Source organism: Paenibacillus macquariensis, assembly GCF_900156375.1.
Lineage (GTDB): Bacteria > Bacillota > Bacilli > Paenibacillales > Paenibacillaceae > Paenibacillus_AQ > Paenibacillus_AQ macquariensis.
Window position 1 is genome coordinate 1 of record NZ_FTNK01000020.1, and the last position, 57,671, is coordinate 57,671.

The window sequence follows — 57,671 nt, forward strand, 5'->3', positions numbered from 1 at the left end:
GTATTACGCCAACGATTTAGACAATGCTTTGGCTTGTCACGACCAATGAAATCCAAGTCAAATCCAGCTTCAAGAAAGATCTCCATTGGAGTCTGTCCCTTCTCGTAGGCTTTCACTGCGGCCAGCTTAAATGTGGGTGAATACGTAATGGTCTTCTCCCTGACATTCTGAACATGGGGATTTACCTCCAATTGCTTGATCTCATGTTCATTAAATATCTTTGAAGTTCCTCTCGCTTTGTTCATAAATTGACCTCCGCTTTTTTAGATAATTCGATTAAAACACAAATGACCCGCAAGAGGGTCACTTTTTTCAAAGTTTCCATCTTACGGGTCACAGTTCATTTTGCGAATGTACGTCGTCTTTTTGGATATATTCATTTCCAACTACTGTTAGGACTGTATGACATTCAGGTTTGCACGACCCTCGTTTCCAATAGCTTTGTTTTTTTCAAAAAAACGAGCGTTATGAGAAGAAACGCCAGCCATATCTGAAGCAGACGGATCTAGATAAAGTTTTACACTATTAACAGCTAACACAGCATCATTAAAGGCACCAGCAATTAAACGAACCTTACTGCCATAAGTAATAAAATCACCAGCTCCGAAAATCCCAGGGATACTTGTTCGCATCCGCGGATCAACAGACACACCATAGTCCTCTTTGTCTAAACCCCATTTCAGTAAATCCCCAAAATCACGATCAAATCCATGACTCACGATCACTTCATCGACTTCAATTTGTTCTATTTCACCAGTCTCAGAGTGTTCAAGAGCTACAGTTTTAATACGATCACCTTCGCCATATAAGCGAGAGATACTATACGGTGTCATCACCGTAGCGGAAGTTTTCATTTGGGCTACAGGAAGCTCATGTGCAGTAAACTCATTTCGTCTATGTACCACAATGACTTGTTTCGCCAATTTCACAATTTCATTTGCCCAATCAACCGCGGAATCTCCTCCACCGGAAATAAGAACTCGTTGATCTTTAAATCTCGATAAATCTGTAACTGTGTAGTGGAGATTATTCAATTCATAACGGTTCGCACCTTCAATATCTAACTTTTGAACTTGCGTCATTCCGCGACCAGCACATAATAATATGGTGCGTGTAGAATGGAGTTCGCCTGTTTTGGATGTCAGAACAAAAATATCATCCTGACGCTCCATCTGAGCAATTTCCTGTCCTAGTACAAGGGTTGGATCAAATGTTCTAGCCTGTTTCTCTAAAGAATCTATTAATCGTTCACAGTGTATCGGATCAACGCCGCCAACATCCCACACTAACTTTTCAGGATAGGTACGCATGAATCCCCCTAATTCCTCTTTCGCATCAATTAGTTTTGTACGCATTGCTCTCATACCGCTATAAAAAGCCGCATACATGCCTGCAGGGCCACCGCCAATGATTGTAATATCATAAATATCGAGTTCTTTTGTGTTCACTTAAGGCACCAACTTTGCTACGATATAGTCAATAAGCTTGCTTGTTCCAATTGGACCTTTGGCTTGAATATAATCATTGGTACGTATTGGGAATACATCATTATTTTTGACGGCTTTCAGGCTTTTCCACAGAGGATTCTTTTCTAATTCCGCTAATGATTCTGAGCTATCAAAGTCCACCATACTTCTAGTTTCTAGGAAAATATAATCCGGTTTGATTTCCGGTAAAATTTCTAATGAAAACTGTGTGAACCATACGTCCGAATCCTTAGTAACTTCCGGACTATTCAGCCCGAGAGTTTTATAAAAGAATTCACTAACATCGTCATCCGCTTTTGGACCTAAATAACGGTACCTGCTGGGTTCTACTCGAAGCACGAGTACGGTTTTATCACCAATCGCCTGATGAATTTTATCTTTAGCCTCATTCGCCTTCCGATCAAGAGCAGTTAACAGTTTGTCCGCTTCGGCTTCTTTATTAAAAAGTACTGCCAGCTCTTTCACCGCTTCATGTACCCCGACACCTGCCTTTAGAGCGACTGTCGGCGCAATTTTTGACAATTCATTATACACCTTGGTATCCAAACCTTCACCTGGCGTAATAATCATATCCGGCGATAAGCTGAGTAGTTGCTCTAGGTTGTATTCATATTGCGTTTGCGAGATCAAGACAACCCCGTTTTTTTCCAAATAGGGCGTTCGATAATCAGGTTCAATCTCAGGAACGACTACACTCGACTGCGGGATAATTCCCATCTCGATTAAATCCTCTGCATAGCTCGAACTCGTGACAAGTATGTTTTTTGGAATAGCCGGGATGGTTACATCCCCAAACATATCGCTTACCACTCTTGTTTCTTTACCATCACTTACGGTTGTTTGATTACTATTACTTACTTTTTCCTCAGTGGAAGCTTCTTCTGGCTTATTTGCTGACTTAGAACATGCCGCTAAGACAAACACTAATAGCGTTATTCCTATCAACATAAATAATCGTTTTGACATCATCTATTCTCTCCCCTTTTATTGATAATAATTATCATTATCAAAGATTATCAAATAAGAAGATATCATTCCATAGTACATGGTGCGTATTTAATTGGATTATTGTGCTCTATCATTTTAGTGGCTTATTAAGTTACTAACAATTTGATCAATTATAATTTTTTGTCCATTGACTCCACAACCATCTACCCAAAGACTTGTATCAATATAGGAAACGTGATTGTTTTTGACTGCTTTTAAATTTCTCCACTGATCACTTTCCATAAGTCTCCCCATATTTTCGTCTGCACTAAAATTCTCCATCACACGTTTCTCCACGAATAGATACTCTGGATTAGCCATATACAATTGCTCAATGGAACAAGGATTAAACCATGCCTCACCTGACTTTAAAGGCTCTGGAAGTGATAGATCCAACTTAGTATAGAGTAATTGAGATACTCCGCTTGAGTTCCCTCCTAAATATCGATACCCGAAAGGTTCCACTCGTAACACCATTACTGTAGCATTGGATTGAATAATGGGTTGTAATTGTTGCCGTGCTGCGTTTATTTCATTTTTCATTTGAATTTGGATTTTTTTCGCTTCTTCGTTCTTTTGAAATAAAGCGGCCAATTGACTAAGGAGGATATCTATCTCCATGGTTAGACCCGTTATTATTGGAGCGATTGTGCGCATTTTCTTCTTAATATCTTCCTTTAAAAAATGTCCAATAATTAATTCTGGCTGCTCTTGTTGAATTAACTCTATATTCGTATCATATTGCGGTACTTCCAGCAGTTTAACGTGATGCTTTTTAAATAGTTGTCGTTGATGTTGAGGTAATAGTAGAGGCGTTACCATTACAGCATGCGGTATTATACCTAATGCAATTAGAACTTCAGCACATAGTGGTGAAATCGATAAAATATATCGTTGATGTAATTGTTGAGCATAGTTTCTTGGTGACACACCTGTAAAATGTTTGAAGCGACGACTAAAATAGTGAACATCTTCAAAACCTACCTTTTTAGCAATCTCTTGTGATTTCGCTGAAGTTAATAATATTTCTTCTTTCGCACGAAAGATCCTATAATTTGCTAGATATTCTAATGGAGGTTTGCCACATCGTTCGCTAAATTTTCGAGAATAATGCCACTGACTTATTCCTGCAATTTGCGCTAATTGCTCGCGTGTTATCATCTCACCATAATGTTCCTGCATATAGCCAATGGAACGCAGAATTCCTTTTTCTGTCGTCTGCTCATCACTCGATTGTTTTTGATATAAGTTTTTCAATAATCCATATAATAGATGCTGATTTCCGACCATAGATTCGATGACACTGCTAGGCAAATTTTCATTCAAACCATCACTAATACTCGTCAAAAACCCGCCCGTTAGCTGCATAATTTGATAGGTGTTTCCTGCTGGAACATGCCAACTGAATTTAGAAGTTTTGCCTTCTGCATGGAGAGAAGAATATGTATTAAATTGAATTTGCCAACCTGCTAAATCCAAATTCCCTCCCTCTAAAACTTCAATGAATGAGTTCCTTTCAATAGCAATTAAATTGCCAAAAGCGACTTGAACATGATGCCCATTAATATTCCAAATCGCTTGACCATCTGTAATAATGATTAATGTATTTGAAGTGAAATAATGAATTTCCCCCGCAGTTATCCATTTATCTGTTATCGGTTCTGTGGACTCCCATTGAGCGATCCATCCAAGCTCATTTTGTCGTGATTTCAACATCTCTAAAACTCCTATTCACCTGTTTATCTGGATTCTCACAGTATATGCGATAATAATTTACCTCTCGTCATCCCTGTTGATTCAACATGATTACTATCTCATCTATCACAATCTCCGGTTCAGCATGATGTATATAATGTCCGCTACGTTCGGCAATTCGTTGCTTACTTGAATTTGATAGTCGTTGGAAATCTCCTTGGAGCTTTTGATCTATTTCTAGTATTTTCTCATTAGGCATTCCCCTTCACCCCTATCGGGTAAACCTCTTGTGATAATAGTAAGAGGAAGGTTCTTGGGAAAAGAAAACGTAGCGATTTGTTAATAGCTCTGTGGTTTATCAATTTTTTCACTATTCAACATCGGATTTTTAAAATATTCCTGATTCTCCGAGCAAGCTTTTCAGGCAAAACTTCTACGTATGCCAGTTCCTTATATTCAGGTGCAGCATCAACGAGGTCTATGGTTAATTGACTCACGCGAAAATCCATCAATGGCAGGTACGTGTGTATCAATAATTAGCTGACCAAATAGATAGAAAGATAGGTTTGTTATCGCATGTGGCGATAACAAACCTATGTTCCGACCAAGGGAACCAATTCACCGGATTATGCGCTTGTTGCAGCAAATCAAATACGGATTCACAGCATATCCGCCAGTTCATTCACGCGCTCTGCTATAGCTGATTTAGTCCATTTTTTCATCGTCAATGGAAAAGCAATGTTCTCAAATACAGACATATGCGGATAAAGCGAATAGTTCTGAAACACCACCCCTATAAACGCATGGCCATAGGACTCTAACCGCGTAACATGATTACCTAATACGAAACATATCTGCTTCTATCCAATGAACAAGCGTCTGAGGGCAACGATGTTCATTTAGCAGTCACAGCCAGTTTCGTGATTTTGTCGGCAATATCTTCCGCCTGTAATAGGGATGAGAATGAATCCGCCGCAAAATATTTCTTCATTTCAATCTCAATCACATGATGATTTTTGACAGCATTCAAGGATGTCCAGGTCACTGGCAGCTTGGGTGGCTCTTTACCATCAACTTTTAGCACAATGACGTAATCGCCTACATAATCGTTTACTGTCTCCCAAGACACTTCAACACGGTCCTCTTTTTTGTCAATGATTTCACTTTTTACTTTTTGGGTAGGGTTCAGACCCAAAATATCGTAAGCAGCTCTGCCTCCTCGTTCGCCTGAATTGCCAATCACCATCAAAAATTTGTCTACAGTAACATAATCCACAATAGAGATAGTTGCATCTTTTGGAATTACATTTTTGATTTTACTGCGGGCAGCTTCCTTACGTTTTTCAAAATCTTCAATCCATTTTTGAGCTTCGTCCTGTCGACCTAAGATGTCGCCCATGGCCGTAATTTCTTCCGGGATTGTTGAGTATTGGCTTGTGTCAAACACGACAGTCGGCGCGATTTTGGAGTAATTTACATAGGCATCCTTATTCCAGGTTATAATCACATCGGGTGACAAATCCAATACCTTCTCGTATGAGATACTCCCATCCAAACCAATATCTTGAACCGTATCAGGTAAATAAGGCTTTAGGAAATCAGCAAAGTTCATTTGTGTACTCGACGCCCCAACTGGCGTTACCCCTACAGCTAATACCGGCCCTAGGTCCCAGTCAACAACAACACGTTTTGGATGTTCAGGAACATTAACTTCCCCCATGACCGTTGAAATTTTCCGCATGCCCGTATTTTCTTTGGCCTCATTGGAAGACGTATTTTGAACAGACTCCGCACTGTGATTTGAGTTTCCACCTGCTGAGCCTTGATTACTATTTCGACTGGAGTTCCCATTCGTACAAGCTGCAAGTATCAGCGTAAAACATAACATCAGTGTTAACGCTATTTTCGATCTTGTTCCTTTCAACATATGCCTGTCTCCTTCTGTTTTTAATTGATAATGATTATCATCAATAATATAACAAGAAGAAGCATTTTTGCCCATGGAGGATACGAACCCCTGCCATGGACTATCTGAACCGCCTAAGCTCTCCTTCACTTTCTTTTTGTATTGGCCTGGCGTCATCCCCACTTGCTTCTTGAAAAGACGTGCAAAATAAAATCCATCACTATAACCTACGCTTAAAGCAATCTCCTGTGTAGTAGCATCCGTCCGAATAATTAATTCCTTCGCTTTAGCCATCCGCGCTTGGATCACATATTCGATAGGGCTTCGCCCCGTACGGTGTTTGAACTGCCTCGATAAATATTGAATGCTGTAATTCCATCTCTCCGCCAATGACTCAAGTGAAATAGACACATTGAAATGTTCGTGAATGTACTGAATGATCTCTTCTACCATATCCGTTTCCTTTGAAGCAACTCCCTGAAGCTTAAGCTGCTGGACAAGTGTATATACGAACTGATAAAACAAAATTTTCACATGAAAACGCTCCAAAATCTGTCTTCGATTCCATTCCTCATACATTGAATCCACGTGACGATATAAAAGGACCGGAGCAAGAGGCCGGCAGGCATAATGTAGCTGAAAGGGGTTGTTCAAGTGATATACCTTCAGGATTTCCTTACTAGCTTTGGCGGACATACTACCTCTATATAAAATGTAATAGTACGTGACCTCATCTTGTCCAACCTCGAAACTTATACTGCTTCCTTTTCCTGCATGCAAGAGATAAAACCGTTCAAATATATGTATACTACCATCCAGCCAAATGGTGCCTTGTCCTTGCACTACATATATAAAACCATTCGCTGGAAGAAGATATTGCTGCGTCCCCCGGCTACTTATCACAAGCTGGCGAATGTCCACCAGCTGTATCGATGCATTGTCCCACATTTGGATATACTCTTCCCAGTTCACAATTTCTTCTCCCCCGTTTGACAACATGCTGAGCCTATTATTCAGCAATAAATCCCTCTGCAATTCATTATGATGATATTCGATAACGATAATCATTGTCAATTAGAATGGAGTATATTCATACCTTCAGCTCTTTCTTTTCTCATTTGATGGTATACAAAAAAAGAGTATATCATCCCCTATCCAGACCCACCCACAATCTATTAATCACTCTAGTTGATTTCCAACGATTCTAGTAATAAAATGAATGAATCTCAAAGTAAAGGATGCGCGAAAAGCAAATGACGGTTACTGCACCACGCAAGCTCAGTATAAGATCTCTACTATTCTTCACTCTAATCATGCTAGCAAAGATTTATTTTGCTTGGTATTTTCTATTTGAGGACGGTCCCACGTGGACAACATCTCTTAAGGAAATCCCTTTTATACTCATCGTTTTTTGCTTGATTGAAAGATTTGCAACGAAACGGAAGATTGCGATCTATACATCTGTCAATCTTCTATTTACCATTATGTTCTTTGCATTAATTGTATATCATAGTCATTTTGGTATGATTGCTACCTCACAAGTGTTTGGACAGGTCAAACAAGTAGGAGCAGTCAAGAAGAGTATATTTGCGGTCTATCAACCACAATATATCCTTATTTTTTTGGACATCATTATAATTAGCTTTGTCATGCTTAGACGTCAGAAGGCGCTCAAATGGAAGCAAGCCATGTCACGTCCAGCTAACCATAAAGTGCTTGGTACCCTGTTCTGCATTTCTATTGTGTTATGTACGTTGAATATTTTCCCTAACCGCGCAAGTATGAATGAGACAGTTAAAGCCGAACAAATGGGTATTCTCAATTATGAAGCCTATTCTATGATTGCCAATCATGAAGATGAACCTATTGTTGCTTCAGAAATTACTCAGACTGCTATTAATGAAACCAAGGGAATCAAAGCTTCGGTCAATCCGATTCTTTATGGAGCCGCCAAAGGAAAGAACCTTATTATCATTCAAATGGAATCATTTCAGAACTTCTTAGTTAATCTATCCATTGATGGAAAAGAAATAACGCCTAATATGAACAAGCTCGCGGGAGACAGTTACTATTTCCCACGTTTCTATCAGCAGGTTGGACAAGGTAATACCTCCGACGCTGAATTTATTGTGAACTCTTCGTTCTATGTTCCACCTAATGGTGCAGCAACCCAGAAGTACGTAGACAAAGAGCTTCCAAGCTTACCGAAACTGCTTCAAGAGCAAGGATATGACACTGCTACGTTCCATACAAATGAAGTTGACTTTTGGAATCGTGGTGAACTCTACACCGCATTAGGTTTTAATCGCTACTATGACAAAGCCTACTTCGGTATAGAAGATACCGTATTCTATGGCGCATCTGATGAAGTGTTATATGAGAAGACTGCTGCTGAGTTAGCGAGAATGGATCAGAGTGATCAACCATTCTATTCACACGTGATCTCCATGTCATCTCATAATCCCTTCACCATTCCAGTGGACAAGTACAAGATGACACTCCCTGAGCGATTCGAAGGTACGTTCGTTGGCAATTATATTCGTGCACAGAATTATGCTGATTATTCACTTGGCCTGTTTATCGATGAACTCAAGAAAAACGGTGTATGGGATAACAGTTTAATCGTACTGTACGGTGATCATCGAGGACTTCCTATCTTCTCTCTCGATGATGATGATCGCGTGTTAATGCAAGAGATTCTAGGTCATGAGTATGCGGAACGTGATTTGATTAATATTCCGTTGATTATCTCATCCACTGGGGTTACGACTTCGACTGTGATGAATCAGTTAGCTGGGCAAGTTGATATCTTACCAACCGTATCCAATCTACTGGGTATATCACTTGATACACAAATTCATTTTGGACAGGATATATTGAATCAGACCACCTATAACCTGCTCCCTCAACGCTATTATCTACCCACAGGATCATTCGTGAACAACGAAGAACTCTTCTTATCAGGTAGCGGATTTGAGGACGGGCAGCATAGCACATTAGCTGGCGATGGTGTACAAGCACTCCCTGCTACAGAAGATGAATTTGATCGTGCTCTTGAACTTCTTCATTTGTCTGACAGCTATGTTACTCAATTACCCGAAAGAGAAGTTGAGAAATAAGGACAATTATCCTCTTATCAAAAAGAATCCCGTATATTGTTTCTCTTTACTACTTGAGAAAACAATATACGGGATCTTTGAATTTAATGATCCTTGGCATAAAGCTATATATTTATTTGTTAATCCTTTTTCAATCATTAATGAACTTCAATTATAAATCTTTCCTGTGTTACAAAACCTAATCAAGTATGGATGTGGGATACGTTCGTTCGATGTTTCTAGTGATATTCCTAATTAATTAGACAAACTAGGCTCGGAACCCGCATAAATACATTATTTTTGTTCCATAAATAAATAAAATTTGTTAATCTTTGAAGAAAAAATGATTCATTATTTCATAATTCGTTAGAAAAAATTTGTGTGGTTTTTTTCAATATTTTGCATAATTATACAAACAATCTTCGGAGACATAATTCAGTGCCATGAAATTACCTGTTCTTATACATCATTTAATTAGAGTGGAAATAGTGTCTTGAAGTATGTTACCAATCATTCCATTAAACATTTTAAATCGAAGAATTAGATTGCTATTGCGGTATCGTTCCCCGTTAGCTTAATGATGATAGCGGTCTCCGAGCTAGCTGTAACGGCAAGTTTTAGGTCCATCCTTTGCGGGATATCCCTTTCTTTGAAAGACGGAACTGACGTTTTTCGAGGTAGCTCAATTAATCAACCTTTTTTACAGCTATCATTATGTTTGACTTTAGAAAAATGTGAACTATATATTTTGAATTCAATTCTACATCGACATAACCTGGCGCTAAAGAAAACTCAAGTTTATTCTCTTTTATCTGTATATGATCATAGGATTTATAAAAGGCATTACGATCAATAATGGTTACTTCCTGTGTCTGATACCCAGATAAAATATCTTGTCCTACTTTAATAAAGTTTAGAGCAACAATTATTAAGAACAGCACACCTATTAATTCAATACAGTAGATAAATAATCTTCCAAAAACATTGTATTTATTAATTGAATCTTTATCTCGCATATGAGCTAAAAATAACTCTACAGATAAAAGTTCTAAACCGATTATATTTTTCGAGCATTCATATATTAGAACACTTCGTTCATACCCTTGGTACATCAATAAAACAGACAAAATTGCCAGTATTAAAGTAATCAAAAACGCTATTCTAATTCTATATCTTGGACGCTGATACCATTTCATTGATTGGAATCTTAACATTGTTGATTAACTCCATTCAGTCTCATTTCACTTAAAATGATGAACTACGCAGATTTTTCGAATTTGGAATTATTCGTGAAATCGTTGAATTATCCTGCCCGTTAGTTTAACAAAGGCAGCCGATCTTAAGGTTGCATTTACTTTTGTATAAATATTACATTATCTCGCATATTTTTTTTGGTAGCTCAATCTAGAGTAACAATAATTCTTGATAGTGGTTTAGTTAAAAGTGGAATATTATCTATTTTGAGTTTATTTTCATACTCTAAAGACCATTTCTGTGTATCACCTACGAGGACGAGGTCAGGAAAGGGTTTAACAATATTATAAGTTTTGTTATCTTTTTTAAAGTAAGACTTAAAGAGTAACGTATCATCCCAATAAGCGTAGCAAACAATTGTTTCAGGAACCAATGTAATCTTTCCTATGTTATTCGGTAGGTCTATAAAGTGAAGATACAACCTATTCATAAACATATCCGCAAGTTCCTTAGGTGACATATCTCCTGAAGAATCCTGTAAATTATCAATGAATTCTGAGGATGCAACTTTTATGTAGAGGTCAAGTTTTTTTGAAGATTCATGATAAGTAATCAGAGGTTTAGACATGTCAAGGTCATAGGAACCACTAAAATTTTCACTTATTATATAATCAGATACCATTTGTGTCGTTGGCAAAGTTATCCTTACAGAAATCTCCGTTTTTATATGCGGTACTACGAAAGTAAATATAAAGGGAAGGACAAAAATAAAAGCTGCAATCTTCATTTCCGAAAGCCATTTTCTTTCAAGAAAAAACATAATGATAGAAGTAATTAGCAAAAAGTGGGGGTATATTAACCAAAATATAAACAATGGAGGAAAAGCTACTAAAATGTGAGTTTTAAAGCTTACTATCGTAATGAGTAGCCATACTAAAGAAGTAATATAAAGAGTGTTCAAAACGCTTCTGCGATGCTGTCGAACCATTTTACATCACCTCACATTAATGATTTTATATAAATTATCAATAATATCAATATAATGCAGTTATTGTTAATTAACATAAAATAAAACAGTCTAAATGCGCTATATATTGACCTTTCATTAAGGTAAAGAAACTCACTAATATTGTTCCAGAACGTGATATTAATGATGTTTCAAATAGACCACTTTTTATTTCATACTCTGAATTAACATTATACTCCCTTTATTATCGGAAGAGATTAAAGAAATCATGAGATTAGTAAGAAAGTACTTTCCAACAGCCACTCCTTACTCTTTGAATGGATAATGATATTCTGCTACATGATGTGATAACTTTGTAAAGGGTCGATAAATAGTTATATACAAGAAATTATCGTTGACTATTGTATTGGTGAGATCCTTTCCCGATTTGAAGTGCATCAATGATGAGAAATTATTTACTATAACCAACTTTATAAGAAAGTCTTCCTAAAAACTCTAATCTTCATTTCACGTATTTACATAAAGGATCATTTTATGCTCAATTGCTGAATTTCTTGCATGATTAATTCCTCTAACTTTTCTTTTAGCCCCAATAGATTAATACCACATTCAGTTTCATAACTTTATTTCCAGCGAACGTCCGCAAGAAACAGTGTCCAGGAAAATAAAGTATTAAACTGACTCCAATAATTGAAACAGAGGCAGCCCAATTGCTTCTGTTTTATTCAACTATCGTTCCCGTTAGCTTAATGAGCGATCCCGATTTCTAGCATATATCATTGGCTTACCCTCAATAAATCACAAAAAAGAACCGTTCAACATCTCTATAGGCCTATGCCTATATCCTGAACAAGACGGTCTTGAATATGTCATTCTCAACTTTTACGCAAGGTATATGGCTTGATGGTGATGGCATAAGATTTGAAGGCCCTGCCGCGTGCCTTGGCTTAGGCTGCTAAGGGGAATTAATAATTAAATACATAAGGCTTCATTGTAAATCTATACAAGAAAAACTCGGAGTTAAGCATTTACTTAACTCCGAGTTTTCAAATTAGGACGGTCACTAAAACTGTAAGCCTTGCTGTAATGTGACCGTTACATTCTCTAGCGGCATCGACTGTACCAGTAAGCTCTTGTTGATTCCTTCCCCAATGAATCTATTATCGGCAATAGTCACTTCACTACATGCTGTTAATTGAATAATTGGAGCTGTAAATTTACTGTGATCGCCCACCGCAGTGATATCATTATTGTTAAAAGTTAAATTTTGTGTACTTTTAGCAGAGAGTATCGTAGCATCCTTCATTATAATCACATTATTTTCTATATGGATATTGCTATGGACTGGAAGTCTTACACTTACATCGCTATTCTCAGGGGAGATATAGATGACTGGATTTTTACTGTCACCGCATTCGATAAATCGGTTGCCGCGAATCATTACATCCTTCACCATGCCCGACTCATACCAACTTTCCGCATCGTTAGCAATTAGAATTGCACTCATCGGCATACGTTCAAATACATTGTCCTAGGTCCTAACTTCTCGCCTTGTCGATACCAGTATTCCGCATGTCGGCACGCGGGCAAAATAATTATTCCTTATTTCAACCTCCGGTGTCCAAGTCTCGTTCTCGATCACATCGCCAGTTTCAATATAATCTTCTACAGTCTGCTCTAAAGTAAGTAATATTTCCCGAGGATTTATGAAATCTACCGTCTTCACAGTATACCTAGCATAAACAGTTAACGAGCTTGAACGAACGAAATCAATCACATCTCCCGGGAAAAAGGCATCAAACCCATAGCTTTGTCCATGCATAAACCTTACCAACACTTGATTAGGAGCCGGTTGATCGATAATACGTAGATGAGTGCCATGCACATTGATCGCATCATCATGGGCACCTTCAAAATGACTATTCAATATGGCAACTTTTCCGCGACAACCTGAGATATGAAGGAAATCAGCAAAAGCCGCAACAGTACGTCCCGTTTCCGGACGAGGTGCCATAATCATTCCGTCGAAAGATACGTTATCACTGAATTGGCATACGATTCCTAATCCGCCGCGAATTCAAAAAACATAAAGGCTCAGCTCCCATTGAGTATTTAACACAGCTTAGAATCGAAAAGGCCAAGCTTCTGATCAAAGATACCTCCGACCTCAAATTCAAAGATTTATCGGCTATGGTTGGATATAATAATCAATACTATTTCAGCAAGGTATTTAAACTTATTACTGGGCTAACTCCCACAGAATTCAAGGTTTCATCTTCAATTAATCATTGATTAATCCAACGATGCAGAACCACAAAAAGCGATTCCAGAAAAAACTAGGCGACCACTCCCCGGTAGAATACCGTGAAGCGGTCGCCTCTTATTACTCTTTTTTATTGACTACTTGACGGGACTATGACCAATTAGAAATTCATTTTTCCATGCAAATAATGCATATGAAAACCCTGGTATAGTGAATATGGTAGATCCAGAATATAAAGTTATGTCTACCTATGCTTTTCGAAACACAACAACCGCATTATGCCCACCGAATCCAAATCCATTGGACAACACCGTCTGAATATTACTCTCTCTTGCCTCATTCGGTACGTAATCCAAATCACATTCTGGGTCCGGCGTTTCATAATTGATTGTAGGTGGAAGGATTCCCTCCATTAAGGCTTTGACAGAGATCACTCCTTCCAACCCACCTGCTGCGCCAAATAAATGTCCCGTGGCTGACTTGGTTGCACTCACCTTCAGTTTGTACGCATGACTACCAAATACATTCTTAATGGCCTGCGTTTCCGACTTATCACCAAGCGGTGTGCCTGTGGCATGTGCATTAATATAGTCCACTTCTTCTGGTGATATTCTAGCATCCAGTAGCGCAGCATTCATGGCCCGAACGGCTCCCATCCCATTAGGATCTGGTGCTGTCATATGGTAAGCATCTGCGGATTGACCGTATCCAATAACCTCAGCCAATATTGTAGCTCCTCTACTTCGCGCATGCTCCCACTCCTCCAACACCAGCACACCAGCACCCTCCGACATGACAAACCCATCACGATTCATATCAAAAGGGCGACTCGCTTGATGAGGTTGATCATTACGTGTAGACATCGCCTTCATATTACAGAATCCACCGAAAGATAGTTCATTAAGCGGTGATTCCGCACCACCAGCAATCATCACGTCAGCAACGCCATTTCTAATCATATGAAAAGAGTCCCCAATCGCATTATTACCCGAAGCGCATGCGTTAACAGGCGTCGTGTTGGGTCCCTTTGCTCCAAGATGAATAGACAGTTGGGCGGAGCCCATATTGGCGATCATCATCGGAATAAGGAATGGACTAATCCGTTTGGGACCTCTTTCTAACATTACACTGTGATTATCAAGTGTTGTCTGAATCCCACCTATTCCTGTCCCAATGCTAACCCCGACGCGATGCGCATTAGACTCCGTTATGGTCAATTGTGCATTCTCCACTGCCGTTTTACCTGCGGCAACAGAAAATTGAACAAACCGGTCCATATGCCTTAACTCTTTGCTATCAAAAAAAGATTCAGGATTGAAATCAGATGCCATTCCACCAATCTTAGTTGTAAAACCCGATGGATCGAAGCTATTAATTCGTGATATCCCTGATTGACCATTGATAAGATTATTCCAAAAGGTCTCAATCTGCGTACCAAGTGGTGAAATAACACTAATCCCAGTAACAGCAACACGCTTATGCATTTAAAAAACCTCCTCTTTGACAACGAATTTGTAATTCATATATATTCTCAATTCTTATCTCAATAAGTTATTATCTTCGATTCATACGCTGCTAATTGAAACCTGAGGATCCAAATTCCAGTTAAGTAACAGTCCTGCATGTGTGAGCCCCGCTCCAAATCCATAGATCAAGATCCGCTCCCCATCCTTAAGCTTCCCTTCACGAATACCTAGATCCAGAGCAAGTGGAATCGTCGCTGCGGAAGTGTTCCCGTAATTCACTAGACTATACAATGTTCGTTCAAGAGGAATCCCCGTACGTTCACAAATAGGCTCAATGATTCGTAGATTAGCACTGTGTGGAATAAACCAATCCACATCATTTGTTGTGAAAGGACTTTTCGCAAGAATCGCTTTAACCCCTTCAGGAACATTTCGCACCGCCCAGCGGAATACCTCTCTTCCATTCTGGACAATTGTTCCCTTGTTACTCAGATCTGCTCCCTTCATCTTCTCAGCAATGCCCCTCAAATAGACGTGAGCACCTCCCATACCCTCTGTTCCTTGATGATATGCTAGGAAGCTGGTTTCCTCTTGGTCTGTTTCTACCAATACAACCCCTGCTCCATCACCGAACAGTATACAGGTTGAGCGATCCGTATAATCTGTAATTTTAGACATCGTATCTGCACCAAATACAAGAACTTTGCGATGTAAACCAGAAGCAACCATGCCTTGCGCCACGTGGAGTGCATACACAAATCCAGAACAAGCAGCGCTCAGATCAATCACTCCTACTGAACTGGAAATGCCAAGTTTGTCTTGAAGAATGGCTGCGACACTTGGAAAAATAAAATCTGGCGTCGTTGTCGCCACAAGGATTAAATCTACGTCATGTAATGATTTATCATATCTCCGCATGAGGTCCTGAGCAGCAGATACGCACAAGTCACTCGTGTATTGATCAGGTTCACTAATACGGCGTTCTCGAATTCCTGTTCGTTGCACAATCCATTCATCATTGGTCTCCACCAATTTTTCCAAATCGTAATTTGTCATTTTTTTATCTGGTACATAGGAACCGATGGCTGTGATCCGTGCTATTGATTGCTCCATTTACTTCACGCTCCTGATTATTATCTGGTATTAGCACCTGATACTATTTTTTTTATAATAACATACAAACATCCATTATAACAGCGTATCCATATTCAACCTATTTTCACAATTTCAAATAAATTATATTTCTGATCAAGATTACTTTGACAGATAGAGCAATGTGTGATAATTTTACTCTATCAGCTAGAATACTTTTTCTTGAACAAGGAGGATGCAAATGGTTCGTAGTGACATTATTCGTGGGCATTTAGATGCTATTATTCTGCGGCTCATCTATGAGAAGGATCAATACGGTTATGAAATATCCAAAGAGATCAGTTTACGGACAAATGACCGCTTTCAGATTAAAGAGGCAACATTATATGCCGTATTCCAAAGGTTAGAAAGAAGAGAATTAATTGAATCCTATTTCGGAGACATTTCACATGGAGGCAAACGTAGATATTACAAGATAACAAAGCTTGGAAAGGCCTATTTCAAAGAAACGGTAGAAGAATGGCAAGAAATCAAGGAAATAATAAATATTTTTATGGAGGGTATGTGAATGCGTACAATTAAAGCTCATGTCAAGGAATTATTTAATGACATCCCGGCAAGTGAACAAAAGGAACTCATGATGCAAGACATCATTCAGAACCTGGAAGAGAAAGTTAGTGACTTGATGTTTGATGGTAAAGATGAGGAAGACGCTATTAATAAGACCATCGTTGAGTTCGGTGATATTGAGGATATCAAGAAAGAGTTTGGTACGAACCCTAAGCCATTCCCACTTAAGAACCCCAAACGATTCTCTTTACATTTAGGCTTCTCACTTTGGGGAAGTGGACTTATTACAGCACTGTTTGTATTCATTAATCTTTATTATTCCCCTGATGTGATCTGGTTCGTGTATCCCGTATTCGCTGTTGCATGGTGGCCACTCGCGATGTTTTATCGATGGTTAGGCAAGAAATAAGGAGGGTTACCCATAATGAATAAGCATCAAGCAAGTTTTGCTACTGTTGCCAGTGTGATATGCATTCTGTTTTTTGCCTTTATTAATTACAATACCACGCCTCATGAGATATGGTTCATTTATCCTTCCTTTGCAATTCTACAGTGGCCCATCTCGATCTATTTTTTGACAAAAGGTAAGCTTCATCACTACTCAGCCATAACCTCCTTGATCCTCATTTCATTTCTAATTATTGAGAATATGTTAAATAGTCCGGATCATATATGGTTTGTATTCGCTATCTATCCGCTGCTGTGGTGGCCCATTCTCATGTATTTGGGAAAATATCGTTCGTCATTTACCATCGCGATCATCGGAACTCTATGTACGATTTTTTATTACGAAATGCTCAATTCATTCTATGCTCCTCAATATCCTTGGGTCATTTACCCTTCATTTCTCGTATTATGGTGGCCTTTAGCGATATACTTCTGGAAAAAGAAGAACTATTTCAATTTCTCCATTGCAGCATGTCTTCTCACAGCCATATTTTTTATCACAACAAATGTCATTTCAACTCCGAACAACATCTGGGCAGTCTATCCCATCTTCGCCATGCTTTGGTGGCCTCTAAGTATGTACTATTACGGAAGAAGGGCGTATTAAATACTCTAATCCTTACATACAACGACAGCCAAACCTAATCACATCACAACACTCCTTCCTCAGAACTTTCGGCAAAGATATCCTCCAATAGCTGAGCACATTTCATAACTAGCCTCCTCAGATCGGGAAGGCTAGTATACCTTTTAAGTATAATTTTATTGTAGATATAATCTCTTTACGTTTCCAACACCTTATACACAAGAAACATAGAAGCTACGAAGATAATATCAACGAACACAATCGAAAGTGTAGGATAATCCATCGTGACCATCACACCAAACATGGCTCCCATCATCCCCCCCATGATACCTGAGAGCATCCCGTCCATAGATGCAAGAAGACTTAAGGGTAATCCCGCTATACAACCAACGACGATACCGAACACAACGCCAATGACGGCCGATAAGAATAATTTCTCTAACCATAGACCTGCGATTGTTCCAACCACCAGACTTGAAGTCATACTTAAGGTCATCGTTACCATCATACCTGACATTTGCGAAGTCGTTGATCCCTGCTTATGTACACGAACCATAAGAAGTATGATTAAGATAACGACGATACATAGAGATATGACACTCGTATTGATCGTTAATAAGGATGGCCCTTTCATGTTCGCGGCAACATCACCTCCATGTTCATGAGCTAATACAGGTATTGCAGGAGTAATACAGCACAACAACGTTATTAACCCAATGATTCTGACCCACATAAGCATGTAACGATCTTTCATCCAAGTACCTCCTTTATCTTCATTAGGGGACATACTACTTTTTAAAAATTCATACGCAATCCCAATGATGTATTAATAATCACTAATGGGGTGCATCATAAAATATATGGTCAATCAAATAGGTTATGCCAGCACTCTTAATAATGCAAAAACAGCCGACCCAATAAATGGGTCGGCTGTTCCAATTCAGTTATTTATTTTACATCATAAATGGTGTAAAGCTCATCCAAGAGTAAGTTAGCAGCTTTGATACCGCCTGCCGTATTCCAAATTGCATCATCTACACGATATACGCGTCCTTCTTTAACCGCACTTAAACCTTTCCACAATGGATCATTGATCCACTCTTTTTCCGTATCATTCCCTTTACCGTCACCGGTGTCGTAAGTGAAGTAGAATAAGCGGTGAGCATCGACTTCTGGTAAACGTTCTTTCGTAATTTCATCTACAAATGTTTCTTTACTTTTTAACGTCATATCATTACGAGTAATGCCAATTTGGTCGAAAATAATACCTGAGAAGGTGTCACCATGATATACACGCGTCTTACCACCCATGAATCGAACAACAGATACAGTATCTTTCAGTTTATCGCCAGCTTTGGTTTTGAAATCTTCAATTCGAGTATCGAATGCAGCAAGCTGCTTGTCTGCTTCTTCTGATTTGCCCAATGCTTCAGCATATAGCTTGAAGTTAAGTTTCCAATCACCACGTAACGTTTCCGATTCAATAGTTGGCGCGATCGCCTTCAATTGTTCATAAATTTCCTCATGACGCATTTTGTTAGCAATAATTAGATCTGGCTCAAGTCCTGCAATTAGCTCTAGGTTAGGTTGTCCTTCTTCGCCTAGCTCTTGAACACCTTCCATATCGGCTTTAATATGCTCATACCATGGACTTCCTGTCCACGACTTAACGGCCCCGACCGGTTTAATTCCAAGTGCCAGCACTGCTTCAGTTCCTTCATTCGTAAGAACGACCACGCGTTGCGGTGTACCTTTTATATCTGTTTCACCCATCGCATGCTTCACAGTACGAACCTCATTTGAAGATTGATCCGTTGCTGCAGCACCTTCACTCGTTTTATTCGAAGTATTTGCTGCATTATTGTTTGAGCCACAGCCCGTTACGATCATAACAAGTATTAGCGCACTTAATGCCCACCATGTTTTTGCCTTACTCTTGTTTGCCTTTTTTAACACGTTGTCTTCCCCCTATGTATTGAAAATTATTCTCAATGAACAATATAAATTAATATTTAGTCTGTTGTCAATGAAAATGATTATCATTTGCATTGACACATGTTAATCAATCTACTAAAATTCTAAAGTAGACACTCGCAAAATGAAGCAGAAAGTAGGCATATATGAGATTACTTGGGCTCGCTTGTTCATTGTTCATACTTGGGGTTGCTGTAATATGTAGCGTTATTTACGGCGTTACAGATATTCCGTTATCCTCCATATGGGAATCCTTCGTTCATTATGATTATTCATCACAAGAACATCTAATCATTCAAACGGTGCGAGTACCACGCGCACTGATAGCAGTAGCTGCTGGAGCAAGTCTGGCTGTCGCTGGCGCATTAATGCAAGTTATTACACGTAATCCAATCGCTTCGCCAAGTTTATTCGGGATCAATTCCGGTGCTGCATTCATGGTCGTTATCGCTTCTGGATGGCTTGGCATTAGCGGTATGCAATCACTCACCTTATTCGCTCTCTTAGGCGCTGCAATCAGTGGATCTATCGTATTTTATCTTGGAAGTATTGGAAGAGACGGTATGACACCTATCAAAATCACGTTGGCTGGTGCCTCAATCGCTGCCTTTTTCCACTCCATGACGCAAGGATATATGCTCACAAATGGTAAAATGTTCGATCAAGTCCTCGTGTGGTTAGTTGGTTCAGTAGCCGGAAGAGACATGAATATGCTCATTAATGTGTTACCATATTTGTTCATCGGATTCATAATAGCCATTTCACTCTCACGTCATCTCAACGTATTGTTGATGGGAGATGATGTAGCTCAAACTCTGGGTCAACGGACCGCTCTAATAAAAAGTCTGGCTTCCGTTGCCGTTATTCTACTCGCTGGAGGATCTGTTGCTGTGGCTGGACCCATCGCATTTGTAGGCATTATTATCCCGCATATTGTCCGATATCTCGTCGGTAACGATTATCGCTGGGTCATTCCATACTCTGCTGTACTTGGCGGTATTTTACTTGTGACCGCAGATATTGGTGCCCGATACATAGCCATGCCCAAAGAAATACCTGTAGGCGTCATGACTGCGATTCTTGGCGTGCCATTTTTCGTCTATATCGCTAGGAAAGGAAAACGAGTGCAATGAGCAAATACACACCATTACGATGGAACAAGACCAAGTTATCTTTTCTAATTGAGAAAAGAACCTTGTGGATTATAGCTGCTTTGCTTGTTCTTTGCGCTACTTTAGTTGTCATTAGTACGGGAGTTGGTAGTAAGTACGTATCGCCATTTGAAGTGATTCAATCGATTGCTGGTAAGGGAAGTAGCATGAACGAAGTCATCATCATGAAGCTCCGACTTCCTCGCATCCTTATCGCAGTGCTTGTTGGTGCCTCATTAGCCGTTGCAGGTGCTGTGCTCCAAGGTATCATTCGCAACCCGCTTGCATCACCCGATGTAACGGGTATTACAGAAGGAGCATCGCTTGGAACTGTCCTTTTCATTTTCTTTTTATCTGAGAAAGTCTCGATCCAATGGGCTCCCCTAGCAGCTATCGGTGGGGCATTTATTGTAACAGCTCTTCTATATCTACTTTCATGGAAGAACGGAGCCTCCCCCTTACGGATGATATTAATTGGGACAGGTCTGTCAGCTGCCTTCAAGTCCATTTCGTATATGTTTATCATTTCAGGATCCTTCATATTAGCAAACAAATCGATGATATTTATGACGGGTAGCATCTATGGATCGTCTTGGGAAAAGGATGTTTCCACCCTACTACCTTGGGTTCTCATATTACTCCCTCTTACATGGATTCAATCTCGACATGTCAACGTTCAGGCGCTTGGAGATGATGTAGCCGCAAGTGCAGGCGCAAACGTACAACTTCATCGACTTATATTGCTACTTCTTAGCGTTGCATTAGCAGGGGCAGCTGTGGCTATAGGAGGAGCGATTACATTCATTGGTTTGATGGCGCCTCATATCGCTCGTAAGCTTGTTGGCTCATCATTTGGTGGACTGCTACCTGTGAGTGCATTATTGGGAGCACTTATATTACTCATCTCTGACCTCATTGCCCGAACGCTCTTCGCACCGCTCGATATACCTGCAGGTGTATTCACGGCAGCCATCGGTGTACCGTTCTTCTTATATTTGCTGTACCGTAACCGAAATGCATAATTCTAGGAGGAATGACTTTAATGAGCATACTTGAAGCCAAAGATTTGGCTGTGTCCTACGGTGGAGTCTTCATCTTTGATCATTTGAATTTAGAAATACCTGAAGGAAAAATCACAGTGTTTATCGGCAGCAACGGGTGTGGTAAATCGACGTTGTTACGATCATTAGCTCGTCTACTAAAACCCGTGCAAGGCGAAATACATTTGGATGGATCGAATATCTCCAGTATGCCATCCAAAACGTTAGCGAAGCAGCTTTCCCTCCTGCCACAAGGTCCCGTCACTCCGGAAGGATTGACCGTCCTGCAACTAGTGAAGCAAGGTCGATATCCTTATCAATCTTGGCTTCAGCAATGGTCTAAGGAAGATGAACAAGCTGTACACGCTGCAATTCATGCGACAGGTATGGAGGCTTTAACGGAGCGTTCTGTCGATTCATTATCTGGAGGTCAACGGCAGCGAGCATGGATTGCGATGACACTGGCCCAACAGACCGACATTATATTGTTAGATGAACCAACCACCTATCTCGATTTAACTCATCAGATTGATGTGTTAGATTTATTACATGAGCTAAATGAACGAGACGGTCGTACGATCGTCATGGTACTTCATGATATTAATCTAGCCTGTCGATATGCGGACCACATCGTGGCCATTCAAGACGGGGCTGTATATACACAAGGACGTCCTTCAGATGTTATTCATCCAGAAACCATTGAGTCCGTATTTCGATTGAAATGCCAAGTGATTTCAGATCCGATCTATGGTACTCCGATGATTGTGCCACAAGGTAAGTTAAGAAAGAAATAGTGACACTAACATTAATAGTATCAGAGCTAGGATCAAAGTATAGATGATACTACAACACAATTATCTAGTTCTGAACAGACCAAAGAGCGCCTCAACGGGCGCTCTTTGGTCTGTTCCCATACAACTTTACCACTCGAAGAATATACACTCACCTAAAATTATGATTTCCCTTTTCCGATCACGAGTTCCATAATCATAATCATCAGCACGAGCAGTTGAATGAGTTGTTCTACGGTCATCTTCGTCCGCCTCCATCTTAAACAGGATGGCTCTTTCGGACGATTTCCCTCTCAATACACCCGGACGTTCCCCATAACATAATTATGCGAAGCTAAGATAGATTATGTCATTAATTAAGGTTGAACCGACTGTATAGTCGACTGTTGATTAAAGGAATCTACATCGATAAACGGTGTTGCCCCACCTGTTACATTAGGCAACTGTCCATTCCATTTCTCTACGGCTTTTTCTTGGACTTCAATTTGTTTAAGTTGTACGAGCTCCGGTGTGACTTCAAGTTTCTTAAGCTTCAATGATTCTGCTTCTGCCTGTGCTTGAACGATCTTTTGCTTACCTTCAATCTGGATACGTTTAAGGTCATTTTCGGCTTTAAGTGCTTGTTGTTGTGCAACTTGTTTCGCTTCAATGGATTGATTAAATGCATCTGAGAATTTGAAATTCACAATATTGATGTCATTTACGATTAGGTCGTATTTAGCTAATCTTTTCGTCAAATTCTCACTAATCTCTCCTGCTACAACATCCCGCTTCGCAATTAAATCTTCAGCTGGATACTTCGCTGTTACTTCTTTTACAATCTCCTGAATCGCCGGGTTGATGATAATTACGTCGAATGAGCTTCCAATATTGTTCATTAAATGGTATACAGCTTCCTTATTGACCGAGTAATTGACTGCAACATGTGTCGATACGGGCTGAAGATCCTTCGATGAAGCAGTTGTGTCTGTCTCAGCTTTGGTCACTTGCGTATTCACTTGAATAATAGACTGGACGAAAGGAAGCCTCAAGTGGATTCCAGGATCGAGCGTATTATTATTTAATTTACCAAACGTCTTGTAGAGTCCTATATGGCCATATTGAACCGTGGAAAAGCCATTTAACACCAATAATAATACAATTAAGACAATAACAACTAGACCCGACATCCATTTCACATTCTTTTTCACATTCGGATTAATCTCAGTATTCAATCGTATACCTCCCATAATGATGTAGTCTTATTCAGCTTACCACTGAAATCAATGTGGCGGAACATAAATATTGGTAATTTATACGAACCACAATAGGAAAAAGTTTCAAGTGAACTGAGAGCATAATCCTACGACAAATGTATCTTTTTACAGAAAAATACGTTAATAGTTGTAACATATTTACAACCTTTCCCTACTAGGAGCTGTCAAAATGATTAGAAAATTGAGATTCGTTTTATTGATGTTATGTACTACGCTTTCCCTTTCGGGTACAAGTTTTGCCTCCTCAGACACGACACAAATCGAAGTCTCCACAACACTTTTGAACTATAGTCATGTTCGACCTCAAAGTGATGGGGCATTCCATGTTGGTTTATTATACGCTGAACAATCGAATGGTGCCCTTGTTTACTAGAATACCAAAGGTAAATGGGGATTTATTGATAAGCAGGGCAAGATCGCTATTCCCTTTAAGTATGATAACGCTGATGGTTTCTCTGAAGGTTTAGCCACTATGTATAACGCTAGTGGACACGTTGGGTTTATCAATATAAAAAGGAACATTAGTCATAGGTTATCAGAAATATAATAGAGCCTTCCCATTCAAAGAAGGTTTTGCTTTAGTAGGGGTAGAGACGACGTCTGATCCTTCAGGCAAATTTGGGTATATCGATCGCCAAGGCAAACTACTGACGAGCTAACTCACCAAGCTGCATCCTCATCGTTTAATAATGGTTATGCTGTAGCGTTGAGAGATCTAGGCACCGGGTTTATCCTGACCAAATGTCCCTTGTCACCATACCGTGATTACTGCCCCACAACATACAATGGCAAGCCAAAGGGATAATTCATCCCTTGGCTTGCCATTGATGTCATTTCAAGAAATCATTCACTCGATTCATGTATTTATCTTTATGAGAATAACCATGGAATAATCGCCTATTTACTGTATTGGAATCTCCGAAGAAGAATCGCTCATACAGTGACTGCCGACCTCCGAACCCACTTGAGCTAAGTTCCCATGCAAGTCGAAATAATTGAACCTTATTCTTGGCATCTGTGTTATTCCCTGTTAAATAAGTACTTAAATACGGTTCGATTTCTGTGTTGAAATCAGATTCTGATGGAATCATGATCAATCCACTTGATCCGATCAGTTGAATGATCTCCAGTATCCGCGGATATATTTTGGGAAATAAGACATTCGCTGTCCATAATGAATTACGATCTGGGAGCATACTTCCCCAACGATCAAGCGATGCATTGACCTCTGAAGCAATTAATAGCGATTTCAACGTCTCTACATTAACAATAATTTCAGATACTTTTTCTATAATATGTGGATGATTACCGATATCGAGGGTCTCCACCATATTAAGAACAACACCAAGCAGAAACTCTGATTTCGTAACATATCTACATATGACCTGGTGAGCTGAATGCGTATGAAATGCACTCTCACTGAATAACTGCTGTGATAGACGGTCATTCCCTGCTACAAACACACGATTCCACGGAACAAGAACATGATCGAATACAATCAGTGTATCCATTTCTTCGAACCGTGAACTTAGCGGATAATCAAAGCTTGAATCTCCCCCTACCATACTTTCTCGAGCGATCCACTTCATACCTGGCAAATTATTAGGCACAGCAAATACAAATGTATTCGGGTTATTCGTTTCCTGAAGATAAGTTGTAACCGGTGGATGAACCCATACCTCGTCGGAAGTTACCCCTTGTGTAGCCAATAAAAATGCACCATTAATCACAATTCCATCTTGATTCTTATCCACAATCTTCGCTGCTTGTGTGTCAAATGACCCATCATCCATCATCTTGACCACCCGACTGGACTGCGGCTGAACAAAGACATGAGATAAAGTCACGTCATTCTCGCGGCAATACTCATAATAATTCCGTAAATTATTTGCGAACTCTGGAGAAGCCTCTGTTAATAATTCTGCTGCTGTTTGAAATGCCATTAGCGCTGTGTTCATATAATCTGGCGAACGTCCCATCATACCATGATGCCGCTCGCCCCATAATGACATCATCACTCGACGTCTAACCAAGTCATCCTTTGTTGTAGGCTGTAGATATGACAACCCCACTGGATTACCTGTTGTAGGCGAGATATAGGTCATTCTGTCCTTATATTCCAACTCACTCTGCATATCATACAAAGCAGCTTGTGTGAGCATTAACCCACGAAATGCCTTGTGATTCGATATCCTACCCAAGACTCTCTGACCGCTTAACCAGACTTCAGGCTTAGAATGATCGATTTGTTGTATATACTGTGACCCGTTCTTGATCCCCATGTGTCAGACCACCTTCTAAGCATAATAATACCTCAGCATATTCTCCTAACCCTTGGTGAGAACGCGACATCTGCCCAATCTTTGATGAATCTTTTTAAGTTCAGAGTATCAAGTGGCTGTTCATAAACCCAAGGCTCAGAAACTTTATAAATCTTGTGGTTTCGTGACGCAAGAGAAGCAAGATTATTATCAATTTACAGGTTAGGAGACAATTTCATAGTTAATATGACGCTATAAGATGCATTGTGAGGGACAAATGTTGTACAATATAAGCTAAATGACTTTTAGACTGAAATGAAGGATGGATTAATGATGTATGTAGCACATGATTGGAAAGATTACAAATTATTGGATACCGGTGATGGAGACAAGCTTGAACAATGGGGCGATGTCCTCTTACGTAGACCCGATCCACAGATTATTTGGCCTTTAAAGAACGAAACAGAGCAATGGAAGAAGGTTCATGGCCATTACACACGTAGTTCTGCGGGTGGTGGTCAATGGGATATGAAGAAACCCATCCCTGAGCGCTGGACCGTTTCTTACGATAAGTTGAAGTTCCATATAAAACCTACCAATTTCAAACATACTGGACTATTTCCTGAGCAAGCTGTCAATTGGCGCTGGATGATGGATAAAATTTCAGGTGCTGGCCGTCCTATCAAAGTATTGAACCTATTTGCTTACACTGGCGGTGCTACCGTTGCTTCGGCTTATGCTGGAGCAGATGTTGTACATGTTGATGCGGCTAAAGGAATGGTACAGTGGGCCAAAGAAAATCTTCAACTTTCCGGTCTTCAAGACCGTCCAGTACGATTCATCACAGATGATGTATTTAAATTTGTTCAACGTGAACAACGTCGTGGTAATAAATACGACGCTATCATTATGGATCCTCCCTCTTATGGTCGTGGACCCGGTGGCGAGATGTGGAAGCTAGAAACAAGTTTGTATCCGTTTCTTGAGAGCTGCATGGAGATTATGTCGGACAACCCGCTCTTCATGCTCATTAATTCATATACGACAGGTATTTCACCAACAGTACTGAGTAATATGCTGACTATGACTGTATCTCAGAAATATGGTGGAAAGATATCTTCTGGTGAAATCGGCTTACCGATTGCCGCTTCTGGATTGACACTTCCTTGTGGTATTCTAGGTCGCTGGGAGGCTTAAGTCTATGAATCAAGGGGATACATCTAGTTCTAATATTCCTATCCTCTACGAGGATAATCATCTTCTTGGGATCGTCAAACCAGTGAACGTTCCCACACAAGAAGATTCATCGGGAGATCCCGACCTCGTAAATATTCTCAAGCAGGATATTAAAGATCGTTATAATAAACCCGGCAACGTATATGTTGGGCTTGTTCATAGATTAGATCGACCTGTTGGAGGCGCTATGATCTTCGCTAAGACCTCTAAAGCGGCTTCTCGGTTATCGGACTCGGTTCGAAGCCGAAGCTTCCGCAAAGTCTATTTAGCGGTAGTTCATGGGACTCTTGCCTCACCTCAAGGAAGATTAACCGATATGCTATTGAAAGATCCTAAGACGAATATCGTATCCGTTGTTCCAAAAGGAAGAGAAGGTTCGAAAGAAGCCATTCTCGATTATAAGGTTATCGGAACTTCGAACAATTTAAGTTTAGTTCAAATCGAACTACTTACGGGTCGATCGCATCAAATTCGCGTGCAGTTCAGTCATGCTGGTTACCCCTTATATGGTGACCAGAAGTACGGTCGTGAAGTGAACAAGGTGGGACAGCAAATTTCCCTTTGGTCTGTATTTGTAGGTTTCCCTCATCCTGTCACGAAAGAAGAAGTTACGTTGGTATCCACACCACCTTCCCAATATCCTTGGGATTTGTGGCCGCAGGATACCGTTCAATTGTAATATTCCATAATGCACCCCTTAGTAAATTCGTTGGACAACCCTCTTGGTTCATCCAATGCCATATCTAGGGGGTGCATTTTTTATGGGTAATACTCTCTTTTTTTCAACGAAAGCGTTATAATAATAGAGGGACTACTCCTAATTATTTAAGTTCCATCATAATTTATTGAAAGTGGTGTTGTTATGAACAATATAAACGTTGGAAAAAGTGGGTTAAGTGCTTCAGAGATTACCCTTGGATGTATGAGGATCGCGGAACTATCCACACCGGATGCCGCTAAACTAATCAATACCGCTATCGAAGAAGGCATAAACTTCTTTGATCATGCTGATATTTATGGTGCTGGGAAATCAGAGGAAATTTTTGCGCAAGCGTTTGAGATGAGCCCTAGTAAACGTGATCAAATAATCATACAGACCAAATGCGGCATTCGTCCTGGATCCTTTGACTTTTCCAAGGAACATATTTTGAATTCTGTTGATCTTAGTCTAAAGCGTTTACAGACGGATTATATTGACGTGTTACTACTACATCGTCCTGATACCCTTGTAGAGCCCGAAGAAGTCGATGAAGCTTTCACGATATTACATAACAGTGGAAAGGTCAGACATTTCGGAGTGAGCAATCAGAAACCAATGCAAATCGAATTACTTAACAAGTACTTACTTCATAAACTTATCATCAATCAACTACAGCTAAGCATTACCAATACCGGAATGATAGATTCAGGGCTCAACGTTAATATGCAGATCGACCATTCCATCGATAGAGACGGAAGCATATTGGACTATTGCCGCCTGAAAGATATCACGATCCAAGCATGGTCTCCTTTCCAGTACGGATTCTTTGAAGGTGTATTCTTAAATAATGATAAATTCCCAGAACTCAATAACACAATTGATCAAATCGCTGAAGCTAAAGGTGTATCCAATTCAGCCATTGCTATCGCTTGGATTCTAAGACACCCAGCGAAAATTCAAGCAATCGTTGGGACAACGAATGCCGATCGATTGAAAGCTATTTGTAAGGCCTCAACCATTACTCTTACAAGAGAAGAATGGTATGAGATTTACAGAGCAGCAGGCAATAAGCTTCCATAAAGATTTCATTGTCATAACACTAACTGTATAAGATTTCCATGCGTTGAACAAACGCAAATAACCCCTTCAAGTATGTTTGAAGGGGTTATTTTTAATGCTCAGTTCTATCATTGAAAATGAGCGTTGTAGCCAATCATATTTAAAAAAAAGAATCGTTCAACATCTCCTATTTCGAACGATTCTTAAATGCTCTCCACCTAAACCCCACAATCACCGTAGACACCACACCAGATCCATGCATGTTCACATATCAGAGAGTCTTTTTTTACGAAAATAGAAAATGGATAACGTGTGTATTATTGTGTATTGTTGTGTTTCATTGCATCATATCCTACGATCTGTTACGCTTAATTTTAAAATGTCTAGAAAGGTAGGATCGGGAGCATGTTAGTTCATGAACGACACAACTCAATTTTACATATGCTACATGAAAGTAAGACTGTCAAAGTGACGGATTTCATTGCGAAGTTTGGAGTTTCCTTTGAGACGGTTCGCAGAGATTTGGAGTATTTGGAGAAGGAAGGCTTCTTAAAGCGTGTGCATGGAGGAGCAACCCTTCCGGCTTCGGACTATCGGAAGGAGCTTTCTTTTACAGTAAGAGAGTTGAAGGGAGTCAATGAGAAGATAGAGCTTGCGCATACAGCTTCTCAATTCGTATCCGAAGGTCAATCGCTATTCCTCGATGTAAGTACCACTAATACGGAGTTTGCAAAGGTGCTTATGAAGAACTTCGAGAAACTTACGATTATAACGAACTCATTTCCAATAGCCTCCTTGTTGATGCAAAAGTCTGGTTTTACGATCATTTTCGTAGGAGGTGTAATTCGGAATTCCGAACAATGCGTTGTCGGAGACATCGCTGAGGATTTCATCTCACGGTTTCGTGCGGATATATTCTTCATGAGTATTAGTGGAATCTCATTGAGCGAGGGTTTAACGGATTATGGTATGGGTGAAATTCAATTGAAGAAGAAAATACTGGCACGTTCTAATCATGTTGTCGTATTGGCGGATAGCAGCAAATTCGATGCGGTCTCCCTGTCCCACGTATGTGGATTTCAAGATATCGATCGGATTGTTACAGATAAGAAGATCGATCCGGAAATCGTTCGTTCTTATGAAGACCAGGGCGTAGAAGTTATTTACTAACATTTTGTTTACATAAGCATTCTTCCATCAGGGAATATCCCTGATGTTTTTTTGTTTTCATCCAAACAAAAATAGGGTAAATCAAAGCACTTTGGAAAGCTACTTTTTTCTGTTGACAAAGAAAAATAGGGATGATAGGATGAAAACAAATTGTGTTTTATTGTGTTATTGTTTGTTTGTGTGTGTTTTAAAAGGAGGGTGTAGTATGCACATTATTTCAGTCTTACTTGTACTCGTCTCGGGAATTTCTCATGCACTCTGGAATCTGCTTACCAAGCGCAGTGAGAACAAACAATTGTTTCTGTGCATCATCTTTATTCCTTCTACCGTGTTACTTCTTCCTCCGTTTCTAAAGGAACTAGCGAACCCAAACATGTCTGCGCAAGGTTATATTCTTCTCGTATTATCCATGATCATTCAAGGGGGATATGCTCATTTTCTCGTCAAATCTTTGACTCACGGAGACCTCTCTCAGGTCTACCCAATGATGAGGGGGATCAGTACGTTTCTTCTCCCACTGGTCAGCGTACTGTTTTTGAATGAGACTTTGTCTGTCTGGGGTTGGATCGGATTAATGTGCATTGTGACCGGTTTTGTCATGACCAGCGGTCTCATTTTCATGAAGCAAAGACAAACAATTCCGTTCAAGGTCATTTTATACACGGTCGGCGTTGGGTTTTGTACAATGAGTTACGTATTGGTAGACAAAATTAATTTACAGCATTTCTCTCCGATCGCTCTCCTGGAAGCTTCGAATATTGGATTCATGTTAGGCCTGATGCCGCACATTAAGTTTAAGAAAGTCAACTGGTCCGGGGTTCTGAAGAAGAATGCAGTACTGATAGGTGTCGGTTCCATCCTTTCGCCTGGATCTTACTTCTTGTTCCTGCTAGCACTAAATCTTTCACCTTTGACTTATATCGCTCCACTTCGAGAAATCGGAACGGTTATCGGCACACTAGCGGGAATCTATCTCTTGCACGAGAAGAAGGAACTTGTAAGGATCGTGTCGGCAAGCATTATTTTTATCGGAATCGTGTTGATTGGATTTTTGGGAATATGAAGATGAGGGGACCAGCAATATATCAGTCGCTCATTCTCATATTCCCCATGGGTTCCTCCGCTCAGAAAGCATTGGTCAAATATTTGAATAAAGAAGGATGTGAAAGAACGTAATGGCTAGCATCGAAAGGATGTACACAGATATCGTGAAGGCATCAGTCAAAGAAATCTCGGCCGTCCAGAGCGAATCTACGCTAAGCTTTGTTTTTATCACCGATCTCCATCATCGGCAAGGTGGAAACATGCTTCGTACCACACAAATGATACAGGAAATAACCGATCTTATGCGGCTGGACTTTATTCTATGTGGTGGAGATATTAGCATCAACGGGCCGAAATCCAAGGTAGTCGCCGCGCAAAAGGAAATCATTAAGACGCTTTCAGCCCCAAATATACCCTTGTTAACGGTTAAAGGTAATCACGATGACAACTCCATCTTCGACTATGAGAAGCGCAGAGGCAAAAGTGCAGAGCATGTCGTGTACCCGCATGAGTCGCATGAGATTACGCTCAGTTCAATCTGGGAATCAGCTCATTTCGATTCGGCTAATCCATATAGTCTGTATTATTATGTAGACTTTCCTAGCCGAAAGACGAGGGTGATCGTGTTAGATTGCATGGATCATCCTTATACCCACAAGGCCAATGGAGAACTGAATTATTTGGGACAATGGCATTATGTTGTATCATCTAGACAACTAAATTGGTTAGCGCATGAAGCGCTAACATTCGGGGGCGATTCAGGCTGGAGCGTTCTAATAGCCTCGCACGTTCCCATTACGCAAGATGAGGTAATCGGAGCCGATCATGCCATACGCAATGATCATGCGCTATGGGGAATTATTAAATCTTTCCGGCTTGGCGAGAGCTTTGCTTCCGAGGGCGGTGAAGGTGATTTTACATACCAAGTGAAAGCGGATTTCTCCGGACAGGGTCCGGGGACGATCATCGGATGCCTGTTTGGGCACGTTCATCACGACCAAGTCTTATATAGAGATGGAATTCCGATGATATCCACCCTGAACGCATGCACGAACCGAGAATTCCCCGAATCTCCCAAACGTAAGAATCGCACGATAACCGAGACTGCATTTGACATTATGACAGTAGATTTTGTGCAATCAAGTATATCGGTTCATCGGATCGGGGCAGGTCAGAATCGCATTGTAAAGTTCTGAAAAACGGTAGGAATTAAGTAGAAACGGCAATGCAGTCCTTTTTCAAAGACGGCACCCGTTTCGGCGGAAATATAAGGAATAGAGTATCAAGTGAAACTTATACTTTCTTATATTTTAAGAAAAGATTCTCAAATATGTAGACACGATCATTCGTGCTCGCCTACAAGAGAATCTTTTTCTTTTGAAAATTATAACGCATTCATATTTGAGGATTCCCTTTAGAACATCTCAGTGTTAGCTAAGTTTCCAATAGGATGCAAGTTCAATCTCCGTATGATTATGTCCGCTTTTACAAATGAATCGAGAATCTAAATTTCATATTTTCTTCAAACCACATCTTGAAGTTAGTTCCCCATACATTATTATGCAATAGAAAATGCATTCCCCCATCTAACGGAGCAAACGATTGATCAAATTGCAAAAGACGCTTCTCCCCGGGCGCCACAAGAGGCACATCGAGAGTTTCAATGAACACCGTGCCATCGCTTCCATCGTAATAAATTCCAGAGTTCACTGCATGCAAATTACGGTTGCCATTCTTTACAACTTCCGATGGAGAGATTCGATCTCCCATTTTGTCCATCTTCCATAGATTAGGGTTATCTACCTTCAATGCAAAAGAAAACCAACTTGCCTCTGGCAGTCGATAAGCCTGCTTATCCAACCAGCTCAATTCTGCATCTATCTTCTTCTCCTTTTTGTAAAACTTGTAATCGATCCGGATTTCACGCGGTGCTCCATGCACTTGAAAACATTCCTGAGGCATCAATAGTTGCACCTGCACAAGATCATAACTTTCTTCAGTTCGCATTAAAATGGTGGTCATCGTTGGTGAATATCGTTGATGCTTCGGTGTAGGTTCTGCAAATTCCATTCCTGGTTTGCCGAAATCCGCATCAGACCAATTGTAATTAAACCTCGAATTCCTAATATAATTTTCAAACCAATGATTGTAATTCTCAATCCCAAAAGTTTCGTATTGAAAGCTACCTAAGCGATGCGATTGATCTGCCCAGATCTTTCCCTGCTCGTCAACTAAACTTGAGATGGATCCATCACTTTCAAACTTAACTTTGAATGCTCCCAACCTATAATCATAGTGGCTATTCAGTTGTTCTCCATCTTTCCAACCTTCTTGTTCGGGAGCCAAATCATGAAGTGCTTTCGTAGCTTCTTTCCGCTTATCAATTGATAATCCACGAATAGCCTGCTCATTATATTCGCGTTGCTCCTGGAACGAGCTTTCGTAAGCAGTAAATGTTTTATTCAACTGAATTCCTTCAGCCAACTTGAATGAAGCACTTTCACCTAACGTAAAATATCCCAAATAGCGATATTTATCAGGAATGGCCTCCTCCGTAATGTTATCAGCCTTGCGTGCAGCTTGAAAATCTTTAACCGAATAATTTTTGAAATCAGTCAAATATTTCTTCTCATCCATTCCCCACGTATGCTCTGGAATCAGAATAAGCTTGTCGCAAAAATCGGTATATTCCTTGCTTCCGGGATCAAGCCTTCCTTCTTGTATCCATTTATCACGTAGCCGTAATAATTCTCTATAGTGCGCCACCTTTAACGGATCTGAAGCAACACCATGAATCCAAGTATCTCCAATCTCCTCATAAACAACGGGAAATCTATCTTTAATCGCCCATAGTCTTTCAGCGAAAGCTTCCATCGTAGAGGCAATAATTGTCGCGTCAGGATAGCTTTCTACCAGCTCTGCATATGCTAGCTGGATCTCCTCTGATGTCGGTGGTCCATCATTATCACCCGTATGTGCAAACAACATCGCTTCATCAATTCCATCGCACATGACCATATCTCCATAGGTGGCCGAATAATTAACAATAACCTCCGAACCATCTTTACCTTTCCATACAAAGATATCAGGCACGCTTGGTACCTTCGACGCTGAATTTACACCTAAATGTAGATAGCGAATTCCAAACTTAGCCAGACGAGGAATAATAGCTTTTGTATGACCGGGAACATCGGTCATTTTAGCCGATATTGTGCGTTTACCAAAGCGAGCATCAAGCTTTTGAGAAATGGACAACCCATAATCAAATAATACAGGGTCCATTAGCTCACTATGCGTTGTAAACGGTAGCCCATGCCACGTAATAACCCCTGCGGAAATAGCCTCCTCCATTCGCTTCTTCTGCTCTTCAGATGCTTGTTTTAAATATTCATGAATGAGCCAAGATCCCGTCGTCCAGACGAACTGTATCGGACTTTCCTCAAGCTGCAGTTGTTCAGCCAAGCGCATCGCTTCTGGAATATAGGAATGGAAATATTGCTCCACTACATTTTGAGCCAAATCTGTAAAACCGACATCCAAATGTGTTTTGAAAACGACATGTATTTTTTTGATAGGATCCATTTAATACGCTCTCCCTTGCCATCATTTTTTCACAATTTATGTGTTGTCACTTCGTTGTCAGTTGTACTAATACCTAATTCAGTCACCAGCTGTAGAATACCTCTTTTTGAAATATAGCGATCAATAATGGACTGCTTAATCGTTTGCCAATTATATTAAAAATAGAATGAGAAAGGCCAGCACCCTTCTCTCGGATACTGACCTTACCTTTAAAGAATTTTCGGGAATGATAGGCTTCCTAACAATCCATTATTTCACAACTCTCACCCCACAATCAGCACGAACACCACACCAGGCCCATGCACCCCAATGGTTAGATCGTTCTCAATATCTGCCGACCGGCTGGGGCCGGAGATAAAGTGAATACCAGCTGGGAGCTGCTCCCTTCCTGCTTCATCGAAATCAATCAATACCTCACCTAAGCGAGTCTTTAATCGTTCCAATGGGATGATCGCAATCAATGCGGTAGGTAATAGACTAACGGATCTTCCTTTGTCCTTGGAAGATACCACAACGATCGATCCCGTATGTGATACAGCATAGTCTGCCATTACAATCCCGATGTCGGCTTCTGCGGCTCGAGCTATCCAATCTTCATCAGATTCGCTATTCCACTGCGATACTACGACATCCTCTAACTTTTCTTTCAGTTGAAGATGATTCAGTTCAATCTCATTCTGATGAATCATATATCGCGCAGATAATTCAATAGCTTTACTGCAAATAAAGGACTGCACTTCTTGCATATCAGATAATCTATGTACATGTCCACCTGCGGCTTCGAAATTATCTGTGAATTGTTGAACTCGTTCATCAGAAGACCATCCGAAGGTTTGCCAGAAATCTGGTGCCCCTCGAAAGGGATGTGGTGGAGCAGTTGTGAGACGTGGATGCCCTAATCGTCCGGCAATCCCATTCATGAATTGCTCCTGTTTCGCACGGGATTCTGATTCCATTTGTGCCAACCACGCTTGATGTGTCTCAGTCATGGCCTTTACCTCCCGCTTCCCTATTTCTTACGATCTCTTCCATTCGATTGGAGACCAAGGGATCTATCTCTTGTAATCCGTGTCGAATCTCTTCTTCCATCGTGCCCCACTGATCACGAAATGATTGCTTAGCAAGGCTTGGAGCGACACGATAGTTATTCCAGCCTTTTAATGGACCAAGCTTCGAGGTGATTTCTCCATCTTTCACGACAAGTCTCTGCGCTAGCTTTCCAACTTTCAAAGCGTTCTCATAACGTTTCGAATTAGACATAATTGCAGCGAAGCCACGCATTCCGATAGACTCCATTTTATCTCCGAGTCCTCGTTCAACCTTGCGCCTACGCAAGTAGATCAACATATCATGCAATGGTATTTTAACCGGGCAAGCTTCATAACAAGCTCCACAAAGGGTCGATGCACTAGCAATGTCATCCCATTGGTCGATATTCTTATTCAGTGCAGGTGTTAATACTGCTCCTATCGGACCGCTGTACGTACCACCGTATGCATGCCCGCCAATATGACGGTACACAGGACAGGCATTTAGACAAGCACCACAACGAATACAGTTAAGTAGTTCTTGAAATTCCGGATCACCCAGTTGTAAAGAACGGCCATTGTCTAGAATAATAATATGCATCTCATCCGGACCATCCCCATCTTCCTGTCTACGAGGTCCCGTAATGCCAGACATGTACACCGTTAACTTCTGCCCTGTAGCGGAGCGTGGAAGCAGTGTTGCCATGACTTCTAGATCACTCCAGGAAGGAATAATCCGTTCCATACCCATTAATGTAATTTGTGTTGAAGGTACGGTGGACACCATTCGTGCATTACCTTCATTTTCAAATAAGACCATAGAACCTGTCTCTGCAATCGCAAAATTACAGCCTGTCATCCCAATATCCGCTTCGAGGAACTTCTCCCGTAATTTCTTGCGTACAAACCCAGCGAGTATGGCGGTGTCAGGTGGTAACGTCTCTCCGGCTTCTTTGGATAAAAGATCAGCAATCTGATACCGATTCTTATGAATCGCAGGAATGATAATATGAGAAGGCGTCTCTCCAGCCAATTGGATAATATATTCACCCAGATCACTCTCCACGACATCCACACCAATGGATTCAAGTGCCTGATTCAAATGGAGTTCTTCTGTGACCATCGACTTGGACTTCACGACTGACAATGCTTGTTTCCGCTCAGCAATAGCAAGTGTGATCTTTACGGCATCTTCAGCAGTATCTGCAAAATGTACGTGAACGCCATTCAATCTAGCCTGGTTCGCAAATTGATTCAGATAATAATCTAGATGAGCAATGGTATGTAGTCTTATTTGTCGACCACGTTCCCGCCATTCCTCCCAATTCCCAAGATCATCTGAAGCTTTTCTTTTTCCATCACGTAATCGTTCGGTCGTGAATTTAACAGCCTTACGTAGAAAATCATCATTTAAAGCAAGTTCTGCACGCCCTTTGACAGTCGTTCCTTTCATGTCTGTCTTACTCATGCATGCTCCACCCCTTCAAATAGCAACTCTGCTAAATGCATAACACGGATTGGCTTATTCCTATAACGTAGATTACCTGCAATGTTCATAAGGCAAGCCATGTCTAGACCGACAAGCACTTCTGCTTCACTTTCTAGCACATGATCCGCCTTCTCATTTACCATAGCTCCTGATATATCCGACATTTTAACAGCAAAGGTTCCCCCGAACCCACAGCAATCCTCGGCAAAAGGAAGGGGGATGAGTTCCATTCCTTTGACATTCCTCATTAGCATCATCGGCTCTTCCTTAACCCCTAAAATCCGGCTTCCATGGCATGATGGATGATAAGTCACTTTATGCGGGAACGTTGCCCCTACATCAGTAACCCCTAACACATTCACGAGAAACTGTGTGAACTCATAGGACTTTTTACGTAATCCCTCCGCTTTAGCAAGCAAGATAGGATCATCTTCAAATAATTTCGGATAATGATGAATCATACCTATACAGGATCCTGAAGGCGCGATGACAAAATCACTATCCTCAAATGCTTCTAGAATCGTCTTAGCTGATGCTCGCGCTTCTTCCCAATAGCCGCTGTTGAAAGCGGGTTGTCCGCAACAAGTCTGAATAGTGGGAAAGTGAAGAGCAACACCATATTTAGCCAACAATCGAGCCATGGCCTCTCCAATTCGAGGATACACAGCATCACTTATACAAGTTATGAACATACTTACCTTCATCTGTCGCACCTCACTTTCAGACCTTCTACTTATAGAGAATGTTCAAAAGTTGTCTCCAATTGATAAAACCGAATCGCATTATTGCCAAAAATATCGTCTAATTGTTGATTTGTAAGCTCATTAGGTAAGTTATTAAGCAAAATACCAACCGTTTGATCATAGCTTGCTGCAAGTAGACAAACTGGCCAATCACTGCCGAACATGACTCGCTTCAGTCCGAATGCTTTGGTGACATGCTTCACATAAAAGCTAAAATCAGACTCTACCCAGTCCGAAATATTCCCTTCGGTGACCATGCCGGATAGTTTACAATACACCTGTGGATATTGGGCGACTTCTGTAACCCACTCTTGCCAAGGTGAGACCACTTGCTCGGAAATTTGTGGCTTACCTATATGGTCAATAACCGCATTTAAATTTGGCACAAGCTCAAGCAATGATAATACAGCAGGGAATTGGGCAGCATTGATCAATAATTCAACAGGAAATCCCAATTCCCCTAACCATCTTAAATGATGAATGACTAGAGGATGTTTCAGATATTCCAAAGCATCTATACTTTGAAGCATTAAACGAACGCCGATAAAATAAGGATCTTTGCGTAACCGTTCAAATGTTTCCACGAAATTGTCCTTCTCAAAATCCAACCAACCCACTACACCAGCTAAGGAATCATTCGTCTTGCACAGACTTAGAAGAAATTCGGTTTCCTCAACAGTCGCAGCAGCTTGAACAACAATTGTTTTCGTTATTCCATGACATTTTAATGAATCTGCAAGGTCACTCGGCATAAAATCACGATATAGTGTAGGAACCTCTGGGGTAATCCATCCGTAATCTTTACGATCTAATTGCCAATAATGCTGATGTGCATCAATTCTCATATTTCTCAAACCTCGCTAACGAGTCGATTCGTCAGCCTGCCCAACTTCTCAATCTCAATCGTGACGATGTCTCCATCCTTTAAGTAAACCTGCTTATCTTCCGGATAACCAAGAACGACGCCTTCAGGTGTTCCTGTCAGAATAATGTCTCCTGGTACTAGAGTCATATGCTGAGATATATAGCTCACGATCTCATCACAATGGAAAATCATGTCCGATGTATTGGAATGCTGGCGTACCTCTCCGTTGACCGTACATTTAATATCCAGATCATTCGGATTTCCGAGTTCATCCGCCGAAACAAGATACGGTCCAAGTGGAGAGAATTTATCGCATGACTTGCCTAGCAGCCATTGCTGTGTTCTTAGCTGCAAGTCTCGTGCAGACAAATCGTTCACGGTACAATAACCAAATACATGGCTAAGCGCGTCCTCTTTCGTAACATACTTAGCCGTTTTGCCGATAACGATGACGAGCTCCGCTTCATAATCGACTTTCTTCGACACTTTTGGAAGTGGAATATCGTCACCATGCCCAGTTAACGTATTGTTGAACTTATTGAATAGAATCGGGTACTCAGGGATTGCTGCATTCGTTTCCTCCGCATGCTTACGATAGTTAAGACCAACGCAGATGATCTTATTCGGATGGGTCACGCATGGACCAAGCGTCAGCTTCGCTTCATCGAGTAGATATGAGCTATCATTGCCAGCCAGCTCCAGTGCTTCTGCCGTGAATTGAGCAAGCCTTGCGACCGCTGCCTCACCACCGTCAATTACTTCGTGAACGGTGCTCGGCACGGGGTCCCCATTCTGCGTTGACACTTCCATTAAAGCGTTTGCAACATCCAAAATCCCTTTTTCTGTTACGACCCCCAGTTGGTAGTCACCGTTGTTAACGAATGTTAATAATTTCATTGTAAAATCCCCTTTCTGTTATCGTTTACTGCTCGTTACGCATCGGAATCCCTGCATGGACTCAGTCGAGATGGAACACTTCCTCCATACTTGCCCACCATTCATCCTTAGATGCAGATCCAACCTTATATTGACATGGATCTGTCAGCTTCCACCACTCTTGTGTATGTGAATCTTCCGACATCCTAGCCATATCTCCCGCAAAATCGTTCCCCATATATTCGAAATAGCTAAATAAATATCCGTCTCGATAATAAATGGAGTAATTTGCAATATTGCATTTTTTAAGCATTACCACAACATTAGGCCATATAGCAGCATGTAAATCTTTGTATTCTTGTAATTTTTCTTGCTTCACATGAATAACATTACCATGTCGTTTCATAGGTACCTCTCCCGATTGGCATATAAACTAGCCAAGTATCCGTTTCCAATATCCAATGCAATGCTGTAGATTCGATGATTTCCATCATATTGCCGTATAAGAAACCATATTCCATTAATTCGCAGAAAATTCAAAGCCTCTTATCTCATAAATAGGTGCAATCCCATTCGGCTTTAGGTCCTGCACCATATCCTAATGATGCTCCGCCATCTACAATCATTGCTTGACCCGTTATAAAGCTCGCATCCTCCGAGGATAAAAACAAAATAACTTTGGCAATCTCTTCGGGAGTAGCAATATACCCAAGCAGATGGGATTGTGCTTGATCCATTCGCGCTTGTTCCCCGTCCTTCGCTGTTTCGAGCCATTTCTCAAGCAATGGGGTAGCTACGCCCGCAGGGCATACACAATTGATGCGGATGCCTTCTCTTGCATAATCAACCGCCATTGCTTTAGTCATAGCAATAACAGCTCCCTTGGTTGAAGCGTAGGCTGTATTACCTTTCTGACCGATAACCCCATTCAATGATGCCATATTAACGATACAGCCTCTTGTTTTTCGAAGCTCGGGTATAGCGTATTTACTACATAAAAAGACACTTTTCGTGTTGATTTGAAAAATTCGATCCCACTCTTCTGCACTTGTTTCTTCCACATTCTTCATCATTGTTATGGCGGCATTGTTGACGATAACGTCCAACGAACCAAATTGAGCAACAGTTGTATCGATCATATGAATAATTTCATCTTCATTTGTCACATTCATTTCTACAGAAATTGCCTTGCCACCTGCCTCAATAATGAGGTTAGCTGTTTCCGTTGCAGCGGCGATATACCGATCCGCGATCGCAACATTAGCTCCCTCCTTCGCAAACCATAGAGCAGAAGTACGGCCAATGCCGCTTCCTCCCCCTGTCACAATAACCGTTTTCCCAAAAAATCGCATTCTCCACACCCCATTCATCATTTCTACTGTTTAACACAGCCATGCTTATAGTACGATTCAAGTGGAATTATACAAACAAATCGCAAGCTCTACCTGGTTTGTCCGGAATTGCATATTCTTTATGTCCCAATATTTCCGCTTTTGTTTGCTGTCCTGCAACAACTAAGCCAATTAAATCAAACAATTCCTGACCGACTTGATCGACTGAATGTGTGCCTTCTATAATGCCCCCAGCGTTAATATCCATGTTATCAGCCATCCGTCTAGCTGTAATCGGATTACCACATATTTTTATTACAGGTGCAATAACAGACCCTACCACGCTTCCTCTTCCAGTAGTAAATAATAATAATTGCGCACCCGATGCTAGTAAGGTTACCAGTCCATCACTATCATTTTCTTCATATATCGTTAATTGATTGGTGTCTAACAAACCTACCTTATCCAATAGGTAAAGTCCCGGTTGTTCTGGGCGTTGAGCGGGCTTCAATATATCTACAATGGGTTTTGTACCGGCTTTGCACAATGCACCTAGAGACTTTTCTTCAATTGTAGTTAGACCGCCCTCTTCATTACCGACGGAAACTGCAAAAGTTTTCAATAGATTACCTAGACCTTGTGCCCGTACCAAACCGTCCAGAAGTCTCGCTTTTACTGTTTCATTAGCGGCGCGATCTAGTAAATAATCGTCACATCCCAATAATTCGGGCAGCTCGCTAAAAATAACACGGGCACCCTGTTCTACCAAACGATCTACTGCCCATCCCGTAGCAGGATTTGCGGATAAACCTGAAGTTGCATCAGACCCCCCACATTCAACGCCAATAATCAAATCATCCAAACCGATTTCCTGTAGCTCCGTTTTTTCTGCTAATTCTATCATTTCAAGTGCGTATTTCTTACCAAGCGAGATTGAAGAAATCGACCCACCTGTTTCCTGAATATTAATCATTTCGACACGTTTGCCGCTTTCTGCAATTGATGAAGTGAGCAAGTCAACATCCGTACTTTCACAACCAAGGCGCACGATGATAACCCCCGCCACATTAGGATGCTTACCCAATTCGACAAGCATACGGAATGCATAGGGATCCGAATAACATCCAGCATAACCAAATACTTCAACACCAGGTACACTTCGCGCGATAGTATCGGCAACATGATGTGCACATTCAACGGTATACATGACCGCTACGTGATTACGTATTCCGATTCTTCCATCCGCTCTCTTGTATCCTTTCATTCTCCCTCACCTCCGAAATTTGTTGCTTCGATTGATCTGTTATCTGCTGCATACTCATTAGATTATGCAAATGGATGTGATCGCCGGCATGAATATCAAATATCGCCATACCGATCGGAACTCCATATTTATATACTTTTTCACCTTTCGGTATGAAAGATAAGGCAAATTTATGCCCAAACTGTATGTTATCTCGCAACGTAATAGAATGACTCTCCGTCACATCATAAACAGAATCTTTGCTAAAAGGCTCAAGAGCCGTTGCCGCATTATCTTTGGTATGCAAGATAATAGCTCTGCCACTCTTCTTCGTTACATCCATATTCATCGTCCTTCCTTTTGTGATCTACTGCTATTCACGCATTTTTCCCGAAAGTAGCGCCTCCATCGATATAGAGAGGAGAACCCATCATAAATTTCGATTCATCCGAAGCGAGGAATAATGCAGCCTGGGCAACATCCTCAGGTGATCCGAGCTCCTCGCTAAGCTGGCGTTTCTTGATTGACGCAAGCGCAGTTGCGGGATCATCGTAAGAGGTTTTTAAGAAATTCTCAACAAAAGGGGTTAGAATTGTACCAGGCAAGAGGGCATTTACACGGATATTGTATTCCGCGTAATCCACTTGCATAGACTTCGTCAACGCCAATACCGCTCCTTTGGTTGCCGAATAGGACGCCCTTCTGGCGAGTCCGATTTCTGCGACGCAGGAGGACATGTTGATGATATTACCGGATTTCCGTTCCATCATATGCGGAACCACATATTTGGAAGGCAAGTATACACCTCGAATATTGACCTGAATAACCCGGTCCCATGCATCGGGCTCGATTTCATGCAATGCTCCTACGCCGCTAATTCCCGCATTGTTGAAGAGCACATCAATTTGACCATACTTTTCAATGATTTGATTGACCATCTGTAACACAGATTCGGGATTTGTCACGTCCGCATGGATGAAATGACCCTTTCCTCCGGAAGCATGAATATCATTCACCGTTTCTAATCCTTTGGCTTCATCCAGATCGTTCACAATGACTGTTGCGCCCTCACGAGCAAACAGCAATGCTGAGCTTTTTCCGATACCGGAACCCGAGCCCGTAATTAAGATAATTTTATTTGCTAATCTCATTTATGGTCATCTCCTTGGAATTGGGATAAACGACTCGCCAATTGACGAATTTCCGCCACCGCGACATCCTTCTTTTTCGCCCAGATATGCTGCGGCATGGAGCAGCTCACTGCTGCGATGGCTTCACCTGATTTGGATAGTATCGGGGCTGAAACACAGCTGAACCCGACGATAACTTCTTGCTCATCGAATGCAATCCCCTCATCACAAATTTCGCGCAGCTGCTTAACCAAATCTACTTTCGTTTTCAATGAATACTCTGTGGCAGCCGTTAATTCTTGAATCGGATACAATAAATCAAGCTCCGTATCATCTACGAACGACAACAGCACTTTCCCGAGCGCAGTCACATGAGCAGGGAACTTCATACCAGGACCAGAAGCGAGCCTGACCATAGTCGGTGCTTCCTCCTTAGCTAGATATAACACTTCATTACCTTCAAGCCTCGCCAGCTGAATTGTCTCCTGAAGGCGATCTCTAGTAATACTCGCTTCTCGATGGAACGACGTGATTATATCCTGACCTTGCGTGTAAGAATTCCCCCATCTCCCCGTAGCAGAACCAATGGCATACGTATCATTAGCATCTCTATTAACCCAATCAAGCGCTTCCATAGTATTCAGAATGGAATACATAGAGCTCTTATGGATTCCAAGCTGAGTAGACAGATCAATTAAGCGATACTTACGAGGTTCTTCTGATATTAGACGTAGAATCCCATCTGCTTTCTCCAAAGCCGGTACCCAATATTTTTTGTCCACATAACCACCCTTTTGAACATTATAATAAACCTAGTTTTGTATACAAACTAAGTTTACTATTATACAGGTTATTTGACAATCCTAATTTTCTAAAAAAAATAGCCCCTAAGCAAGATACTTGGGGTACTATCGTCTTACTGCTTATAGATCCAGGATTAATACAACGGGAACTTCTGACGAAGATCCTCGCGGTGGAGTACGTTCGAATCCTCGCGAATGTAGTGGCAAACGTACGAACGACGCCAGCGGTCTGTGCTCCGGTTCTTAGTAGATGAATGGATGAGCAATTCACTGAAGAACAGGATGTCTCCCTTCTCCATTGGAACTGGAATTTGTCTTGAAGTATCGACGCCTTCCGTTTCTTCAGTATGTGACTCATGCTCCTCTAGATTCTTAACAGCACCATGCGGTAATAGTCCCAGCTTATGCGTGCCGGGCATGACCCATAGGCAGCCGTTCTCGATATCCACCACTTCTTCCATAGCTGTCCAAGCAGCAATCATCGTCATTGGGTCATTCTTGATATAGTAGTAATCCTGATGGGCGGCTTGTCCTGGAGAACCTGGTTCCTTATAGAAGTACATGCTTTGCACGCATACCGCTTCCTTACCCATCAGTTGAGCAAGCGCCCCGCGAACGATCGCATGCTTCATCAACTGTTGAGAGAAGCTGTCATTCTTGTGGGGGTTGAACAGTCTAACTGAATATTTTTTATTCTTGTCGCAAGACGCCCACACCGGTATTGGATCTTGGTTTCGAATATCATAAATGTGTCCATTAAAGGCATCAATGAGGTCTTCGGTCATCCCCTTCTTGAATAGGAAATATCCTTGTTCTCTAAAGAATTCAACCTGTGAATCCGTTAATGGTGTGAGGGGTTTCGTGTAATTTCCATTCATCACGCATTCTCCTTTGGCGATAACAATCTATTTTCTATCTAAAGGATACTTCGATTGCGCTCACTTGACAATATCTGTAATTTACAATATTGTATCTACAATTGATATTATGAAAGTAATCATATAGATTCCCACTGGAGAAATGCTTATGTCCAATAATAATTTAAATATCCCATTCGATTCCTTAGAACATGCCATTGCCGGTTCTATCGTCTACCCTCCTGGAGGTCGATTCGGTCCCCGAATTCAGCAGGATGTGCAGATTGTCATGCTCTACACTGGAGAAATGAACGTTACAATTGATGGGCGGCATATCCAAGTCTTACCCGGACAGTTGATTCTCTTAAAGCCCGGACACGAAGAGACCTTCATCTTCTCCAAAACTGAACAATCGTGGCATCGTTGGATAGCCGTCCACGTCACCGAGCTATCCGATGAAACACGGAAAACCTTATACCAGCTACCCGAATGCCTTGCCCTTACGGAGGAGATGAACCGCCTTACCGATCTCATGCTCGCCGTTTTGCGCCATGTCTCCAATGACGATTCCGCCATTCTAAGCTTGGGACTTGCCGCGATTCATCTGTATCCGATTGAATCGAAAAGGGTGCTTCTCCAGAAGGAAAAGCACCCTGCCGTATATGCTACTTTAACGTGGATACATGAGCATTACGCGGAAGAGATCTCTCTTGAGAAGCTAGCTGTACAATCTAACCTCTCTGCCGAGCATCTCCTACGATTATTTAAGACGAATGTCCAATCGACTCCTATTCATTATCTATGGGAGTATCGGGTAAATAAATCCGTTGAGCTACTAACCAGTACCGGATTAACCGTCTCAGAAATCGCCCATCGTTGCGGGTTTAAGACATCCCATCACTTCGCAAGACTGATCAAGAAATTCACTGGAAAAACCGCAACAGAAATAAGGCAGTTGTCTTGGAGCGACTTACGTAAGTGACCGTGCTCCTGTTCTATTCATTCCATGATCGAGAAAGTCATACTAATGTTGATGCACATCGATGTCAGACGTCTTTCCGTCCTTTAATTTGTTGTTTGTCTACACTCGACCAATGCATGTCATAGTTCGGGGTATTCAAATAACACTTCATCTTCGATGCCGATTAAGCCTCCTCGTCAACCCTTCAACCGAAACGCCGTAAGTCCTGTATTCATACTATGACTATGACGCATTGCCTGTTCGGGGGACGTCCAGTTGTGTCCCCATGTCACATAATAACGAAACTCATAGAAACCTCCGAGTGTCGCCTTGAAATTCGTCTCCCAATAATTCGTCATCGGCCAAGAATATAACGGGTGATCCCAATCCTCGCCCTGCTGTCCGTTTAACAACCGACCCTCATACGTGAGCGGTCCGGTCTGGAGCAGCGGCGTATCAGGAACCCCGATAACGATTCCTTCTCCGTCGGCCAGAAGCGCTATTCCTTCCTGCAGCGCGAAATAATCCAGGCAAGTGCCAGGCAGTTGATCGATGCCAGGACGCACTAACGCACCCATTTTATCAAGCCACAATTGCTGATTCTGCTTGTTCGTGTGGAAGGGCAATGAAATGTACACATTTTCCGGATCCCATACGCTGTCCTTCAGCATCCGTACAGCTATATCGACGCGTGGTAATTCCTGGTATACCGTCAGTAGCAAAGAATAATAACGCATGCCGTCCGTCTCGTATTTCAATTCGACCGTGCCATATAGAGGACCATTCGCTATCGGACGAGCCTGAACAAGACGTCCGATCGAGCGTTGAACGTGAGCACCTTTACGATTACGCCCCATTTTGCCGCGCTCTTCCACCTGCTGGTCTGGAGCCGCAATCGTCACTTCGTACACCGGCGAGAACGCGGAGTGCGCCGCATCCGTCCTAAGCAAGCTTTGACCACCCGCCGTTTCTCTCCAAGAAACAATACCTTTGCCCATTTCCCAACGGATCGATACATGAGGCGAGTCTATACCGGTTTCGGTTATCCGTATCGCTTGTGCGACGGTTTTGGGGCCGGGATACAGATCTTCCAGATCGAATATGCGGATTTTGCCCTGCAGTTGGGTGCTGCTGGTCGTGTTTCCGCCAACCTTGGTGGCAGCTGCCCGTATGGTGAATACGCGCTTTTCCTTCGGGAGCAGACGGACCCCAATCGAAATTTGATTCCCACGACTGACTTCCTCCCGCTGATGAATCACGACTTCACCTGTCGCTTCATTGACAACTTCTATACCATTCGGGAAGAAAGGGATTTCATAGTTTTCGAGATAAATTCTAGCGATGTCTTCTACCTGATAATCAAACGAATTGATTACTTGATAACGAAGCGCCATTCCGGGCGCCAGGGTCGTCTCCCCTAGCTTATACTGGAGTTGATCCAGCGCGGTATAGACGAGACGACTCGCGTTGGCTGCGTATGCTTCCTTACGGACACCGAGAGTCTGCACCATCGGATGCCAAGGCTCGGATATCGAGGAATGATAGCCCCATGTATGCTCAGAGTACATCATCAATTGGTGCTCTGCCTCCAAAAGTTGCTGCTCCGAGACCAGACCAGCTCCGTTGTCCAATCGCCGGATCAAACCGCACGTGCGCTGGGCGTCTCTAAATATTTGCGTGTGCATCGGGGTAGAGGAAACACCGTCCGTCCACCAATCCGGCCAGTCCCCTCGATATACCGGAATTTCGGCGGTTTGCGTGCGAACATGGGAGAAAAACCGGGACAACGTCGTCATCTCAATGCTCACCGTCTCCCCGTGCTTACAATTCCATTCGTTAATGAATGCGGCTACGGCCCCGTTCGGAGAGGCGTTGTCCCGAAGCAATCCCATCACATTGACCAGTACAAAATCGTAAGGATAGTCTTCGCTTTCCAACTGTTGTAAATATCGTTCGATCCGTGTTTCGGCGATTTCCCAATGGTTTTGGAGCGTGGCATCACGGCTACCAACCACTTCTTTGAACTCGTCCTGTATCGTATACGAGAGTACCATGCCCGGATTCAACCCTAAATCATTGCCGATCATATAATGCTCGCCGTTCCAGACCAGTAGCCTTTCTCCCTTTGACGTTTCCCAATAAAACGGCGTCTGTTTACGCCCGATCGGAAACATGCCATGATGCGTGTGCACATTGGAGAGAAGGGAATCTATGCCAGCATCCAGCAATGCTTGCGCATACCCCCAGCTGTATCCATTAATGTCAGCCGTCATGGCCGATGTGACCGGAACGCCGACGGAGCGTCCGAATAGGCCTGCGGCGGACAGCTTGCGGCGCAATATGTCATAATCGACGAGCTCGCTCAAATTCAAATACGTACCGGACAACTCGAGATCCCTGCGTTTCAATGCGAGGACAAACTGTTCCTTCTCATTCTCATCTGCCTGTTCCAAAAATCGCTCAACCGCCCAGAATGTTTCACAATTCCATTTAAATCCCTTCCACTCCGTGTGCCGTCCCGCTTCCACCTCATTCGAAATTCTCACCGCTTGGCGAATAAAATCGACATGATATTGTTCAATTTTCTCTTGCCTTTCGGTATATCCGATATCGGAATGGGAATGATGAATGGCATAAATCTTCCAATTTCTAGTTAATGATTTCATTCTTCTCCTCCTAACCATTCAATGATATTAGTTAGCCAATTTGATAACCTCCATGCAATGGAATAAGAGCCCCATTGACCCATGACGCATGACTGCTGCACAAAAATAAAACCACATCCGCCACCTGCTGAGGCTCCCCTACATCTGCTCTAAGCTTTTCAGATTCCGCAATCCGTTCGGCTTCAGATGGATCTTCCATTAGTTGTTTAAACCAGTCATTCAGAAGCGGCGTTGCAATACCCGCCGGAAGCAAAGCGTTGCAGCGAATGCCCATGTCCCGCAGATCAAGCGCCAATCCTGTTGTCAGATGGTTCAGCGCGGCCTTAAGCGAGTCATAAATGAAATTGCCCGCAATATTTTTCTGACTGTTCAATGAACTGATGTTGACAATCGAGCCGCGTGTCTTTTGCAAATACGGCAATGCCTTCTGCACCAGAAAAAATCCCGACTTTATATTGACGGTAAAAAGTCTGTCCCAATCCTCATGCTTTACAGCTTCTATCGGCTTGTTACAAACCAGGGCAGCATTATTGATAATAATATCAATCCTCCCCCACGCTTTCACTGCTTCCTCAACGATCCTATCCGTCGCGTAAGGAACGGACTGATCTACTTGAACGAACAGAGCCACACCGCCGGCATGTTCAATTCCTTCGACAACTTGTCGTCCCTTTTCCTCGTTCCGTCCGCAAATGACAACGTGAGCACCTTGGCTGGCCAAGGTCTCGGCAACCGCCTTTCCGATTCCGCTAGTGGACCCGGTCACGATAGCAACTTTCCCCAAAAATTCAGCCAATGATCACCAACTCCAATTCTGCTTGATAACATACTTAACGTGCTTAACATATTACTTTGTCTGCCTCACAGCCTTGATCTTAGCAATCCTCAGCTCAACGGCAATTTCTAATTTATCGAATCAGTTCGGTATTTATTAAAATCGGTATAATTATCTAAATCCCAATTTTTCAGACTATGCTTCAGTTCTTATTTTCCGAATTGCAAGTTTTGGCGCCAGCATATAAAAAAACCGAAACGGTACTTAAGGTTGCCGTTCCAGTTTTTTTATATTGTTTCTATATTGGCTGGGAGTCAATCCGTGTACTTTCTTAAACAGAGTGAAGAAGTGGCTTCGGCTTGAGAATCCCGATAACTGCATTATCTCAATAATTGTTTCGTCATTAGTTGCAATTAATTCAGTAGCGTACACAAGCCGAACACTATTAACATAGTCGTTCATCGAAACGTTGCTGTACTTCTTGAACAACTTCCCCAAGTAGGGCGAAGAGAGGCCCACTTCTTCTGCAACCGTATCAAGTGACAACGCCGGGTTCGTAAAATCTCTTTGAATAATACGAGTGACTTCTTCGAGCAAATTTATATATTTATGATTTTTTTTGGTTTCCAGCTCCTGCTCCAAATGCCCTAACAGTTCTTGAAAATCAGATTTGATCATCTCCAGCGTCTCAATCTTCTGAAGCTTGTCCAGATACGCATTAAAACTGAAATTCACCTTGATTGCATGGTTGGCTTCCAGTACTTCTATCGCATATCGAATGGATAGCAGCAATCGGATAAGCACCGAGTTGAGAACCGTGAAGCTGAAAGAAGATGCATGGTCGATCATACCGAACAACAGCCGATTTGATTCTTGGAAATGTCCTTGAATCATTGCATCCGTCAATTCTTTTTCTTGATCCTGCGGATATTTAAATTCTTCATTATTGATTTCTACAATGCTCTTCGATAATATCGCTTGGTGGCCAAAGATCATGCGGTAAGACGATAGCTCAACTGTTTTCAAATAATGAAAATTCAAATTCAAAATCGATTCGAAAGTCTCGCTTATCGTAACGGTAATGGACAACTGCAAGTACTTCAATGCATTCCGCTGAAATTCACTAACAATCTCGAACAATCGGTCTTGCTGAGGCGGCTTTTCATCCATGCTGAAGTTAATCAAGACCAATATCTGATCCTCTTCAATGTCTACACATTCATGCTTGTACAGGCCTGAGAGAAGCTCTGAAACGATGTTCATCATGCCAAATTTCAATAAGCTTCGGTCTCTTGAATTATATTTAGAGCAAAGCTCCGAATAGTGATCGATATTAAATAAGAACACCAAGAATGAATCGTGAGGCTCAAGTACAATATTGTATTTCTGAAAAGTGCGGTGAAGCGAATGATCAGGGCCATGATCACTAGACTTAACTAGCTTTCTTAATACGTCTTGTTTCCGGTTGTACGACTCTTCCTTCTTCTCGGACTCCAACAAATTGTGATTACGAATAACGAGTATGACAGGCACATAAAGCCTTCTTGAGAGATAGAACGTGAGCAATATACCCCCGAGCAGGAAGATCAGAATGAGCAGATAAGTCTTTCCCCTCATGCCCGCGATTTCCTTGATAATCTCTGTATAGGGAGTAATGTTTATCAGTTTCCAGCCAAGTTCATCTGTTGTCGTATACGTAATGAAGGAATCTATCCCACCTAAATCCATCCGCAATCTACCTGACGGCTCCCCCGAAGAAATAATCCTTTGGACATAAGAATATTCGTTCATATCACTAAGCAACGGATGTATGGAGTCGCTTGTCATTAGTCTGCCACTTGAATCGATCATAAAAATGCGACTATTTTTCTGCGAATCGTTAGAGGCAATGCTTTTCATCATCCAATCCTCGGATATGTTCAGAATCAAAGCCTCGCTCACTTTCCCCTTCTGCAATTGTGTATCGTAGAACAAGTACGAATATACGCGAATCATCGGAGTCGCATTAGTTGTGATTCCGGACAAAACGTTAGGGATTTCTCGCAAGACTATGCTATGCGAATGGTAATTCTTTATATCTTCTAGGATAGTAAATATGTTTTTGTCCGGAAAGGTCTCGCGATTATAAACAAAGTTTTCACTTGGCACCGTATAGACTGTTTGGCCATTGAAAATATCTATCGAATGCAGAAACGGATAAATATTTTTGTAGGACTGCACTTTCTCCTGATATTTTACGTAATCTTCCGCCGCCACGTCTGAATACAGCAGGTCCTTAATCATATCGTCAAAAAAAGCTGTAATAGCTAACGATCGCGCGGATTCGGTAAGGACCTCCACATTCCGTTTCGTATTGTCCAGTTCGCTTGTTTGTTGGTTATATATCTTTTGTAGCGCATAATCTTCAAAATTCTGTTTCAAAAAGGAATACTGGACGAAAAGCAGTGTCATAGTACTGATTAGAAACGGCAGCAAAATCGATAAAAATAGTTGGAACGGGGTTTTCAGAACGAGCTTCTTGAACATATTCCACCCCACTCCCTCTTAATGCTATTACTGTTACTAATTCAAATAAAAAGAATATAACCGATGTTTCCATCTAAAAACACTAATTCGAGTACAAAAAACGGGAATAAGAACTCTAATTTCACTCTTTCCAGAAAAAAACCACTAAACAAAAAATAGTTTTATTTCCTAGATTTGCTACCATGAAGCTATCAACACAAGTAAGTCAAATTTGGAATTGCAAAGGAGAAGGTCATTGTGACTATGGCTGCTACGAAAAAAAAGAGTAGACAGTTCAGAAAAAGTTTTCAGCTAACGATGTTAGCTCTCCCCGCTATTATCGTTATTTTCATCTTTTCTTACATCCCAATGGCTGGTGTATTTATTGCCTTTAAGAACATCAATTATGAACAAGGTATTTTTCACAGTCCATGGATCGGCTTTGACAATTTCAAGTTCTTCTTTACCTCTAACGACGCTTGGCTAGTCGTTAGGAACACTCTCGGCTACAACATCGTTTCTATTGTAGTCGGTACACTTTTAGCGATAATATTTGCAATCTTATTAAATGAAATTATCAGTCGCAAAGCATTGAAAGTGTATCAAACTGTGTTCTTCTTCCCTTATTTTTTCTCTTGGGTCATCATTGCTTATATGGCATACTCGTTTATTGGACCATATGGCATTCTGACGAGATTTATAGAAGATCTCGGGTTTACATCCTTTGATTTCTATACAGAAACCTGGATTTGGCCCTTTCTGCTTTCCTTTATCAATATCTGGAAGGGGTTGGGCTACATCAGTATCATTTTCTATGCCGGTATTCTTGGCATATCGCAAGAGTACTTTGAGGCAGCCGCAATCGATGGAGCCTCGAAATATCAAATTATTCGCAAAATCACGATTCCGCTCATCATGCCCTTAATCACAATAATGACACTTCTCTCTGTAGGAAAGATCTTTTATTCAGACTTCGGTCTTTTCTTTTTCGTCCCAAGAGAGGTTGGTCAGCTATACCCTGTCACCCAAGTTATCGACACTTATGTATATCGTATGCTGAGACAGTCTGGGGATATCGGTATGTCGTCCGCTGTTGGATTGTTTCAGTCTTTAATGGGCTTTATTATAGTCCTTATCAGCAACTACTTGGTCAAAAAAGTTAATGATGACAACAAGCTATTCTAAATAATAAATATTCAGAAATAGAGGTGAACTCATGTCTTTTCGTAGAACACTACCACAAATCCTGATTCATCTATTACTCATTCTATTTGGTATCAGTTGCATAATCCCGCTCATCTCGATCATCTCCATTTCCCTGAGCGATGAAAACAGCATTATTCAAAACGGGTACAGCTTCGTGCCTCAAGGATTCAATTTCAGTTCTTACGCATATGTGCTTTACAAACCGCTTCAGCTTTTATCGGCCTTAAAGACTTCTCTGATCGTCAGCATTGTAGGCACTTTAATTTCCTTGATTATTACTGCTGGTATTGCCTACGTACTATCAAGAGAAGATTACAAGTACAAAAGTTCCCTTAGCTTTTACGTGTTTTTCACTATGCTGTTTAACGGCGGGCTTGTTCCGACCTATATGCTAATCAGCAAATACTTGCACCTGAAAAATACGATTTGGGTACTCATTCTGCCTTACTTGGCGATCCCATGGTTTATCCTGCTTCTGAGATCCTTTATGCAGAAAATTCCACATAGCATCATTGAATCCTGCATGATCGACGGCGCAAGTGAGTTGCGAATTTTCTTTAAAATAATTTTGCCACTTGCTAAGCCAGGCCTTGCAACAATCGGCTTATTTATCGTGCTTCAGTACTGGAATGATTGGTGGCTAAGCCTTCTGTATATCGAAAAGGAAAGTCTTGTTCCATTGCAATATATGCTTTACCGAATGATTAACAACATTGAATTTCTTACAAGCTCCACGAACGCGATGCCTCCGGGAATGAATACTTCCATCATTCCTGCAGAAACCGCTAGGATGGCAATGGCCATATTGGCCGCCGGTCCAATGCTTGTCGTATTCCCCTTTTTCCAGAAATACTTCGTAAAGGGACTTACAGTGGGAGCAGTCAAAGGCTAGCTTACAATGGACGCGATCCATTTTAAGTATAAAAAAAGGATATATTAAAAAGGAGGATTCATTATGGTCAAACGTTTAAAATTGTACAAATCAGGCATCATTGCAACCATTTTTATTCTTATGTTTAGTCTCGTAATTGGGGCATGCGGAAACAGCAACAACAAAGCGGGAGTCAGCTCACCGGAAACAACTACACCTCCAGCAGAAGGATCTAGCTCGCCTACCCCGGCTGCTGATTTGCCGCCAGTTACTTTAAGTTGGTATTTCCCAGGAAACTTCCCACAGCCAGAGCAAGACAAGGTTTTTACTGAAGTCAATAAAATTGTCAAAGAAAAAATCAATGCCACCATTGACTTCAAACCAATATCTTTCGGAGATTATGATCAAAAAATCAAAGTAATCATCGCCTCTGGCGAAGCTTATGATATCGCTTTCACTTCCAATTGGCTTAATAACTATACCCAGAATGTAGCAAAAGGTGCTTTCTTGCCACTAGATGAATTGCTAGAGAAATATGCTCCAAAATCTTTTGCTGCTATTCCAGCGAATTTTTGGGATGCTACCCGTGTAAATGGTAATATTTACGGCTACATTAACTATCAAATTTCAGCAAGAACGCCTGACGTTGCCACCTCGAAAGCTTTGGCCGACAAATATGGCTTCGATGTGAATAGCATCAGCGGCAAGCTCAGCCCCGATACGATGAATCTGCTTGAGCCATATATACAAGCCGTTAAGAAAGATCATCCTGAAAAAGCATTAATATCTCAGTTGTCGCAAATTTACGAAATGTTTTCTTTTGAATCTCTCGCAGGCTTTAACGTGCCCGGAGCAGTAAGCTATAATGACGATACGCTGACGGTATTCAACCAATTTGAATCTGATGAATACAAGAAGCTCGCTGCTGTTTTAAGAGACTGGAATGCCAAAGGTTATTTAAATTCCAAGGAACGTATCTCTAAGAAACAAGATGACTGGGCCGATGCCAAAGCAGGCAAATGGATTATGGTAATTGGTGGCGCTTACAAACCGGGCGTAGCTTCACTCAACTCCGAATTGGGCGGTGAGCCATATGTTAGTGCTCCGGCTTCCAAGCCATATCTGACGACCGGTGGAATTGTTGCCACGATGCAAGCGATAAGCCGTTCATCGAAAAATCCGGAAAGAGCGATGATGTTGCTCGAGCTACTGAACACAGACAAGGATCTGTTTAACCTACTCAACTTCGGTATCAAAGATGACCACTTTGGTCTCAATGCCGAGGGCTTAATGGTCCCAGGTCCAAACCAACAAGGCTACAATCCGCAAGTACCATGGATGTTCGCTTCCAATTTCTTGGCAAATGTTCAAGAGGGAATGCCGAAAACCGTCTGGGAAGATACGATAAAAATGAACGAGGATGCAGAGCCATCGAAATTACTCGGCTTCTCCTTTGATGCAGAACCAGTAAAAGGAGAAATTGGTAAGACAAGTGCAGTTTTTGGTGAATTCTATAGAGGCATTGAGCTCGGCGTAATAAATGAAACTAAATACAACGAGTTCTTAAGCAAGATGAAAGATGCAGGCGCCGACAAAATTATCGCTGAAATGCAGAAACAAATCGACGCCTGGAAAACTAGTAAATAAATATAGATCATAATAACAACGTGGGCCGTTTAGCAACTTTTTTGCTAGACGGCTCACGTTGTAGTTTAATCTCCTAAGTTTTTAATAATCAGAACTTCGCAACTTTTTTACGTTCTAACATCAGCCTTAATTGTCCCGCTTTATTTTCCTTCACTATTTCCATGGCCATGTGCGGTTAACCTGGTTCTGTAGGCAACAATACATTGTGGCTCCATTTTTTTGATATTTTGTATCGTTTAAAGAAGATGTTCACTATTCATTTGTGTCTCCTTCGTTCTTTAATTCATTTATATAGTCAGCCATCACAATAACTTGGCTTTCCAGACGCGATTTTTCGGCAGCGAAAGCAATCAGATGGCTTTTCACAGAAATATCCGCACTTGTAAGCCCTTCTTCTTTTCCATCACTTCGCACAAGTCGGACAAAATCTCGCATTATACCTGTATCGCCGCCGCCATGTCCTGCTAGATCCGTATCCAGATTGATTGCCTCTGTCTCTCTAGTAATGAAGTTCGTTACTTCAATGACGTTTTTCTCCATATCACCTCTTATTTGACCTTGAGTACCCATCAACTTCACTGATCGCCCGCCTTCATAAGTAAAGGCACTCATCGTAAATGCAACAGTCACCTCATTGGCGAATTCCATGTTCACCACTTGATGATCGACCACATTATTATCGCAATGATACACGCATCTGCCATAAGGTCCTTTCTCAAGGGCTTGAAGCACACCTTCGTCACTCGTATCATTACTGACAACAGCGCGAAGCACTTCTCCGACCCAGTCATCTCGTTCAAGATACATTCTTGGTGCATAATAAGCACAGTTATCTTTGACGGGACAGCCGTCCAAACAGTACATAGGCGCACCTTCTGGTGCACTTTCTTTGCGGAAATGGGTTAATGAACCAAAGGATGAAACTTTAGTGCAATCTGCATCAACAAGCCACTGTAAAATATCCATATCATGGCAACTTTTAGAAAGAATCATTGGGCTTGAAATCTCTGAATCGCTCCAGTTTCCTCTTACAAAGCTATGTGCTTGATGACGATGCTCCACGTTTTCCGTATGTTGAATCGAAATGAGTTTGCCAATTTTACCATCCGTAATAACCTTTTTGATCGTTGAGAAAAAGTCCGTATATCTAAGCACATGGCAAATCGAAAACACTCGATTATACTTCTTAGCGTAATCACCCATAATGATACATTCTCGCGGATCGGGTGACATCGGTTTTTCCATAAGAACATGGTACCCTTTCTCTAATGCCTTCAGCGCAGGCTCGTAATGCATTTTATCCTGCGTACAAATAAGTATCGCATCAGCCAGCTTAGGTCCTGCAAGCAGATCCTCCCAACTTGAATAACAGTGCTCATCCCAAACGTCGTGGGCTTGTTGGAATTGTGCTCTTCGCTCGGGATCGATATCCGCAACGGCAACAAATTGTATGTCTTCTGGATGCTGCAATGCATACGTTGCATAAGCACCCATCCCTCTTTGTCCTGCTCCAATTAATGCTGCAGTAATTTTTTTCATGTTTTCCTCACCTTTTTATTGATTTATTTTAATCGAAAATCTAAATTTGACGTTTTCTTCAAACCACATTGGAAAGTTAGTACCCCAAATATCACTTTGAAAATAACATGAATT

54 protein-coding genes and 2 pseudogenes are annotated in these 57,671 nt (G+C 41.4%); 21 read left to right on the top strand and 35 right to left on the bottom strand.

Going from position 1 to position 57,671, the window contains the following annotated elements; all coding sequences use genetic code 11:
* The 8 genes and pseudogenes from BW961_RS24525 to BW961_RS24550 form a co-directional block, all read right to left on the bottom strand.
* On the bottom strand, window positions 1–245 hold a 245-nt coding region (locus BW961_RS24525; protein ID WP_342190533.1), incomplete at its 3' end, for an HTH domain-containing protein.
* Window positions 246–392: 147 nt separating this feature from the next.
* Window positions 393–1,448: an NAD(P)/FAD-dependent oxidoreductase gene (locus tag BW961_RS24530; protein WP_076577019.1), complete on the bottom strand. Its 1,056-nt coding sequence runs from the start codon at window positions 1,446–1,448 to the stop codon at window positions 393–395.
* Entirely contained in the window at window positions 1,449–2,456 is a 1,008-nt protein-coding gene (locus BW961_RS24535; RefSeq protein ID WP_244556052.1) for an ABC transporter substrate-binding protein, read from the bottom strand.
* Window positions 2,457–2,570: 114 nt separating this feature from the next.
* Window positions 2,571–4,190: a helix-turn-helix domain-containing protein gene (locus BW961_RS24540; RefSeq protein WP_068590554.1), complete on the bottom strand. Its 1,620-nt coding sequence runs from the start codon at window positions 4,188–4,190 to the stop codon at window positions 2,571–2,573.
* Between the two features lie 67 nt (window positions 4,191–4,257).
* Window positions 4,258–4,645: pseudogene (locus tag BW961_RS29615) on the bottom strand (alpha/beta fold hydrolase); the annotation flags it as partial.
* A 53-nt stretch (window positions 4,646–4,698) separates the two neighbouring features.
* Window positions 4,699–4,851 carry a DUF255 domain-containing protein gene (locus BW961_RS31640; protein WP_076577021.1) on the bottom strand — a complete coding sequence of 51 codons (153 nt, stop codon included), beginning with the start codon at window positions 4,849–4,851 and terminating at the stop codon, window positions 4,699–4,701.
* Window positions 4,832–4,966 (bottom strand): annotated as a pseudogene (locus tag BW961_RS31340) (ABC transporter ATP-binding protein); the annotation flags it as partial. The gene BW961_RS31640 and the pseudogene BW961_RS31340, both read right to left, overlap by 20 nt.
* A 98-nt stretch (window positions 4,967–5,064) precedes the next feature.
* On the bottom strand, window positions 5,065–7,047 hold the full coding sequence (locus BW961_RS24550) for an AraC family transcriptional regulator (protein ID WP_212568140.1): 1,983 nt from the start codon (window positions 7,045–7,047) through the stop codon (window positions 5,065–5,067).
* 281 nt (window positions 7,048–7,328) lie between these two features.
* On the opposite strand from BW961_RS24550, the gene BW961_RS24555 reads away from it, so the two are divergent.
* Window positions 7,329–9,194, top strand: a complete 1,866-nt coding sequence (locus BW961_RS24555) for an LTA synthase family protein (RefSeq protein WP_068590550.1) — start codon at window positions 7,329–7,331, stop codon at window positions 9,192–9,194.
* Window positions 9,195–9,859: 665 nt separating this feature from the next.
* Here the strand turns inward: BW961_RS24555 and BW961_RS24560 are convergent.
* The 4 genes from BW961_RS24560 to BW961_RS24575 form a co-directional block, all read right to left on the bottom strand.
* On the bottom strand, window positions 9,860–10,387 hold the full coding sequence (locus BW961_RS24560) for a hypothetical protein (protein ID WP_068590548.1): 528 nt from the start codon (window positions 10,385–10,387) through the stop codon (window positions 9,860–9,862).
* Window positions 10,388–10,572: 185 nt separating this feature from the next.
* Window positions 10,573–11,355, bottom strand: coding sequence for a hypothetical protein (locus BW961_RS24565; RefSeq protein ID WP_068590547.1), 783 nt, complete (start codon window positions 11,353–11,355; stop codon window positions 10,573–10,575).
* Window positions 11,356–12,397: 1,042 nt separating this feature from the next.
* Window positions 12,398–12,841, bottom strand: coding sequence for a hypothetical protein (locus tag BW961_RS24570; protein ID WP_156510168.1), 444 nt, complete (start codon window positions 12,839–12,841; stop codon window positions 12,398–12,400).
* Window positions 12,842–12,865: 24 nt separating this feature from the next.
* Window positions 12,866–13,348 carry an alpha-1,3-galactosidase-related protein gene (locus tag BW961_RS24575; RefSeq protein ID WP_068590542.1) on the bottom strand — a complete coding sequence of 161 codons (483 nt, stop codon included), beginning with the start codon at window positions 13,346–13,348 and terminating at the stop codon, window positions 12,866–12,868.
* Window positions 13,349–13,398: 50 nt separating this feature from the next.
* On the opposite strand from BW961_RS24575, the gene BW961_RS32000 reads away from it, so the two are divergent.
* Entirely contained in the window at window positions 13,399–13,626 is a 228-nt protein-coding gene (locus BW961_RS32000) for a helix-turn-helix domain-containing protein (protein WP_411830663.1), read from the top strand.
* A 219-nt stretch (window positions 13,627–13,845) separates the two neighbouring features.
* Here the strand turns inward: BW961_RS32000 and fabF are convergent, their stop codons facing one another.
* Together fabF and BW961_RS24590 are read right to left on the bottom strand one after the other, a co-directional pair.
* On the bottom strand, window positions 13,846–15,081 hold the full coding sequence (gene fabF, locus BW961_RS24585) for a beta-ketoacyl-ACP synthase II (RefSeq protein WP_068590540.1): 1,236 nt from the start codon (window positions 15,079–15,081) through the stop codon (window positions 13,846–13,848).
* 81 nt (window positions 15,082–15,162) lie between these two features.
* Complete coding sequence (locus tag BW961_RS24590) at window positions 15,163–16,176, bottom strand: ketoacyl-ACP synthase III (RefSeq protein ID WP_068590539.1); 1,014 nt, start codon at window positions 16,174–16,176, stop codon at window positions 15,163–15,165.
* A gap of 220 nt (window positions 16,177–16,396) precedes the next feature.
* On the opposite strand from BW961_RS24590, the gene BW961_RS24595 reads away from it, so the two are divergent.
* From BW961_RS24595 to BW961_RS24605, 3 genes are read left to right on the top strand one after another with little or no spacing between them, the layout of a single operon-like run.
* Entirely contained in the window at window positions 16,397–16,723 is a 327-nt protein-coding gene (locus BW961_RS24595) for a PadR family transcriptional regulator (RefSeq protein WP_044876632.1), read from the top strand.
* Window positions 16,724–17,134 (top strand): permease prefix domain 1-containing protein, encoded by a 411-nt coding sequence (locus tag BW961_RS24600; RefSeq protein ID WP_068590537.1) that lies wholly within the window; start codon window positions 16,724–16,726, stop codon window positions 17,132–17,134.
* Window positions 17,135–17,149: 15 nt separating this feature from the next.
* Complete coding sequence (locus BW961_RS24605; protein ID WP_068590535.1) at window positions 17,150–17,779, top strand: hypothetical protein; 630 nt, start codon at window positions 17,150–17,152, stop codon at window positions 17,777–17,779.
* 175 nt (window positions 17,780–17,954) lie between these two features.
* On the opposite strand, the gene BW961_RS24610 is transcribed toward BW961_RS24605, so the two are convergent.
* Together BW961_RS24610 and BW961_RS24615 are read right to left on the bottom strand one after the other, a co-directional pair.
* Window positions 17,955–18,512 carry a hypothetical protein gene (locus BW961_RS24610; RefSeq protein WP_068590533.1) on the bottom strand — a complete coding sequence of 186 codons (558 nt, stop codon included), beginning with the start codon at window positions 18,510–18,512 and terminating at the stop codon, window positions 17,955–17,957.
* Between the two features lie 194 nt (window positions 18,513–18,706).
* The gene (locus BW961_RS24615) at window positions 18,707–19,648 is read right to left on the bottom strand and encodes an ABC transporter substrate-binding protein (protein WP_082867652.1); all 942 of its coding nucleotides are present in this window, start codon (window positions 19,646–19,648) and stop codon (window positions 18,707–18,709) included.
* Window positions 19,649–19,878: 230 nt separating this feature from the next.
* Between BW961_RS24615 and BW961_RS24620 the strand changes: the two genes are divergently transcribed.
* Genes BW961_RS24620 through BW961_RS24630 form a run of 3 tightly spaced genes read left to right on the top strand, consistent with a single transcriptional unit; the run spans window position 19,879 to window position 22,717 of the window.
* Window positions 19,879–20,865: a FecCD family ABC transporter permease gene (locus BW961_RS24620; RefSeq protein WP_068590529.1), complete on the top strand. Its 987-nt coding sequence runs from the start codon at window positions 19,879–19,881 to the stop codon at window positions 20,863–20,865.
* Complete coding sequence (locus BW961_RS24625; RefSeq protein WP_068590526.1) at window positions 20,862–21,905, top strand: FecCD family ABC transporter permease; 1,044 nt, start codon at window positions 20,862–20,864, stop codon at window positions 21,903–21,905. The genes BW961_RS24620 and BW961_RS24625 overlap by 4 nt, the downstream gene beginning before the upstream one ends.
* 20 nt (window positions 21,906–21,925) lie before the next feature.
* Entirely contained in the window at window positions 21,926–22,717 is a 792-nt protein-coding gene (locus BW961_RS24630) for an ABC transporter ATP-binding protein (protein ID WP_068590524.1), read from the top strand.
* A gap of 353 nt (window positions 22,718–23,070) precedes the next feature.
* Here the strand turns inward: BW961_RS24630 and BW961_RS24635 are convergent, their stop codons facing one another.
* Window positions 23,071–23,928: a prohibitin family protein gene (locus tag BW961_RS24635; RefSeq protein ID WP_068590522.1), complete on the bottom strand. Its 858-nt coding sequence runs from the start codon at window positions 23,926–23,928 to the stop codon at window positions 23,071–23,073.
* 211 nt (window positions 23,929–24,139) lie between these two features.
* On the opposite strand from BW961_RS24635, the gene BW961_RS31345 reads away from it, so the two are divergent.
* Genes BW961_RS31345 through BW961_RS31355 form a run of 3 tightly spaced genes read left to right on the top strand, consistent with a single transcriptional unit; the run spans window position 24,140 to window position 24,629 of the window.
* Window positions 24,140–24,343: a hypothetical protein gene (locus tag BW961_RS31345; protein WP_068590520.1), complete on the top strand. Its 204-nt coding sequence runs from the start codon at window positions 24,140–24,142 to the stop codon at window positions 24,341–24,343.
* Window positions 24,344–24,367: 24 nt separating this feature from the next.
* Complete coding sequence (locus BW961_RS31350) at window positions 24,368–24,517, top strand: WG repeat-containing protein (RefSeq protein WP_280175223.1); 150 nt, start codon at window positions 24,368–24,370, stop codon at window positions 24,515–24,517.
* On the top strand, window positions 24,498–24,629 hold the full coding sequence (locus BW961_RS31355) for a WG repeat-containing protein (protein ID WP_244556054.1): 132 nt from the start codon (window positions 24,498–24,500) through the stop codon (window positions 24,627–24,629). Before BW961_RS31350 ends, BW961_RS31355 begins: the two co-directional genes overlap by 20 nt.
* Before the next feature lie 171 nt (window positions 24,630–24,800).
* Here BW961_RS31355 and hpaB read toward each other — a convergent pair whose 3' ends face one another.
* Window positions 24,801–26,252 carry a 4-hydroxyphenylacetate 3-monooxygenase, oxygenase component gene (gene hpaB, locus BW961_RS24650; protein ID WP_068590518.1) on the bottom strand — a complete coding sequence of 484 codons (1,452 nt, stop codon included), beginning with the start codon at window positions 26,250–26,252 and terminating at the stop codon, window positions 24,801–24,803.
* A gap of 312 nt (window positions 26,253–26,564) precedes the next feature.
* Here hpaB and BW961_RS24655 point away from each other — a divergent pair, with 312 nt between their 5' ends.
* From BW961_RS24655 to BW961_RS24680, 6 genes are all read left to right on the top strand, one after another.
* On the top strand, window positions 26,565–27,428 hold the full coding sequence (locus tag BW961_RS24655; protein WP_068590516.1) for a class I SAM-dependent methyltransferase: 864 nt from the start codon (window positions 26,565–26,567) through the stop codon (window positions 27,426–27,428).
* 4 nt (window positions 27,429–27,432) lie between these two features.
* The gene (locus BW961_RS24660; protein WP_068590513.1) at window positions 27,433–28,146 is read left to right on the top strand and encodes an RluA family pseudouridine synthase; all 714 of its coding nucleotides are present in this window, start codon (window positions 27,433–27,435) and stop codon (window positions 28,144–28,146) included.
* Between the two features lie 183 nt (window positions 28,147–28,329).
* Window positions 28,330–29,247, top strand: coding sequence for an aldo/keto reductase (locus BW961_RS24665; protein ID WP_068590510.1), 918 nt, complete (start codon window positions 28,330–28,332; stop codon window positions 29,245–29,247).
* A gap of 384 nt (window positions 29,248–29,631) precedes the next feature.
* Window positions 29,632–30,396: a DeoR/GlpR family DNA-binding transcription regulator gene (locus BW961_RS24670; RefSeq protein ID WP_068590507.1), complete on the top strand. Its 765-nt coding sequence runs from the start codon at window positions 29,632–29,634 to the stop codon at window positions 30,394–30,396.
* Between the two features lie 205 nt (window positions 30,397–30,601).
* On the top strand, window positions 30,602–31,459 hold the full coding sequence (locus BW961_RS24675; RefSeq protein ID WP_068590505.1) for a DMT family transporter: 858 nt from the start codon (window positions 30,602–30,604) through the stop codon (window positions 31,457–31,459).
* 112 nt (window positions 31,460–31,571) lie between these two features.
* On the top strand, window positions 31,572–32,636 hold the full coding sequence (locus BW961_RS24680) for a metallophosphoesterase family protein (RefSeq protein WP_068590503.1): 1,065 nt from the start codon (window positions 31,572–31,574) through the stop codon (window positions 32,634–32,636).
* A gap of 289 nt (window positions 32,637–32,925) precedes the next feature.
* On the opposite strand, the gene BW961_RS24685 is transcribed toward BW961_RS24680, so the two are convergent.
* The 13 genes from BW961_RS24685 to BW961_RS24745 all read right to left on the bottom strand — a co-directional run bounded on the left by BW961_RS24685 (window position 32,926) and on the right by BW961_RS24745 (window position 45,408).
* Window positions 32,926–35,022, bottom strand: a complete 2,097-nt coding sequence (locus BW961_RS24685) for a DUF5054 domain-containing protein (RefSeq protein ID WP_068590500.1) — start codon at window positions 35,020–35,022, stop codon at window positions 32,926–32,928.
* A gap of 263 nt (window positions 35,023–35,285) precedes the next feature.
* On the bottom strand, window positions 35,286–36,011 hold the full coding sequence (locus tag BW961_RS24690) for a LutC/YkgG family protein (protein ID WP_068590498.1): 726 nt from the start codon (window positions 36,009–36,011) through the stop codon (window positions 35,286–35,288).
* The gene (locus BW961_RS24695; RefSeq protein WP_068590496.1) at window positions 36,004–37,518 is read right to left on the bottom strand and encodes a LutB/LldF family L-lactate oxidation iron-sulfur protein; all 1,515 of its coding nucleotides are present in this window, start codon (window positions 37,516–37,518) and stop codon (window positions 36,004–36,006) included. The genes BW961_RS24690 and BW961_RS24695 overlap by 8 nt, the downstream gene beginning before the upstream one ends.
* Window positions 37,515–38,243 (bottom strand): (Fe-S)-binding protein, encoded by a 729-nt coding sequence (locus BW961_RS24700; RefSeq protein ID WP_068590494.1) that lies wholly within the window; start codon window positions 38,241–38,243, stop codon window positions 37,515–37,517. The genes BW961_RS24695 and BW961_RS24700 overlap by 4 nt, the downstream gene beginning before the upstream one ends.
* A 29-nt stretch (window positions 38,244–38,272) precedes the next feature.
* Window positions 38,273–39,127: an amidohydrolase family protein gene (locus BW961_RS24705; protein WP_068590492.1), complete on the bottom strand. Its 855-nt coding sequence runs from the start codon at window positions 39,125–39,127 to the stop codon at window positions 38,273–38,275.
* Between the two features lie 5 nt (window positions 39,128–39,132).
* A complete protein-coding gene (locus tag BW961_RS24710) occupies window positions 39,133–40,044 on the bottom strand; it encodes a fumarylacetoacetate hydrolase family protein (RefSeq protein ID WP_068590490.1) in 912 nt (303 codons plus the stop codon).
* Window positions 40,045–40,105: 61 nt separating this feature from the next.
* Window positions 40,106–40,429: an L-rhamnose mutarotase gene (locus BW961_RS24715; protein ID WP_068590489.1), complete on the bottom strand. Its 324-nt coding sequence runs from the start codon at window positions 40,427–40,429 to the stop codon at window positions 40,106–40,108.
* Window positions 40,430–40,574: 145 nt separating this feature from the next.
* The gene (locus BW961_RS24720; protein ID WP_068590486.1) at window positions 40,575–41,375 is read right to left on the bottom strand and encodes an SDR family NAD(P)-dependent oxidoreductase; all 801 of its coding nucleotides are present in this window, start codon (window positions 41,373–41,375) and stop codon (window positions 40,575–40,577) included.
* 67 nt (window positions 41,376–41,442) lie between these two features.
* Window positions 41,443–42,618: a UxaA family hydrolase gene (locus tag BW961_RS24725; RefSeq protein WP_068590484.1), complete on the bottom strand. Its 1,176-nt coding sequence runs from the start codon at window positions 42,616–42,618 to the stop codon at window positions 41,443–41,445.
* Window positions 42,575–42,940 carry a UxaA family hydrolase gene (locus BW961_RS24730; RefSeq protein ID WP_068590482.1) on the bottom strand — a complete coding sequence of 122 codons (366 nt, stop codon included), beginning with the start codon at window positions 42,938–42,940 and terminating at the stop codon, window positions 42,575–42,577. Before BW961_RS24730 ends, BW961_RS24725 begins: the two co-directional genes overlap by 44 nt.
* Window positions 42,941–42,974: 34 nt before the next feature.
* Window positions 42,975–43,748, bottom strand: a complete 774-nt coding sequence (locus BW961_RS24735) for an SDR family NAD(P)-dependent oxidoreductase (RefSeq protein WP_068590480.1) — start codon at window positions 43,746–43,748, stop codon at window positions 42,975–42,977.
* Window positions 43,745–44,509, bottom strand: coding sequence for an IclR family transcriptional regulator (locus BW961_RS24740; RefSeq protein ID WP_068590478.1), 765 nt, complete (start codon window positions 44,507–44,509; stop codon window positions 43,745–43,747). Before BW961_RS24740 ends, BW961_RS24735 begins: the two co-directional genes overlap by 4 nt.
* Window positions 44,510–44,664: 155 nt before the next feature.
* Entirely contained in the window at window positions 44,665–45,408 is a 744-nt protein-coding gene (locus BW961_RS24745; protein WP_068590476.1) for a phytanoyl-CoA dioxygenase family protein, read from the bottom strand.
* A gap of 148 nt (window positions 45,409–45,556) precedes the next feature.
* Between BW961_RS24745 and BW961_RS24750 the strand changes: the two genes are divergently transcribed.
* On the top strand, window positions 45,557–46,369 hold the full coding sequence (locus BW961_RS24750) for a helix-turn-helix domain-containing protein (protein WP_068590474.1): 813 nt from the start codon (window positions 45,557–45,559) through the stop codon (window positions 46,367–46,369).
* A 176-nt stretch (window positions 46,370–46,545) separates the two neighbouring features.
* Here BW961_RS24750 and BW961_RS24755 read toward each other — a convergent pair whose 3' ends face one another.
* From BW961_RS24755 to BW961_RS24765, 3 genes are all read right to left on the bottom strand, one after another.
* Window positions 46,546–49,014: a glycoside hydrolase family 38 N-terminal domain-containing protein gene (locus BW961_RS24755; protein WP_068590472.1), complete on the bottom strand. Its 2,469-nt coding sequence runs from the start codon at window positions 49,012–49,014 to the stop codon at window positions 46,546–46,548.
* Window positions 49,015–49,045: 31 nt separating this feature from the next.
* Window positions 49,046–49,810: an SDR family NAD(P)-dependent oxidoreductase gene (locus BW961_RS24760; protein WP_068590470.1), complete on the bottom strand. Its 765-nt coding sequence runs from the start codon at window positions 49,808–49,810 to the stop codon at window positions 49,046–49,048.
* A 243-nt stretch (window positions 49,811–50,053) separates the two neighbouring features.
* Complete coding sequence (locus tag BW961_RS24765; RefSeq protein WP_068590468.1) at window positions 50,054–52,315, bottom strand: AraC family transcriptional regulator; 2,262 nt, start codon at window positions 52,313–52,315, stop codon at window positions 50,054–50,056.
* 243 nt (window positions 52,316–52,558) lie between these two features.
* Here BW961_RS24765 and BW961_RS24770 point away from each other — a divergent pair, with 243 nt between their 5' ends.
* The 3 genes from BW961_RS24770 to BW961_RS24780 all read left to right on the top strand — a co-directional run bounded on the left by BW961_RS24770 (window position 52,559) and on the right by BW961_RS24780 (window position 56,018).
* Entirely contained in the window at window positions 52,559–53,479 is a 921-nt protein-coding gene (locus BW961_RS24770; protein ID WP_068590620.1) for an ABC transporter permease, read from the top strand.
* A gap of 31 nt (window positions 53,480–53,510) precedes the next feature.
* On the top strand, window positions 53,511–54,392 hold the full coding sequence (locus tag BW961_RS24775) for a carbohydrate ABC transporter permease (RefSeq protein WP_068590466.1): 882 nt from the start codon (window positions 53,511–53,513) through the stop codon (window positions 54,390–54,392).
* Window positions 54,393–54,455: 63 nt separating this feature from the next.
* The gene (locus BW961_RS24780) at window positions 54,456–56,018 is read left to right on the top strand and encodes an ABC transporter substrate-binding protein (RefSeq protein ID WP_068590464.1); all 1,563 of its coding nucleotides are present in this window, start codon (window positions 54,456–54,458) and stop codon (window positions 56,016–56,018) included.
* Window positions 56,019–56,270: 252 nt separating this feature from the next.
* On the opposite strand, the gene BW961_RS24785 is transcribed toward BW961_RS24780, so the two are convergent.
* Window positions 56,271–57,557: a Gfo/Idh/MocA family protein gene (locus tag BW961_RS24785; protein ID WP_068590462.1), complete on the bottom strand. Its 1,287-nt coding sequence runs from the start codon at window positions 57,555–57,557 to the stop codon at window positions 56,271–56,273.
* Window positions 57,558–57,671 lie beyond the last annotated feature (114 nt).

Bases quoted from the DNA above. Each gene is read 5' to 3' on its own strand.
- BW961_RS24690 (WP_068590498.1), bottom strand. From the start codon at position 36,011: ATGACTGAGACACATCAAGCGTGGTTGGCACAAATGGAATCAGAATCC.
- BW961_RS24750 (WP_068590474.1), top strand. From the start codon at position 45,557: ATGTCCAATAATAATTTAAATATCCCATTCGATTCCTTAGAACATGCC.
- BW961_RS24730 (WP_068590482.1), bottom strand. From the start codon at position 42,940: ATGGATGTAACGAAGAAGAGTGGCAGAGCTATTATCTTGCATACCAAA.
- BW961_RS24595 (WP_044876632.1), top strand. From the start codon at position 16,397: ATGGTTCGTAGTGACATTATTCGTGGGCATTTAGATGCTATTATTCTG.
- BW961_RS24655 (WP_068590516.1), top strand. From the start codon at position 26,565: ATGTATGTAGCACATGATTGGAAAGATTACAAATTATTGGATACCGGT.
- BW961_RS24660 (WP_068590513.1), top strand. From the start codon at position 27,433: ATGAATCAAGGGGATACATCTAGTTCTAATATTCCTATCCTCTACGAG.
- BW961_RS24670 (WP_068590507.1), top strand. From the start codon at position 29,632: ATGTTAGTTCATGAACGACACAACTCAATTTTACATATGCTACATGAA.
- BW961_RS24665 (WP_068590510.1), top strand. From the start codon at position 28,330: ATGAACAATATAAACGTTGGAAAAAGTGGGTTAAGTGCTTCAGAGATT.
- BW961_RS24725 (WP_068590484.1), bottom strand. From the start codon at position 42,618: ATGAAAGGATACAAGAGAGCGGATGGAAGAATCGGAATACGTAATCAC.
- BW961_RS24625 (WP_068590526.1), top strand. From the start codon at position 20,862: ATGAGCAAATACACACCATTACGATGGAACAAGACCAAGTTATCTTTT.
- BW961_RS24770 (WP_068590620.1), top strand. From the start codon at position 52,559: ATGGCTGCTACGAAAAAAAAGAGTAGACAGTTCAGAAAAAGTTTTCAG.
- BW961_RS24700 (WP_068590494.1), bottom strand. From the start codon at position 38,243: ATGAAGGTAAGTATGTTCATAACTTGTATAAGTGATGCTGTGTATCCT.
- BW961_RS31345 (WP_068590520.1), top strand. From the start codon at position 24,140: ATGATTAGAAAATTGAGATTCGTTTTATTGATGTTATGTACTACGCTT.
- BW961_RS24785 (WP_068590462.1), bottom strand. From the start codon at position 57,557: ATGAAAAAAATTACTGCAGCATTAATTGGAGCAGGACAAAGAGGGATG.
- BW961_RS24775 (WP_068590466.1), top strand. From the start codon at position 53,511: ATGTCTTTTCGTAGAACACTACCACAAATCCTGATTCATCTATTACTC.
- BW961_RS24695 (WP_068590496.1), bottom strand. From the start codon at position 37,518: ATGAGTAAGACAGACATGAAAGGAACGACTGTCAAAGGGCGTGCAGAA.
- BW961_RS24575 (WP_068590542.1), bottom strand. From the start codon at position 13,348: ATGGCACCTCGTCCGGAAACGGGACGTACTGTTGCGGCTTTTGCTGAT.
- hpaB (WP_068590518.1), bottom strand. From the start codon at position 26,252: ATGGGGATCAAGAACGGGTCACAGTATATACAACAAATCGATCATTCT.
- BW961_RS24560 (WP_068590548.1), bottom strand. From the start codon at position 10,387: ATGTTAAGATTCCAATCAATGAAATGGTATCAGCGTCCAAGATATAGA.
- fabF (WP_068590540.1), bottom strand. From the start codon at position 15,081: ATGCATAAGCGTGTTGCTGTTACTGGGATTAGTGTTATTTCACCACTT.
- BW961_RS24540 (WP_068590554.1), bottom strand. From the start codon at position 4,190: ATGTTGAAATCACGACAAAATGAGCTTGGATGGATCGCTCAATGGGAG.
- BW961_RS24710 (WP_068590490.1), bottom strand. From the start codon at position 40,044: ATGAAATTATTAACATTCGTTAACAACGGTGACTACCAACTGGGGGTC.
- BW961_RS24565 (WP_068590547.1), bottom strand. From the start codon at position 11,355: ATGGTTCGACAGCATCGCAGAAGCGTTTTGAACACTCTTTATATTACT.
- BW961_RS24610 (WP_068590533.1), bottom strand. From the start codon at position 18,512: ATGAAAGATCGTTACATGCTTATGTGGGTCAGAATCATTGGGTTAATA.
- BW961_RS24680 (WP_068590503.1), top strand. From the start codon at position 31,572: ATGGCTAGCATCGAAAGGATGTACACAGATATCGTGAAGGCATCAGTC.
- BW961_RS24570 (WP_156510168.1), bottom strand. From the start codon at position 12,841: ATGAGTGCAATTCTAATTGCTAACGATGCGGAAAGTTGGTATGAGTCG.
- BW961_RS24685 (WP_068590500.1), bottom strand. From the start codon at position 35,022: ATGGATCCTATCAAAAAAATACATGTCGTTTTCAAAACACATTTGGAT.
- BW961_RS24590 (WP_068590539.1), bottom strand. From the start codon at position 16,176: ATGGAGCAATCAATAGCACGGATCACAGCCATCGGTTCCTATGTACCA.
- BW961_RS24615 (WP_082867652.1), bottom strand. From the start codon at position 19,648: ATGATCGTAACGGGCTGTGGCTCAAACAATAATGCAGCAAATACTTCG.
- BW961_RS24745 (WP_068590476.1), bottom strand. From the start codon at position 45,408: ATGAATGGAAATTACACGAAACCCCTCACACCATTAACGGATTCACAG.
- BW961_RS24720 (WP_068590486.1), bottom strand. From the start codon at position 41,375: ATGCGATTTTTTGGGAAAACGGTTATTGTGACAGGGGGAGGAAGCGGC.
- BW961_RS24735 (WP_068590480.1), bottom strand. From the start codon at position 43,748: ATGAGATTAGCAAATAAAATTATCTTAATTACGGGCTCGGGTTCCGGT.
- BW961_RS24675 (WP_068590505.1), top strand. From the start codon at position 30,602: ATGCACATTATTTCAGTCTTACTTGTACTCGTCTCGGGAATTTCTCAT.
- BW961_RS24535 (WP_244556052.1), bottom strand. From the start codon at position 2,456: ATGATGTCAAAACGATTATTTATGTTGATAGGAATAACGCTATTAGTG.
- BW961_RS24600 (WP_068590537.1), top strand. From the start codon at position 16,724: ATGCGTACAATTAAAGCTCATGTCAAGGAATTATTTAATGACATCCCG.
- BW961_RS24630 (WP_068590524.1), top strand. From the start codon at position 21,926: ATGAGCATACTTGAAGCCAAAGATTTGGCTGTGTCCTACGGTGGAGTC.
- BW961_RS24715 (WP_068590489.1), bottom strand. From the start codon at position 40,429: ATGAAACGACATGGTAATGTTATTCATGTGAAGCAAGAAAAATTACAA.
- BW961_RS24780 (WP_068590464.1), top strand. From the start codon at position 54,456: ATGGTCAAACGTTTAAAATTGTACAAATCAGGCATCATTGCAACCATT.
- BW961_RS24765 (WP_068590468.1), bottom strand. From the start codon at position 52,315: ATGTTCAAGAAGCTCGTTCTGAAAACCCCGTTCCAACTATTTTTATCG.
- BW961_RS24755 (WP_068590472.1), bottom strand. From the start codon at position 49,014: ATGAAATCATTAACTAGAAATTGGAAGATTTATGCCATTCATCATTCC.
- BW961_RS24555 (WP_068590550.1), top strand. From the start codon at position 7,329: ATGACGGTTACTGCACCACGCAAGCTCAGTATAAGATCTCTACTATTC.
- BW961_RS24605 (WP_068590535.1), top strand. From the start codon at position 17,150: ATGAATAAGCATCAAGCAAGTTTTGCTACTGTTGCCAGTGTGATATGC.
- BW961_RS31640 (WP_076577021.1), bottom strand. From the start codon at position 4,851: ATGAACTGGCGGATATGCTGTGAATCCGTATTTGATTTGCTGCAACAA.
- BW961_RS24705 (WP_068590492.1), bottom strand. From the start codon at position 39,127: ATGAGAATTGATGCACATCAGCATTATTGGCAATTAGATCGTAAAGAT.
- BW961_RS24620 (WP_068590529.1), top strand. From the start codon at position 19,879: ATGAGATTACTTGGGCTCGCTTGTTCATTGTTCATACTTGGGGTTGCT.